Annotated in this window: 45 protein-coding genes and 1 rRNA gene (2 of these 46 only partly in view); 19 read left to right on the top strand and 27 right to left on the bottom strand. The window is 36.8% G+C overall.

Features of this window, described 5'->3' with window-relative positions; all coding sequences use genetic code 11:
• The 4 genes from IGJ27_RS01580 to IGJ27_RS01565 form a co-directional block, all read right to left on the bottom strand.
• Window positions 1-1342 (bottom strand): 16S ribosomal RNA (locus IGJ27_RS01580); it reaches 218 nt to the left of the window's first position.
• A 1350-nt stretch (window positions 1343-2692) separates the two neighbouring features.
• On the bottom strand, window positions 2693-3043 hold the full coding sequence (locus IGJ27_RS01575) for a Spx/MgsR family RNA polymerase-binding regulatory protein (protein ID WP_010720213.1): 351 nt from the start codon (window positions 3041-3043) through the stop codon (window positions 2693-2695).
• Between the two features lie 21 nt (window positions 3044-3064).
• Complete coding sequence (locus IGJ27_RS01570; RefSeq protein ID WP_010720214.1) at window positions 3065-3469, bottom strand: Spx/MgsR family RNA polymerase-binding regulatory protein; 405 nt, start codon at window positions 3467-3469, stop codon at window positions 3065-3067.
• A 228-nt stretch (window positions 3470-3697) separates the two neighbouring features.
• A complete protein-coding gene (locus IGJ27_RS01565) occupies window positions 3698-5902 on the bottom strand; it encodes an ATP-dependent helicase (RefSeq protein WP_010720215.1) in 2205 nt (734 codons plus the stop codon).
• A 177-nt stretch (window positions 5903-6079) separates the two neighbouring features.
• Between IGJ27_RS01565 and IGJ27_RS01560 the strand changes: the two genes are divergently transcribed.
• Window positions 6080-6769 carry a YoaK family protein gene (locus IGJ27_RS01560; RefSeq protein WP_010736953.1) on the top strand — a complete coding sequence of 230 codons (690 nt, stop codon included), beginning with the start codon at window positions 6080-6082 and terminating at the stop codon, window positions 6767-6769.
• 126 nt (window positions 6770-6895) lie between these two features.
• On the opposite strand, the gene IGJ27_RS01555 is transcribed toward IGJ27_RS01560, so the two are convergent.
• Entirely contained in the window at window positions 6896-7126 is a 231-nt protein-coding gene (locus IGJ27_RS01555; protein WP_010720217.1) for a hypothetical protein, read from the bottom strand.
• A 260-nt stretch (window positions 7127-7386) separates the two neighbouring features.
• On the opposite strand from IGJ27_RS01555, the gene IGJ27_RS01550 reads away from it, so the two are divergent.
• The 3 genes from IGJ27_RS01550 (at window position 7387) to IGJ27_RS01540 (ending at window position 10148) form a co-directional block, all read left to right on the top strand.
• Complete coding sequence (locus IGJ27_RS01550; protein WP_010736952.1) at window positions 7387-7989, top strand: accessory gene regulator B family protein; 603 nt, start codon at window positions 7387-7389, stop codon at window positions 7987-7989.
• Window positions 7990-8129: 140 nt separating this feature from the next.
• Window positions 8130-9407, top strand: a complete 1278-nt coding sequence (locus IGJ27_RS01545; RefSeq protein ID WP_010736951.1) for a sensor histidine kinase — start codon at window positions 8130-8132, stop codon at window positions 9405-9407.
• Between the two features lie 12 nt (window positions 9408-9419).
• Window positions 9420-10148, top strand: a complete 729-nt coding sequence (locus IGJ27_RS01540; RefSeq protein ID WP_010720220.1) for a LytR/AlgR family response regulator transcription factor — start codon at window positions 9420-9422, stop codon at window positions 10146-10148.
• Window positions 10149-10252: 104 nt separating this feature from the next.
• Here IGJ27_RS01540 and IGJ27_RS01535 read toward each other — a convergent pair whose 3' ends face one another.
• Window positions 10253-11770 (bottom strand): zinc ABC transporter substrate-binding protein AdcA, encoded by a 1518-nt coding sequence (locus tag IGJ27_RS01535; RefSeq protein WP_178306219.1) that lies wholly within the window; start codon window positions 11768-11770, stop codon window positions 10253-10255.
• A gap of 294 nt (window positions 11771-12064) precedes the next feature.
• Between IGJ27_RS01535 and IGJ27_RS01530 the strand changes: the two genes are divergently transcribed.
• Both IGJ27_RS01530 and IGJ27_RS01525 read left to right on the top strand, forming a co-directional pair.
• Window positions 12065-13252, top strand: a complete 1188-nt coding sequence (locus IGJ27_RS01530) for an AI-2E family transporter (protein ID WP_010720222.1) — start codon at window positions 12065-12067, stop codon at window positions 13250-13252.
• Window positions 13253-13849: 597 nt separating this feature from the next.
• The gene (locus IGJ27_RS01525; RefSeq protein ID WP_223603620.1) at window positions 13850-13954 is read left to right on the top strand and encodes a putative holin-like toxin; all 105 of its coding nucleotides are present in this window, start codon (window positions 13850-13852) and stop codon (window positions 13952-13954) included.
• Between the two features lie 168 nt (window positions 13955-14122).
• On the opposite strand, the gene IGJ27_RS01520 is transcribed toward IGJ27_RS01525, so the two are convergent.
• Together IGJ27_RS01520 and IGJ27_RS01515 are read right to left on the bottom strand one after the other, a co-directional pair.
• On the bottom strand, window positions 14123-14263 hold the full coding sequence (locus IGJ27_RS01520) for a hypothetical protein (protein ID WP_178306220.1): 141 nt from the start codon (window positions 14261-14263) through the stop codon (window positions 14123-14125).
• Window positions 14264-14632: 369 nt separating this feature from the next.
• Window positions 14633-18202: an immunoglobulin-like domain-containing protein gene (locus IGJ27_RS01515; protein ID WP_373191501.1), complete on the bottom strand. Its 3570-nt coding sequence runs from the start codon at window positions 18200-18202 to the stop codon at window positions 14633-14635.
• Between the two features lie 490 nt (window positions 18203-18692).
• Between IGJ27_RS01515 and IGJ27_RS01510 the strand changes: the two genes are divergently transcribed.
• Window positions 18693-19259 carry a hypothetical protein gene (locus IGJ27_RS01510; RefSeq protein ID WP_034699229.1) on the top strand — a complete coding sequence of 189 codons (567 nt, stop codon included), beginning with the start codon at window positions 18693-18695 and terminating at the stop codon, window positions 19257-19259.
• A 394-nt stretch (window positions 19260-19653) separates the two neighbouring features.
• Here the strand turns inward: IGJ27_RS01510 and treC are convergent, their stop codons facing one another.
• The 3 genes from treC to IGJ27_RS01495 form a co-directional block, all read right to left on the bottom strand.
• Window positions 19654-21282: an alpha,alpha-phosphotrehalase gene (gene treC, locus IGJ27_RS01505; RefSeq protein WP_034699232.1), complete on the bottom strand. Its 1629-nt coding sequence runs from the start codon at window positions 21280-21282 to the stop codon at window positions 19654-19656.
• A 268-nt stretch (window positions 21283-21550) separates the two neighbouring features.
• A complete protein-coding gene (locus IGJ27_RS01500) occupies window positions 21551-24262 on the bottom strand; it encodes an ABC transporter permease (protein WP_178306222.1) in 2712 nt (903 codons plus the stop codon).
• Window positions 24263-24271: 9 nt separating this feature from the next.
• On the bottom strand, window positions 24272-24973 hold the full coding sequence (locus tag IGJ27_RS01495; RefSeq protein WP_010720230.1) for an ABC transporter ATP-binding protein: 702 nt from the start codon (window positions 24971-24973) through the stop codon (window positions 24272-24274).
• Window positions 24974-25136: 163 nt separating this feature from the next.
• Here IGJ27_RS01495 and IGJ27_RS01490 point away from each other — a divergent pair, with 163 nt between their 5' ends.
• The 3 genes from IGJ27_RS01490 to IGJ27_RS01480 all read left to right on the top strand — a co-directional run bounded on the left by IGJ27_RS01490 (window position 25137) and on the right by IGJ27_RS01480 (window position 29280).
• Window positions 25137-25742, top strand: a complete 606-nt coding sequence (locus IGJ27_RS01490; RefSeq protein ID WP_178306223.1) for a cysteine hydrolase — start codon at window positions 25137-25139, stop codon at window positions 25740-25742.
• Window positions 25743-25826: 84 nt separating this feature from the next.
• Window positions 25827-26852 carry a ribose utilization transcriptional repressor RbsR gene (gene rbsR, locus IGJ27_RS01485; RefSeq protein WP_010720232.1) on the top strand — a complete coding sequence of 342 codons (1026 nt, stop codon included), beginning with the start codon at window positions 25827-25829 and terminating at the stop codon, window positions 26850-26852.
• A 322-nt stretch (window positions 26853-27174) separates the two neighbouring features.
• A complete protein-coding gene (locus IGJ27_RS01480) occupies window positions 27175-29280 on the top strand; it encodes a glucosaminidase domain-containing protein (protein ID WP_161638201.1) in 2106 nt (701 codons plus the stop codon).
• 371 nt (window positions 29281-29651) lie between these two features.
• Here the strand turns inward: IGJ27_RS01480 and IGJ27_RS01475 are convergent, their stop codons facing one another.
• The 10 genes from IGJ27_RS01475 to IGJ27_RS01430 form a co-directional block, all read right to left on the bottom strand.
• Window positions 29652-31460, bottom strand: a complete 1809-nt coding sequence (locus IGJ27_RS01475) for an FtsX-like permease family protein (RefSeq protein ID WP_178306224.1) — start codon at window positions 31458-31460, stop codon at window positions 29652-29654.
• Window positions 31461-31474: 14 nt separating this feature from the next.
• Window positions 31475-32227 (bottom strand): ABC transporter ATP-binding protein, encoded by a 753-nt coding sequence (locus IGJ27_RS01470; protein ID WP_010720235.1) that lies wholly within the window; start codon window positions 32225-32227, stop codon window positions 31475-31477.
• A 6-nt stretch (window positions 32228-32233) separates the two neighbouring features.
• The gene (locus tag IGJ27_RS01465) at window positions 32234-32620 is read right to left on the bottom strand and encodes a YxeA family protein (protein WP_010720236.1); all 387 of its coding nucleotides are present in this window, start codon (window positions 32618-32620) and stop codon (window positions 32234-32236) included.
• Between the two features lie 801 nt (window positions 32621-33421).
• A complete protein-coding gene (locus IGJ27_RS01460; RefSeq protein WP_034699254.1) occupies window positions 33422-34291 on the bottom strand; it encodes an SPFH domain-containing protein in 870 nt (289 codons plus the stop codon).
• A gap of 26 nt (window positions 34292-34317) precedes the next feature.
• Entirely contained in the window at window positions 34318-34812 is a 495-nt protein-coding gene (locus IGJ27_RS01455; RefSeq protein WP_010720238.1) for a DUF5348 domain-containing protein, read from the bottom strand.
• A 407-nt stretch (window positions 34813-35219) separates the two neighbouring features.
• Window positions 35220-36053, bottom strand: coding sequence for a DUF4097 family beta strand repeat-containing protein (locus IGJ27_RS01450; protein WP_010736937.1), 834 nt, complete (start codon window positions 36051-36053; stop codon window positions 35220-35222).
• A 17-nt stretch (window positions 36054-36070) separates the two neighbouring features.
• Window positions 36071-36685, bottom strand: coding sequence for a DUF1700 domain-containing protein (locus tag IGJ27_RS01445; protein WP_010720241.1), 615 nt, complete (start codon window positions 36683-36685; stop codon window positions 36071-36073).
• Window positions 36678-36995, bottom strand: a complete 318-nt coding sequence (locus IGJ27_RS01440; protein ID WP_010736935.1) for a PadR family transcriptional regulator — start codon at window positions 36993-36995, stop codon at window positions 36678-36680. Before IGJ27_RS01440 ends, IGJ27_RS01445 begins: the two co-directional genes overlap by 8 nt.
• A 326-nt stretch (window positions 36996-37321) precedes the next feature.
• On the bottom strand, window positions 37322-38347 hold the full coding sequence (locus IGJ27_RS01435) for a HAMP domain-containing sensor histidine kinase (protein ID WP_010736934.1): 1026 nt from the start codon (window positions 38345-38347) through the stop codon (window positions 37322-37324).
• A complete protein-coding gene (locus tag IGJ27_RS01430) occupies window positions 38344-39018 on the bottom strand; it encodes a response regulator transcription factor (RefSeq protein ID WP_010720244.1) in 675 nt (224 codons plus the stop codon). Before IGJ27_RS01430 ends, IGJ27_RS01435 begins: the two co-directional genes overlap by 4 nt.
• Window positions 39019-39159: 141 nt before the next feature.
• Between IGJ27_RS01430 and IGJ27_RS01425 the strand changes: the two genes are divergently transcribed.
• Window positions 39160-41496 (top strand): ABC transporter ATP-binding protein/permease, encoded by a 2337-nt coding sequence (locus IGJ27_RS01425; protein WP_010736932.1) that lies wholly within the window; start codon window positions 39160-39162, stop codon window positions 41494-41496.
• Window positions 41497-41694: 198 nt separating this feature from the next.
• On the opposite strand, the gene IGJ27_RS01420 is transcribed toward IGJ27_RS01425, so the two are convergent.
• From IGJ27_RS01420 to IGJ27_RS01410, 3 genes are all read right to left on the bottom strand, one after another.
• On the bottom strand, window positions 41695-41982 hold the full coding sequence (locus IGJ27_RS01420; protein WP_034699260.1) for a DUF1905 domain-containing protein: 288 nt from the start codon (window positions 41980-41982) through the stop codon (window positions 41695-41697).
• A gap of 120 nt (window positions 41983-42102) precedes the next feature.
• Complete coding sequence (locus tag IGJ27_RS01415) at window positions 42103-42816, bottom strand: DUF4811 domain-containing protein (protein ID WP_178306225.1); 714 nt, start codon at window positions 42814-42816, stop codon at window positions 42103-42105.
• Window positions 42813-44285, bottom strand: coding sequence for an MDR family MFS transporter (locus IGJ27_RS01410; protein WP_010736928.1), 1473 nt, complete (start codon window positions 44283-44285; stop codon window positions 42813-42815). Before IGJ27_RS01410 ends, IGJ27_RS01415 begins: the two co-directional genes overlap by 4 nt.
• 137 nt (window positions 44286-44422) lie before the next feature.
• Here IGJ27_RS01410 and IGJ27_RS01405 point away from each other — a divergent pair, with 137 nt between their 5' ends.
• Window positions 44423-44902, top strand: a complete 480-nt coding sequence (locus IGJ27_RS01405) for a MerR family transcriptional regulator (protein ID WP_010720251.1) — start codon at window positions 44423-44425, stop codon at window positions 44900-44902.
• 184 nt (window positions 44903-45086) lie between these two features.
• Here IGJ27_RS01405 and IGJ27_RS01400 read toward each other — a convergent pair whose 3' ends face one another.
• Window positions 45087-45632, bottom strand: coding sequence for a PadR family transcriptional regulator (locus tag IGJ27_RS01400; RefSeq protein ID WP_178306226.1), 546 nt, complete (start codon window positions 45630-45632; stop codon window positions 45087-45089).
• Window positions 45633-45735: 103 nt separating this feature from the next.
• On the opposite strand from IGJ27_RS01400, the gene IGJ27_RS01395 reads away from it, so the two are divergent.
• From IGJ27_RS01395 to IGJ27_RS01385, 3 genes are all read left to right on the top strand, one after another.
• On the top strand, window positions 45736-46266 hold the full coding sequence (locus IGJ27_RS01395) for a phenolic acid decarboxylase (RefSeq protein ID WP_034699269.1): 531 nt from the start codon (window positions 45736-45738) through the stop codon (window positions 46264-46266).
• Window positions 46267-46561: 295 nt separating this feature from the next.
• On the top strand, window positions 46562-48178 hold the full coding sequence (locus tag IGJ27_RS01390) for a hypothetical protein (RefSeq protein WP_370566777.1): 1617 nt from the start codon (window positions 46562-46564) through the stop codon (window positions 48176-48178).
• 220 nt (window positions 48179-48398) lie between these two features.
• Complete coding sequence (locus IGJ27_RS01385; RefSeq protein ID WP_256733882.1) at window positions 48399-48749, top strand: hypothetical protein; 351 nt, start codon at window positions 48399-48401, stop codon at window positions 48747-48749.
• A gap of 500 nt (window positions 48750-49249) precedes the next feature.
• On the opposite strand, the gene IGJ27_RS01380 is transcribed toward IGJ27_RS01385, so the two are convergent.
• A complete protein-coding gene (locus IGJ27_RS01380; protein ID WP_178306228.1) occupies window positions 49250-50083 on the bottom strand; it encodes an endonuclease/exonuclease/phosphatase family protein in 834 nt (277 codons plus the stop codon).
• 251 nt (window positions 50084-50334) lie between these two features.
• Window positions 50335-52512 carry a PTS transporter subunit IIBC gene (locus IGJ27_RS01375; RefSeq protein WP_178306229.1) on the bottom strand — a complete coding sequence of 726 codons (2178 nt, stop codon included), beginning with the start codon at window positions 52510-52512 and terminating at the stop codon, window positions 50335-50337.
• Between the two features lie 306 nt (window positions 52513-52818).
• Between IGJ27_RS01375 and IGJ27_RS01370 the strand changes: the two genes are divergently transcribed.
• The 4 genes in view from IGJ27_RS01370 to IGJ27_RS01355 are tightly spaced (at most 18 nt apart) and all read left to right on the top strand, a layout consistent with a single transcriptional unit that may run on beyond the window.
• On the top strand, window positions 52819-55113 hold the full coding sequence (locus IGJ27_RS01370) for a glycoside hydrolase family 65 protein (protein ID WP_178306230.1): 2295 nt from the start codon (window positions 52819-52821) through the stop codon (window positions 55111-55113).
• Window positions 55106-55771 carry a beta-phosphoglucomutase gene (gene pgmB / locus IGJ27_RS01365; protein WP_178306231.1) on the top strand — a complete coding sequence of 222 codons (666 nt, stop codon included), beginning with the start codon at window positions 55106-55108 and terminating at the stop codon, window positions 55769-55771. Before IGJ27_RS01370 ends, pgmB begins: the two co-directional genes overlap by 8 nt.
• Window positions 55764-56786 (top strand): aldose epimerase family protein, encoded by a 1023-nt coding sequence (locus IGJ27_RS01360; RefSeq protein ID WP_178306232.1) that lies wholly within the window; start codon window positions 55764-55766, stop codon window positions 56784-56786. Before pgmB ends, IGJ27_RS01360 begins: the two co-directional genes overlap by 8 nt.
• An 18-nt stretch (window positions 56787-56804) precedes the next feature.
• Window positions 56805-57671 carry the 5' portion of a LacI family DNA-binding transcriptional regulator gene (locus IGJ27_RS01355; protein WP_178306233.1) on the top strand. Its footprint extends 156 nt past the window's final position, so only the first 867 of its 1023 coding nucleotides appear in the window; it begins with the start codon at window positions 56805-56807; its stop codon lies off the right edge, out of view.

Below are 57671 nucleotides of genomic sequence, written 5' to 3'. Positions count from 1 at the left end.
GCGAGTTGCAGCCTACAATCCGAACTGAGAGAAGCTTTAAGAGATTAGCTTAGCCTCGCGACTTTGCGACTCGTTGTACTTCCCATTGTAGCACGTGTGTAGCCCAGGTCATAAGGGGCATGATGATTTGACGTCATCCCCACCTTCCTCCGGTTTGTCACCGGCAGTCTTGCTAGAGTGCCCAACTAAATGATGGCAACTAACAATAAGGGTTGCGCTCGTTGCGGGACTTAACCCAACATCTCACGACACGAGCTGACGACAACCATGCACCACCTGTCACTTTGCCCCCGAAGGGGAAGCTCTATCTCTAGAGTGGTCAAAGGATGTCAAGACCTGGTAAGGTTCTTCGCGTTGCTTCGAATTAAACCACATGCTCCACCGCTTGTGCGGGCCCCCGTCAATTCCTTTGAGTTTCAACCTTGCGGTCGTACTCCCCAGGCGGAGTGCTTAATGCGTTAGCTGCAGCACTGAAGGGCGGAAACCCTCCAACACTTAGCACTCATCGTTTACGGCGTGGACTACCAGGGTATCTAATCCTGTTTGCTCCCCACGCTTTCGAGCCTCAGCGTCAGTTACAGACCAGAGAGCCGCCTTCGCCACTGGTGTTCCTCCATATATCTACGCATTTCACCGCTACACATGGAATTCCACTCTCCTCTTCTGCACTCAAGTCTCCCAGTTTCCAATGACCCTCCCCGGTTGAGCCGGGGGCTTTCACATCAGACTTAAGAAACCGCCTGCGCTCGCTTTACGCCCAATAAATCCGGACAACGCTTGCCACCTACGTATTACCGCGGCTGCTGGCACGTAGTTAGCCGTGGCTTTCTGGTTAGATACCGTCAAGGGATGAACAGTTACTCTCATCCTTGTTCTTCTCTAACAACAGAGTTTTACGATCCGAAAACCTTCTTCACTCACGCGGCGTTGCTCGGTCAGACTTTCGTCCATTGCCGAAGATTCCCTACTGCTGCCTCCCGTAGGAGTTTGGGCCGTGTCTCAGTCCCAATGTGGCCGATCACCCTCTCAGGTCGGCTATGCATCGTCGCCTTGGTGAGCCGTTACCTCACCAACTAGCTAATGCACCGCGGGTCCATCCATCAGCGACACCCGAAAGCGCCTTTCAAATCAAAACCATGCGGTTTCGATTGTTATACGGTATTAGCACCTGTTTCCAAGTGTTATCCCCTTCTGATGGGCAGGTTACCCACGTGTTACTCACCCGTTCGCCACTCCTCTTTTTCCGGTGGAGCAAGCTCCGGTGGAAAAAGAAGCGTTCGACTTGCATGTATTAGGCACGCCGCCAGCGTTCGTCCTGAGCCAGGATCAAACTCTCATAAAAAGTTCGAACAATCTTGCGATTGTTAAGCTCAATTGTTTGCTAGCATATTGCTTGCTTGTTAAAAATGTTTGTTGTCTTGAATCAATCAAGACGCCCTACACATTTGGTTTGTCTTTGCTTTGTTCAGTTTTCAAAGGTCTACTTGATTAATGCTGCTTGATTTAAAGTTGAAACTTCTTAACGAGCTAGCGATTAATCATTCGATATTGCCGTAGCAACTTTTATATCATAACGGATCGACATTTGTTTGTCAACTATTTTTTAAAAGTTTTTTTCACTTCGTTTTTCAGAAACGCTTCAGCAACTCATTTATCATAACTCATCGTTTGTTATTTGTCAACAACTTTTTTGAAGTTTTTTTCGATGAAATCAAGCTTCATAAGCTGTCTATTTTTAACGACTCAGTTATCTTATCATGTGATAACTCACACGTCAAGAACTTTTTGAATCTTTTTTATTACTTCATTTTTTTAAAACGAGTAACTAAAAACAACAAAAAAGAATATACCATGTAATTTTACACATGTCAATAAGTATTTAAACCTTTGGTATAGGTTATCACTCTTGGTTTCAGCTTTTCTATATTAAATAAGCCATAGTCATTCTACTGATTCTGGCTATCCAGATAATCGAACTGTAAGACTTCTTTCAGCTGTTGTCCATTTATGACATCTTTGGTTACTCCACACGGTTGCCCCATTGATGAACGTTCATCGTTTTCCCGTTGATCAATGAGGTTGTGAAAAGAGTGTCTTGACCTAAGCGATAAGTCAAAAAATCTCGAAACAGCTCCTCATGTTTTGAGATTTTTTGACTTATCGCCGAAGGTCAGCTCTTTGAACACCGTGAATCAGAGGTCGTGAAAACATCGGGTAGCTCTGATGACAATAAGAAAGAATTTTTTGAAACAGCTTCTCATGTTTTGAAAAATTCAGGCTTATTTCAAGGAGCTGATGTTTGAACACCGTTTAGCAAGAGACTGTGAAAGAAGCGTTCAACTCCGAGCGAATAAGCGATGATTTTTTAAAATAGCTCCTCATATTTTAGAAAACCATCGCTTATTGTTGAGGAGTTGCTTCTTGAACGCCGTTTAGCAAGAGGTTGTGAAAAGAGTGTCTTGACCTAAGCGATAAGTCAAAAAATCTCGAAACAGCTCCTCATGTTTTGAGATTTTTTGACTTATCGCCGAAGGTCAGCTCTTTGAACACCGTTTATTCGTTTTTAGAGATACTAGAAGAGACCGAGACAAGTTTCTTTTAGAAAAGATCACTCACAAAAAAAGGAAATGAATAGCCATCCATCTCCTCTAACCGACTATTTCGTTTTTTTGCCACTGAGGTCATCCTGTATTTATTGGCTTGCAATTAATTTCTCCATTAATTCCTCATTAAACCCAACAAATAAAACATTATCAAAAATAATCAGCGGACGTCTGATTAGTTCTCCATGTGTTCTACACAAAACAATCAATTGTTGTTCATTAATAGTAGATAAATCAATTTCCAGATTTTTGAAACCTTGTGACCAAGTGGCGAACAGTCGTTCCGCGTGAACATTCTCAAACCCACACAATTCTTTTGCTTCCTTAACGGTTAGCTCTCTCTGATCTAAATCAATAAACTGATAAGAGAGATGATGTTCTTCTAACCACTGCTTTGCTTTTAGACACGTCACACAATGCGCCGACCCGTATACCTTCACAAGATTCCTCCTTTTTTAAATTTAACTGAAGATACTGTTTTGCATATAAATCATTCTTCTTGCAACTGAACGAATTTCTCTTGGAACAAACGAACGAATTTCATCTTCATTAAAACCGATCAATATTCTTTTTTCATCAATTAAGATCGGACGTCTTAGTAAAGAAGGATATTGTTTAAAAAGGACGATCATTTGCTTTAATGTGAGCTCGTTGAAGTCAATAGCTAATTTTTCGTATATTTTTGAGCGAGTAGAGATAATGTCTTCAACGCCTCCGTTAGTGGCTGCTAAAATTTCACGTATTTCATTTTCTGATATCGGCTCTGCAAAAATATTTTTTTCTTCAAAATCTAAACGATTTTCTTGCAACCATGCTCTTGCCTTTCTACAAGAAGTACAGCTAGGGGAAGTATATACTTTTATCATTCTCTCACTCCTTTTTAATTATAATCCCATTCTAACTGAAAGTTATAAAAAACACCAATTATTAGCTATTAAAATTCAGAAAATTTATTATTCTTTGCTATTAAACCCTTTTAATCCTGTGTTTATATGAAAAAAATTAATTTATTTTGTATAAAAAAAAGAAGAAAAATACATAAAAAAAACGATATTATTAGTATTTTTTACCTAATAATATCGTTTTTTATGTGATCAAACATGTATTTTTTTAATTTTACAACCTGTTTCTCTAATAAATCTAGAAGTTTTCAATTTTCTCGTCCCCTTCATCAAAGGTATACACAAATAGAGACGATTCCTTGCTCGGGTCATTGCTACATAAAAAAGACGGCGTTCTTCTTCGACTGTTGTCACATGCTCTGCCTTGACCTTATCCAAACTAATGGCTGCTTTATCAGAGGCACCATTGTAAGGAATAGCTCCTTCATTACAACCAACTAAAAAAACATTGCGATAGCTTAAGCCTTTACTTCTATGAATACTTTGAATGCATAAAGCATCAAGTTTTCCTTGTCGGTAAGCGATTAAACGAGTTTTTAGTTGTTTCGCAACTGCTTGGATGTCTTTTTCTAAATGGTTGATTTTTTCTAATGTTGGAAATTGTTTGAGCGTTCCTAACAACCATTCACGCTCACTACCGTCTATTTCTTTAGTTGGTCGACTTAATTTAAGGTAGCTTTGAATTAAACGATCAAAACCTTTTCCGCCATTTTTATCAAAAGTATGAAGGTCCTTTACAAACCGATGAATCTCTTTTTCTTTTGTTTTTAAATGCGGCTTTACAGAAAGGATATATTCCACAATATCTGTTACTTTATTTCGTTTAGAAAAATAGTCCTCACATTCAGCCTTCTTGAAATAGCAATTAATCATTAACTGATAGAGTACTTGTTGATAACCCTGCGTCTTTTTTTGATAAGTAGTTGCATTTTGCCAGTAAAGGATCCTTTGATAGAACTGTTGAAATAGTTTTATCCCAAATATCCCTTCGTATGGGCCATCTGCTTCTAGTACAAAGGGGATATCCGTCTGTAACAAGTCTTGGACTAATTGCTGGGTTTGCGTTAACGACCGATATAAAACGATTGATTCTTTGTATTTTCCTTTATGTTTAATCAATGTTTTGATTTGTTCAATGATCCAGCGACTTTCAGCTTGTATGTCATCAAAAGCTAGCGCCTGCATAATCCCCGCCTCTTTCTTAGCTGGAATCATCGCTTTTTGGATACGATCATTTTTATTAAAAGTAATTAAGCGATTCGCTCCTTGAACAATGGTGGCACGTGAACGATAGTTGGTTAATAAAAAAAGCGTCTTCGTTGCGTACTCTTGGTCAAAATTTTTAATATAAGAAGGTTCCGAACCTCGAAACCCATAGATACTTTGATCATCGTCACCGACCACAATAAGTTTCATTGGTGTTTCCTTCGTGATCAGGCGAACAATTTCCCACTGTAAAGGATTCGTGTCTTGAAATTCATCAATAAATAAATAATCATATTTTTGTCCTACGAAGTTTCTGATTTCTTCGTTCTGCAAGGCTTGTTTTAAATTACTTAGAACATCATTGAATTCAAAAAGATGTTGCTCTTTCTTTTGTGCTTGCAGTTCTCGCATGAAGTGAGTCATTCTTTCGGAAATCGGCATAGTTGCATTCGGTTCAATAAAGTCAAAGTTTTCTTTTATCAACACTCGCGTTTCTTCTATTGATAAGTTCATATTCTGCCAATAGTCAAGACGTGCCGCCAAATTTTTTTCTCCATATTGATCAAAAGCATATAAATTATACTTACGAATAAGTTGTTGTATTAGTCCACTGACTTTGTATGAGGTCTCTTTTGAAAATTCTCCTTGTATCCCTTCAGTGACTACTTCTGGGAATTGGCGACAAATATCATTGTACAAACGAAAAAAGATACTATGAAAAGTTCCTATATGAACATTGGTCTTTCGTTGGCTAAAATTATCTACTCGCTTTTTCAATTCATTCGCAGCATTTCTCGTAAAAGTGATCATCAATATCCGTTGCTCATCTACCTGATTTTCAGTCATTAAATAGACAGCTTTTGCACAAATTGTTTGGGTCTTCCCACTTCCCGCTCCTGCAATGATCCTTAGATTTTTTTCCATATTGTAAGTAATCGCTGCTTTTTGCTCGTAATTAAAACGATTGTAGGAGCGCTTTTCCATCATATCGAAAAATGAATGACTATTATTCGTTTCTTTTTCTTCCTCAATCAGCCCAGGTGCTTCACCATAAGCTGCTTCATAGCTTGCAATGATCTCTTCTTGCATCCGGAAAATTTGTTGGAGCTTCTCATATCTTTTTTCCCAATGACTGATTTCTCTTTGTAAGCGAAGTATTTCTTTTTCATTCCCTTGATTGATTGTTTTCACATCTTTCTATATATAAATGGTCAATATTTTTCTTTTATACTAACAGACCTTTCTAAAAATTAAAATGACTTTAGCAAACACTGACCTTTTCTGAAAATTATCTATAAAATATCAAAAACATATAACCAATATGATAGAATAAAAAAGACAAATATATTAATTTGAAGGTGAATATAAATGAGTACTTCATTTCATGAAGGACGGACAATCGGACTTTTATTATCCTTTATCGGTGGCGCAATGGACAGTTATACATATATTCAATATAACGCATTTGCTTCAGCACAAACGGGTAATATTGTCTTAGCAATCATCCAAGCTTTCGATGGTGAATGGATTAGCGTTGGAAAAAAAATTCTTTCTACTGTCTTCTTTTTTTTAGGGATTTTACTGACAAAATTTTTGATTGATTATTTCAAAAAGAAAGAAAAACACTATTGGCGTTTGTATGTTCTTTACTACGAAGCAATTATCTTTTTCTTAGTCAGTCTGACTCCAATCAGTATCCACCCAGCCATCGTAACCATCATGATTGCATTTACAGCAGCTATTCAATGGGTCGCTTTTGATAAAATCGATGGACGAGCTTATACTAATCTTTTTACTACGGGGAATCTAAAAGGAGTTGCTACTAACTTATACGATTCTCTTGTCACAAAAGAAAAAGCAGCGTTCGATCGTTTTTTCCATTTTCTGACAGTTGTTCTGGCTTTCATCAGTGGTGCAGGCGTTCTCGTTTTTTGCCACCATTTATTTGGGCATTTTGCTATTTTATTAGTGGCTGTTTTATTTTTAATCATAGCAATTGTTCAAAGCATTCAAGTATGGAAATTTTACCAACGTCATATAGTCTTATCCAAAAAATAAGGACAAGCGTGTTCACTTTAATGGCCAACTAAAAAATCACTATACTTCAAAACACAACAAATAGACTGATTTACAGGATACTCGGACAGTACCTCAGCCTATTTGTTGTGTTTATGTTTATTTTATTCATTCCATTATCGCACTTGATTTTCGAACAACAAGTTGCCAATGCAAACTGTCGGCAGTCTCATTATCTTCTACTGCACATTTGATGACCCGGATCATCACGCTGTTTTCATAAACTTTTTCAATTTCTCCTTTGATAGGCGCTTCAAATAAATCTGAAACAAAAGCACCTGTTTCACCAACTTCAAATAATTGCTCATCCATTTTCTCCATTACTTGTTCATTCCCCATGATAGTTCCTCCAATATTTTTTAAGTCAATCAATTTTTAACACACTTCTAGGCAGAGAACACATAAAAATCATAAAAAGCCCTTTTCATGTCAAAACCGTTCACTTTTTTTATCTGCCATTTATAAAATACTCAAAAAAGAAAGATCTAACTGAATTTTTTGATCTTTTTTTTACGGTTTTGATGTCAAAACAACCTTTTATGAATCGAAACACTATTTTTAGCAAATTTAGAATAAAATCGTTATTGGAGGTACGTTGGATGAAAAATAAAGTTGTAAATAGAATATTAGACACATTATTCAGTGGTGAAAAAATAGAAGATGAAATGGTTTATCTCCAAGTAAAATTTGCCCTTGATGTATTAATGAATAACCTTGGCAAATTAGCCGTTGTTTTAGTATTTTCTTTAATAACCGGTTCTTGGGTCGAAACAGGATTGACCTTTCTTTCTTATATTTGTATCCGTCGCTATGCTTACGGACTTCATTCTGATTCTGAATTTGTTTGTTTACTATGGACTTTGCTTTATTTGTGGGGCGTTCCCCTCTTAATGAAACACTTTGATGTGACCATCTCTTCCCCACTGAAGGTCATTTCATTGATCATCTGTTTCTTATTGTTGCTTCGCTATGGATCAAAAGGTACAGCAATCAATCCCATTGAACCTGAAAAACGCCCACCACTGTTAAAAAAAGCAATTTTCATGTTTCTTCTATTTGCAATAACTATTTTATTTTTCGCTAATTCTTACTTTTCTACTTACTTGCTTCTCGGGATTATTTTAGAAATAGCTACGCTGCTTCCAATTACGAATTATATAATGAATCTTGGAGGAATTTTCTATGAAAAAAACAATCATTAAACAACTTACTAATTTGTCTGACTTCTTTGTGTCTGGATGCTGCTTTGGTATGAGTTCAGAGTTTAAAATCCCTGAAAAATTAAAAAAATAATTCAATAAATATGCTATAATTTGGTAAAAATCAATGGGAGCTGTACTTTATGTTTTTGTGGTCCATAGCCTTGCAATATTTAATTTACACAATTTGTGTATTACTCATTGAACACCAAATTAAAAAGAAATACTTATTCGTTACCACTATTTTAATCTCTTGTGTCTTGTTAGGTTTTATGTATCCTTTATTTGGGATATTTACTGCTTTATTTGCTATAGGTATGCTGATGCTAACATTCTTCTTCTTTTCTACTTCCCCGCAAAAACTGGTTTATGCTCTTCCTTGGGGATTGCTTACTTCGCTTTTAGGAGACCATTTGACGAGCATCAGCGATTTTTTTATTTTGAAATCTGCTGTCATTGAACCAGGAGATTCCTTGCAGTATATTCATATCGTCATTTCTGCGACGTTATCGATCTTACTTGCTTTAGCCTTTAAAAAAGCCTTAGAAAATTTCCATGGGTTGGATCGCCGAATGATTGGAACCGTTGGCGCGTTGATGTTATTTACCTATTATATCGTTATCTTTTATACACGTTTTTCTGGCGAGACTCCCCAAATTTTAACTATCAACACTGGCTTTTTCATTCTTTATCTCTGTGGCGGGCTGTTTATCCTCATTTATTATTGGAAAATTTCAAAGAGAAAAATGGCAGACCAATTGTTAGAACAGCGTATGCAAATGCAACAAGATTACATCCGCGATCTAGAAAAAAACTATCAAGACCTTAGAGAATTCAAGCATGATTATCAAAACTTGCTTTTTTCAATGAATAGTTATCTTGCTGAAGGTGACCTGGAGGGATTACGTAAGTACTACAATCAAAATATCTTACCCACTCGTCAAATGATGGATCTTTTCCCAGCAAACCTTAGTCTGTTAGATAACATAAAAATTCCTGAAATAAGAAGCTTATTGTCTTTGAAATTAATGATGGCACAAGAAAAAGGATTATCCGTGCATCTTGTTATTCCAGAAGAGATCACTTTAAAGAAAAAACACACAGTAAACATCGTCCGAATGTTAGGTATTATTTTAGATAATGCGATTGAAGGAGCTTTAATTACTAAAAAGAAGAAAATTGAACTCTTTGTTTTAAAAAAGAAAAACTCAGTGATTATTCGTGTCATCAATACAACGATGAATACACTTCCGTTAAATCAATTAAAACAAAAAGGTTTTTCAACAAAAAAAGATCCTAAAAACGAAGGACTCGGTTTATTCATTTTGGATGAGCTGTCAAAGGCCAATCCTTATATCTTTTTAGAGACATCTATTGAGAATCAACGTTTTTCTCAGACAATCTATATACAAACAAAATAAAGGAGTATTCGTATGATTCCAATTTATATTTGCGAAGATGACACGAAACAGTTGGAAGTAATTTCAGCAGTGATCAAAAATCGAATTATGATTGAGAATTTGGATAGTTATGTCCATATCGCCACTTCTGATCCAATTGAACTTCTTCAAGCAGCTAGAGTACGAACCTCATCTTTTGGTATTTATTTTTTAGACATTGAATTAAAAGATAGCGATCTAGATGGTATTATGATCGGAAAACGCGTAAGAGATCTAGATCCTTTAGGAAAAATTATTTATGTTACTTCTCATACGGATCTTTCAATGTCTATCTTAAAGAGTAATATTGAACCGACTGATTATATTATCAAAGAAGATATTTTTGATTTAAAAGAAAATGTGGAACGTATTTTAAGTAAGATCTTTGAAGATGTCAAAGCGACTCCTTTACAAAAAGATATTTTTAAAATCGAATTTAACGATGAAATAAAATTTCTTCCGATCAAAGATATCCAGTATTTCTCTACTTCCCCAGGAACGCCACATAAATTAGAGGTTCATTTGACTCATGCGCAAATGCAGTTCTATGATAAAATCAAAGAAATAGAGAAAATGAACCGTCATTTTATCCGCTGCCATAAATCATACGTGATCAATACTCAAAATGTCCGTACGATCAACAAAAAAACTCGTGAAATCACGTTAGCAAATGGCGAAGTGATTCCGGCTTCTGTACGTGGTTTAAAAAAATTGATCTCGTAAATCTCAGACTTCTCCCCAAAAACAAACAAAAAAAATGAGCAAAACTCGTCTGTTTGTTTTGCTCATTTTTTCTTATTTATCTTTTCTTGTTCCTATTTTGTAGTTTAATGTAACAGCATTTCTTGCGCAATTTCTTGCCCACTCATCTCCACTGGATAAAAAGTTGGCCAATGATCCATTTCTGCCAGTAAACTTTCTTGACTTTCATTCCCTAAATAGATATGAAAATGTTCCGAATCTGTTGGTTCAATCGAATGATCACTGAATTGTACATATCGATAAGCGCCACTTTCTGGCTCTACTGCTTCAAATAAGTAGCGTACGCCTCGATTTCCTGCAGCGTAATTCAAAACTCTTTTACCTGCATATCGGTATGATGATTGCTTCGTCTCACCATTTTTAAAAGTAAATGCCATTCGATCTCCGTCAATCTTGATCTTTTCGACATCCGTCTGGTATCCGACGGTATAATAATCCTTGTACTCTTTTGCTGATTTTTTTGGATCGATTTTTGCCTTATACTCAAATACGGGATCTAAGGTTCCATCAGCTAAATAGTTATCGACCGTTTGCCATTGCCCTTTCCAATCGGACAATTTGCGGTCTTTCACAGCTGAATCTTCAAAGTAACCATTATATACATTTTTTTCTTTTTCTGGTGTCAGTGTGGCTTCCAGTGGATTCACTGTATCTGTCGTTTTTTGTAACGACTTGAGGTTTTCTTTCATCATGGTTACGTAGTTTTCACCATTTGCAAGTTGTTCTTTCGTTAAACCTTCTAGAGGATTCAAGACAGCCAAAGAAACGCCGGCTTCATTTGCTAGAGTTCTAGCGATACTGTCTTTAGCATTTTCTTCGAAATAAATATATTTGATCCCATGATCTTTTACAAACTGTTTTAATTCAGCAATTCTTGCGGCTGAAGGTTCCTCACTTGAGGATAAGCCAGCTATTGACACTTGATTCATTCCATACTCTAATGCCAAATAGTTGAATGCGGCATGTTGGGTAACAAAAGATTTTTGTTTTGCTTTACTTAAGGTATCCTGATAACTCTGATGAAGTTCTTGTAATTTTTCTAAATAATTCTCCGCATTTTTAGTAAAGGCTTCTTTTTTATCGGGGTATTTTGTGATCAGTTGATCCCTTATACTTTTTACTTGTTTCATTGCTAAACTTGGAGCTAACCAAACATGCGGGTCCAATTCATGAGAATGCCCTGCTTCGCCATGACTATGGTCATGTCCTTCTTCACTACCTGGTAACAACAACATCCCTTCAGTCGCTTTGACTGCTAACACATTCCCCTCTTTCAATGTGTTTTGGATTGCTGGTACCCAGGTTTCCATATTTTCGTTGTTATAGACAAAGACATCCGCATTTTGAATTTTTGCCATATCTTTTGCTGACGGCTCATAGTCGTGTGAATCTGTCCCAGCAGGAATCAATAACTCAACTTCTCCTTCATCTCCCACTACTTCTTTCGTGAAATCATACATTGGATAAAAAGTCGTCATCACCTGCAATTTTTCTTTTTTGTTCGCGGCTTCTTGTTGATTGCCACAACTGGCAAGTATACAAACAGTAGCTACTATCCCTAATAAATAAACCAAACGCTTCATTTGACGGCACTCCTTCATCTTCTTTCATTTTACGATTAAAGTTACCAAATCGTAATCTTTACGTTTTAGCAACAGAATTTAATTTATCATATCGCTAAATAAATAGTCAAGCGTTTTCTTAAAACTATTTCTTTTTATTTTCTAGCCATTTCTGAACAGTATCATTTTCTTTTTGTCACTAGTTCCGACTATAATAAGATAAATCAGCTTGACGTTCCCGATAGGTAAAAAACTATTTCCTTTTACTTTTATCTTGAACTTAGAGCGATTTAGTACATTGAAAGGAGTAATAAATTGAAGAATAATTCTAAAGATCAGTCTCGTCTGATACGTTTTCTAGGAGGAACGACTTCTTATTATGTATTAGGGTTGTTGATTATGTTAGCTTTAGTGATCTATTTTTTTCAGCAGATCGGTTTTATTTTTAAACCATTTTTTGTGATTTTTGCAACAACACTCGCCCCAGTACTATTTGCGTTAGTTTTATATTATTTACTAGACCCGTTGATCAAACGTTTGAGCCGAAAACTATCTAGAAATTTATCTGTTACTATCGTTTATGTCATTATTTTATTTTTGATCGGCTTAGGGAGTGTTTGGTTAGTTCCTTTCTTGGAGCAACAAGCCAAAACACTAATGACTAGTTTTCCTGATTTGTTCAACGATTTTATACAAACTTTGAAAAACTTCCTAGCGCAAACACCTTTTGCGGACACATTCGATCAATTCTTTTCATCGATTGATGATTGGACGTCTAATTTTGCCTCGTTTATTGGCGATTATTGGGAAAGTGGCGCACAAAGTATCGGGAATATCTTTTCAGCAGTAACATCTACCTTTATTACATTGTTTACTGGTCCAATCATTGCGTTCTTCTTATTAAGAGATCCTCAGAAATTTTATCAAGCTGTGTTAGGGATCGTACCACCCAAGTTCCGTACAGATTTTCGGACATTGACTAAAATCGCCAATCAACAATTAGGTGATTTCTTAAAAGGGCAAATCATTGCTTCTTTCATCTTAGGAGCTGTTTATTGGGTCACATTTTTATTGATCGGCTTAGAATTTGCAAGCATACTAGCAATCGCAGCTGGGATTTTATGTATCATTCCTTACATTGGACCATTTATTGCCTTCTTTCCTGGATTGTTTATTGCTTTCCAAGATTCGACATTCATGGCAATTAAGTTTGTTTTGGTCTGGTTCATCGTCCAATTACTTCATGGGGACTTAGTTATCCCTCGAGTTATGGGCAATCGCCTTCAAGTCCATCCAATCACTATTTTGATTGTTTTATTAGTGATGGGTGATTTACTAGGACTCATGGGTGTAATTTTTGGGATCCCCATCTACACATTGATCAAATTATTGGTTGTCTTTACTTTTAAAAAGTTCAAACAACGCTACAACAAGTATTATGGCGATCAGGGTGTCTACCAAAAAGCAGAATTTTCGGAAAAAGACTACTTTGAAAAAGAGTAAAGAAAGTCTGGAACATCTCTCAAAAAAACGAGGGACTAGGACGATCAAGCTTATTTTTCTTACTGAAGAAGACTATTGTCCCAGTCTCTACTAAACATACCTTTGTTCCTGTTTCTATGTAAAACAACAAGAGCTGCAATCCACATTTAGGAGTGCAGCTCTTCTTTTTTATGCTCATCAATCGCATAAAATGATTGGGGTTTTTAATTTACATTGATTCAATGACTAAGTGATTCCGTTTATTGAAGTGACCTGTTACTGAAATAGTATAATTGCCTTCTTCCAAAATGAGCAATTTATCCGTTATTTCTATCTTGACCACTGATTGATTGGTTCAGGGCTCATTGGTAATGTAAATCGCACAAGCAATGGCTGTGTCTTGATTTCCTGAATTTTACCGAGTAAAACAATAGATTATTCCATCACGATCACCTCGCTAAAATTATAGAAAAAACAACTAAAATCGAGAATTTTTAATCGATTTTAGATATGCTAATAATAATCAAGACAGTAAAGTTTGTGACGGTGGCTATCCGATTGAAAGCGAGGTGGTGCGTATGTGCGTACTTCCAAAATCTTACAGAAAGGAGAAGCCTTTTGCCTGTTGAAACGGCGCTAGGATTAATGATTGGTTTCGGTTCTTTAATCGCAACAATCATTTTTGGAATCTTGGCAGTTGTAAACAACAATCAAAAAAAATAACCGTCAGCTTTAGCCGGTCGACGATTATTTTTCAAAAATAATATTAAACTGGTCACCGTCTTAAACGGTGCTGTTAAGGGAGTTGTTAGCGCAACTCCTCTTTTCGTATTCATTATATCAACTTTATTGATCTTTTACAATCAGAATGGGAAATCATCATTGCTAATATCATTGTCCATCCAATGGATTTTGTGAAGCGTTAAATCCATTGTTATTAGTCATCGTTGTTTCATGTTGTTCAAAGGTGGTTGTGATTGGAATCTTGGCAGGTTGATCAGTTTGATTACTACACAACGCTAAGTAACGCATAATTTCACATCATATTTATTTTTAGATATTAATGTCCAGAAAATGGAGATTTGAGCGACACAATGACAATAGATATTTTTAAACTAAAAAGTAAGAATAGAAAGGGAAAAGATAGCTAAGTTCACAAGTTAAAAAAAGAAGAAACCCCTGATATAATGTATTTTTTGTGTGTCACTTTTCTTTTTAAATGGCATAAATTTTTAATTTTATTTGACGAAAAATATAAACCTCTGTACACATTCCGGTATTCATCATTTAGCTCAACCTGTTTGAATATTGAGCGTATCTTAAATCAAGAAAACTGAGACATTGATCAGATTTTTTCTAATCAATGCCCCAGTTTTTAGACTTACATAAATTTATTTTTCCTTAGTTTACAGAAACTGTTTGGTTTTCAGCCAATAAGTTGCCACTTCCATCATAGAAATTCATTGTCACTTGATCATCAGCTTTGATTAGGTCTGGCTTCACATAATAACTGATTGCCCCATCCTTAAAACTTCCACCTTTACTGATCAGTTTACCATTGACAAACAAGTGTCCTTGGTGGACTTGGGTATCAGAACCATAGGCTCCTTTGATCGTTTGTGTGCCGATTTTATAAGTCAATTCGTTGATTTCAGCTGTTGGTGTTTGAATAGTGACCCCAATCTCTGATCCTGGAATTTGCTGTCCTCGATTGTTGGCACCCATCAAGACTACCTGATCGTCTTCTGACACTTTAAGGTTTCCTACATAATAACTGAACTTGCCATCTTTGAAGCTACCGCCTTGACTAACTTTTTCGCCATTGACCAACAAGATTCCTTGGTAAACATCGCCTGTGTAGTTTCCTTCGATCACTGTACTGATTCCCACACGATGGGCTTCTGTTAATTGACCCAGTTGTTCTCCTATAGTCACTGGTTGTGGGTCCCCTAGTGGTGTATCGAATTTATCATAGCCTTGAATCGTTGCTTGATCTCCTGCTTTGATGATTTGAGAGTTCACATAATAGCTAAACTTACCATCTTTATAGGTTCCGCCCCAGCTGATTACTTCCCCATTCACTACTAGTTTTCCTTTATGGATATCCCCCGTGTAAGTTCCAGTAATGGTTGAATCACCTAGCTTATAAGTGTCCACCTGATCAATTGATCCTGAAGATTCGGAAATCACTTCAATCTCTTTGGAATCTATCAATTCCTTCTCTTTGTTGTAGCCATCTAATACGACTTTGTCGCCGACTTTTAATTTGCCAACACCGACATAATAGCTGAATTGACCATCTTTGAAGCTACCGCCCCAACTGACAACTTTGCCATTAACGGTTAATCGGCCGAGAGACATATCCCCTGTGTAGGTTCCAGTAATATTGACATCTCCTACATGATATTCTTGTGGTTTCAACTCACTTTTAACTAGTTCTGCCACATAAGTTCCTGCCGTTAAATCACCCGTGCCGTAATTTGTCATAAAGTCAGCAGGTGAATAGCCTTTGGACTGACCATCTTCACGAATCCAATTTCCTGTCAGCTGATCTCCATCGTTCAATGCTTTCGGTGCTGATAAACCAGTGTCTCCAACCGCCTTAAAGTGATTACCTAGAATTAATTTCTTAAGCGGAGCTTTAAGAAACATATCACTCATATCTGTTACTTTGCTGGTATCAAACCCACTTAAATCTAAACTTGTTACACTGCTCATACCACGAAACATATTAGCCATATCTGTTACGTTACTGGTATCAAAGCCACTTACATCTAGACTTGTTACGCTGCTCATACCGGAAAACATATGTTGCATATTTGTTACTTTACTGGTATCAAAGCCACTTACATCTAGACTTGTTATGCTACTCATACCTTTAAACATTTTACTCATATCTGTTACGTTACTGGTATCCAGTTGACTTAACCCTTCGATTTCAGTTACATTCGTAGGTTTGTCAGCCGAGGTATTTCCACTAAATAATAAAAAAGAATTTTCTGGAGCAACTACTTTTCCAGACAAGACAATTTTCTTGATGGCTGTAGCATCTACTTTTTTGTTTTCGGACCATGGTGATTCTTTATAGCTACTTAACTCACCCGCTCCAATTGTCAATACCCCTGTATTTTCATCAAACGTATACGGACTAGTTCCCCACGTGCCTGTTTCAACGGAAACATACGTGCCAGCAGTCAAATCACCCGTTCCATAGTTTTTCATGAAATCTGCTGCTGAATAAAACGTCCCTTTGCCATCTTCTCGCTTCCAAGCAGAAGTAAGATCTCCTTCTCCATTAACAAATTTAAATGTGTCTCCTAGTGTTAATTTCTTAAGTGGAGTACCAGCAAACATATTACCCATATCTGTTACTTTGCTAGTGTCAAAGCTGCTTACATCTAGACTTGTTAAGCTACTGACAAAATTAAACATATAACCCATATCTGTTACGTTGCTGGTATCAAAGTTACTTACATCTAGACTTGTTAAGCTACTGACAAAATTAAACATAGAGTGCATATTTGTTACATTACTGGTATCAAAGCTACTTACATCTAAACCTGTTACACTGCTCATACCAAAAAACATATAACTCATATCTGTTACGTTACTGGTATCCAGTTGACTTAACCCTTCGATTTCAGTTACATTCGTAAGATCCTTATTAGCGGTACTTGTACTAAATAAGTAGTTTGAATTTTCTGGAGCCACTACTTTTCCAGACAAAACAATTTTCTTGATTGCTTCAAGATCCACTGTTCCGCTGTTCCAAGGTGATTCTTCATAGCCACTTAACTCACCTGCTCCGATCGTCAATGTCCCTGTGTTTTCATCAAAATTATACGGACTGGTACCCCACCATCCTGTAGCAGAAACATACGTGCCAGCAGTCAAGTCACCAGTGCCATAGTTGTTCATGAAATCTGCTGCTGAATAAAACGTCCCTTTGCCATCTTCTCTCATCCACGCAGAAGTAAGGCCTGCTGGTCCGTTGGCTGATTTTACAAATTTAAAGGTATCTCCTAGAATTAATTTCTTAAGTGGAGTATCACCAAACATATTCCACCTATCTGTTACTTTGCTAGTGTCAAAGTTGCTTAAATCTAGACTTGTTACGCTACTCAGACCGTTAAACATATAAATCATAGTTGTTACGTTACTGGTATCAAAGCCACTTACATCTAAACTTGTTACGCTGCTCATACCCCAAAACATATCATTCATATTTGTTACGTTACTGGTATCAAAGCCACTTACATCTAAACTTGTTATGCTACTCAAAGCTCTAAACATATTTCCCATAGTTGTTACTTTACTGGTATCCAGTTGACTTAACCCTTCGATTTCAGTTACATTCTGCAATTGACTACCACCAAATAAGGCCCAAGAATTTTCCGGAGCAACTACTTTTCCAGATAAGACAATTTTCCTGATTGCTTCCGCTGATACTTTTTTGCTATTCCATGGGGATTCTGTATATCGACTTAACTCACCTGCTCCGATTGTCAATACTCCTGTATTTTCATCAAAAGTATACGAGCTGGTACCCCATGTGCCAGTTATCTTAGAAGCTGCTGCCACGTTCGCTTTTTGCGCTACTTTTGGCGCTTCAGCTGTTGGATTAGTTGCATCCCCTTCACTGTCGGCAGTCGCTGCTGTTGCTTGCTCTTGTTCTGTTGCTTGGTCTTGGGTGTCATCCGTTGTTTCATCGGTTGGTGCTAACGAATCACTAGCTGTAGTAGTTGAATCCGTTGGGTTTACTAACGGATCTGTGACGTTTTGTATCGTTTGATCGATGACTTCTTTTGCTTCATTCGCCTGTGTTTGTTCAGTAGAAGTTTCGGCTGTTGGTGTCAAAGTATCCGCTAATGCCATCGTTGGTGCAATCCCAGTATTTCCCATCACACCAGCCACCGCAAACATCGTTAATAGCTGTTTTTTACGTTTTGCTGTTAATTTTTTCTTACTCATATTTACTCCTTTTTTGCTCTTATTTTTGATCATTATTTTCTCGTCAATACCACTTCATCAGCTTTAGGTGTTTCCCCTGTTTTCAATTGATTTTTCTTTCCAATGTCCATTTTGTTACCGAAGCTGACAAAATCGTATGGATCATCTCCCCTGCAACATTTATTTTACTTGTTCTAATTAAGCATAAACGCTCAATATTCCCAATTAATATTCTTGAATTTTGATCGTTTACCATAACTTTTTTTGTATATATTTCTTTCATTGATCGAGGAAATCAATCAAGCTTCTTCCACTACTTATCATCTGAAGAAATATTTCACCTACATGTTACGCTTTATGTAAAGGTTAATAGGTAAAAGAAAAAGAGAGTGGGACAATAGTCAGAAAAAAATCTGATTATTGCTCTACTCTCTTTTTTATTACATTTTTAAAGCTACTTTCAAATGTTGTTTGCTATAATTAAAAAAAGGTCTTTAAGGAGAACTAAATAATGCTTTTAATTAAATTTATGTTTACTTTAATATATTATGGTAGTTTTATTTATACAGTCTACAAAGTCAGGCAGATCCAACAGGAGTATTCAGATATCATGGCTCTATATAAACAAGAAAGAGAGCGTACTTTTCCAAACCTAACTGAACAAGAACAAAAGAAACGAAAAAAAGCAATCTCACAATATTATGAAAAAAAGGATCCTTCTTTTGCTCTAAAAAGAAAATTTTCATTTATCATTTATGTTATTGTCTTTTTTATTTTGGAACGTGTTATTCACTACTTTTTCCCTATTGAAGACGTTCCTAAAAATTTGAATTATATAATTCCCTATTTGGGAATAGCCCTTACCATCAGTGCTGTTACAGGTTTTTACTTAATTAAATCCAAAAAAAAGGAACGCGAAATATTTAAACAGTATTTAATAGACCATCCCAAAAACGAATTACAATTTGTTTGGGTTTCAGAAAAACTTCAGGCAAGTTTTATGCAAAATACAAATAAAAGATTTATAGTCCATCTTACACTAGGTCTATTAATGATATTGTATCCTCTTTTTTCTTAGATGAGAGCATACATTAAATTGTTATTGACTCCATCATATTCTTTGATTTGCGATACTCAATTTTATCATTACTCAATTGATTTTTTCATAATTCTTTTTTCTTATCTCACATTTGTTTTTAGACAAAATAAAAACGACCTTAATCCAATAAATCATGGATTAAGCGTCGAATGTTTTACCACCAGCTGATGGTTCATTAAAAATACAATTTTCTTTCGAAATATCTCGTGTAAAATTTTATCTGCAACCGATTCATCGTTTTTTTCAAAACAGTTGCTCATAAAGACATCAGTAATTTGTCAATCTCATGAAAGTTTTTTTACTTTAGAAACAAAGATCATGCTCAGTTACTATCGGCTCATCGTTTACCAATTTTTTGCTCTTGATCTTTTATTTACTGGATCAACAGTGCGATCGCTTGATAAGGTCTTAGGGTCAATTCCTCTTGGATAAGAGTATTGGCATAATTGCTGATAAGCGGTTGGGCACTAACAAATTCTTCTGGGATCGTTATGGTCGTTTCATTTTCGTAAAAATTAGTTAAAACCAATAATTTTTGTCCGTCTAATTGTCTTAAATAACCGTATACTTGAGGATGATCGGGTTCATAAGCTTGATAGTCCCCTGATGCGATTACAGGATATTGTTTTCGCAATTGAATCAATTTTTTGTAGTATGCGAAAATCGATTGTTCAGATGTACGTTCTTGTTCTACATTGATGACCTCATGATTTGCTGCTAAACCTAACCAAGGTGTTCCTGTGGTAAAGCCAGCTGTTTCATCGCTTGTCCATTGCATCGGTGTCCGAGCGTTATCTCTGGATTTCGCCTTGATTCGCCGAAAAGCTTCTTCTTCCGAGAAGGATTGGTTCAGCATTTCTTGGTAAGCATTTAAACTTTCTACATCGACGTAATCATCGATATGCTGAAAGTCTGGATCGATCATCCCAATTTCTTCCCCCATATAAATATAAGGCGTCCCACGATTCAAATGGATCATCGTCGCTAACATTTTAGCCCCTTCTGTGCGGTATTTATCAATTGCTACAAAGCGGTTGAGGGCTCTTGGCTGGTCGTGGTTATTTAAGAACAACGCATTCCAGCCATTTCCTTTACTCATCGCTTCGCCCCATGTATGGAACAGACTTTTTAAAGCTTCAAAATCAAAAGGTGGCGTACTCCATTTGTTTCCATTTTCGTAATCAACCTTCAAATGATGAAAATTGAACACCATCGAAAGCTCATTCCGACTTGGTTCCGTATACAAAATACAATTTTCAATCGTCGTTGAACTCATTTCTCCAACTGTGATGATTTCTGGATCTTGTCCAAAAGTTTCCCGATTTAATCGTTGAAGATACGTATGAGTAATCGGCTTGTCAGTATATTCTGCTTTTCCTTGGTTCTCTGCATTATTTTTGAGTTCTTCATCTTTCCCGATCACGTTGATCACATCAAAGCGAAAGCCTTTGACCCCTTTAGACATCCAAAAACGAACAACTTTGAACAACTCTGTTTGCACTGCTTCATTTCGCCAATTTAAATCTGCTTGTGTTTGATCATAGAGATGTAAATAATACTTACCCGTATCTCCAAAAGGCGCCCATGCATTACCACCAAATTTAGATACCCAATCGGTTGGCTCATCTCTTAGAATAAAAAAATCTTGGTAAAAACGATCGCCAGCTAAAGCTTTTTGAAACCATTCGTGTTCTATTGAGACATGGTTTAAAACCATATCAAGCATAATCTCTATATTATAGCTCTTTGCTTGTGTGACTAGTTCTTCAAATTCTTCCATCGTTCCAAATAGTGGATCAATCGCTACATAATCAGAAATATCATAGCCATTATCTTTTTGTGGACTCGGATAAATGGGGTTCAACCAAATCATATCGACCCCTAGTTCATGCAGATAAGGTAATTTTTCTTTGATCCCTTTTAAATCGCCAATCCCGTCACCATTACTATCACGATAAGATTTAGGATAAATTTGATAAACTACTTTCTCATTAAACGACATCCTCATTCGCCTCCAATCAGCTATTATTCCAACTTATATATACAAGTTTACAAATCCTATTATAAAGGAAAAGGAAGCGTTTATCAAGGACAGAGCTAAGTCCTCTAATAGGAAGACCTCACCCATTATAAACTGTCGCACATCCAACAAATTGGCATAACAAAACCTGCGTATTATTTTCCCTACACCAATTTTCTTTTCATCAACCAGTTACCTAATAAAAAAACTTCTTGCAAAAGTCTACTCAACTTTTAGCAAGAAGCTTTTTTTATTCGTTTGATTTCAAAGCATCAATCATATTGATGTGTTTTAGTTTGAAGTGGGTCACCACCATGACGATAACTGTAAAGACAATAGTCAAAACAGCAGAAAGAGCATATGCTTTCCAAGTGATCACTAATGGGAAGATCACCGTCTCCATTGAAGCCTGTTGTAAAATAAAGTCAGTTAGGACGTAGCCGATGCCAAATCCACCTACAATACCAACTAAAGTAAAAATAATATTCTCCCTCACAATATACATCGTTACTTCTTTATCAAAAAAGCCTAGTACTTTGATCGTTGATAATTCCCGCACTCGTTCAGAAATATTGATATTGGTTAAATTATACAACACGATAAACGCTAAGAGCCCTGATAAAACGACAAAAATCACAACGATTGAATCGAGGTTCGCAAGTGATTCTTCTTGGGTTTCCATTTGTTTCGAAACAAATGATGTATTTGTTACTGCATTGGTTCCCAATAGCTTTTCTGACAAAGCATTCTCTTGTTTTTTAGACATTGGGTCAGCTTGAACTAAATAAGCATTTGTAGAAGCTTCGTTTCCTGATACTTTTTGATAATAGGCAGGGCTCATATAAACAAAGTTTCCTAAATAGTTTTGAGCAATGGCTTTCACCGTAACCGATAACTCTTTTTGGTCATCCGTGTACAATGAAAGGCGGTCTCCTTCAGATACATCAAACAGTTCGGCAGCTTTTTGTGTGAGGACGATTCCTGAATCATTCAACTCCATGTTACGTCCTTTTAATGAGATCAAGTGAATAAACGGTGATAGACCTTTTGACGTTTCCGGTATGATCATCGTAACGCTTTGAGTCGCTTGTCCTTGTTGCCGAAGCTCGATCGTTTGCATGTTTACTGCTAGCAAATCAGTAATTTTCGGATCGGATTCTAACTGTTCCTTTGCTTTTGTTTCACTGTTTTCTGTTTCTCCATCTAAAGTGACAATTGCTTGGTAATTCGTAATTGGGCCAAATTGTTTATCAGAAACAGAGCTTAAAGAGTCTTTCAATCCTACGCCTGCTACCATTAAACCAGCACAACCAGCAATCCCAACGATTGCCATAAACATTCTGGATTTATAACGGAACAGATTTCGATAACTGATTTTCTGATTAAAGCTTAATCTTGACCACAGTGGTGTGATATATTCCAATAATATTCTTTTGCCTGGTTTTGGCGCTTTGGGTTGTAATAAAGCTGCCGGTCTTTCTCTTAAATCTTTGAATAAGACAATCATCGCTGCACCAAATGCAGCGATAAAAAACGCCACTGCCGCTTGTAAAATCGGAGACCAATCATAAAAAATGACTGCTGATCCGATATCATAGCGTTCATTCGATAGTTCAAAAATAATTCTTGGTAATAGATTGGTTCCTAAGACGGTTCCTAAAATAATTCCTAGACCAGAAGCTAAACTTGCATAAATAGCATATTTTTTTGCAATTTCAAATTTAGTATAGCCTAATGCTTTCAACGTACCGATTTCTCGTCGGTTTTCTTCGACCATCCGTGTCATCGTCGTAAAAGTGATCAATGCTGCAATAAAGAAGAAGAAAACAGGAAAAACATTAGCAATGGCTGCGATCCGTTCAGCTAAATCACCAAATTCTTGAAAGCCCACATTATCGGAACGCTCTTGGAAACGATAGGTTGGTTTTTCCAAACGATTGATCTTTTCTTCATTTTCGGTAATTTGGGCCTGTGCATCATTCAGTTTTTCTTGTTGTTCAGCGACTTGCTTTTCTTGCTCAGCTAGCTGTGCTTCTTGCGTAGCTAGTTCATTAGTTGCTACTGTTCGTTGTACTTCAGGCAATTGTTCGATCATTGAACGTTGTTGCTCTAGTTGGGATCTGGCAGCTGCCAATTGACTTTGTGCCAGACTAATTTGTTCTTGACCAGCACTCACCTTTTCTTTTTCTGGTTGTAAAGACTCCTTAGCTTGTTCCCTTAGTTCAGTTAAACGTGCAGCTGGTCGATCTTGAAAAAGTTTCTCCACGCTTTTTTGGTTTTGTGCCATTTTATCCCGATATTCTTTACTATAAGTATCAAAGGATGAAACATTTTTAAACGTTAAGTAAATAACCGATTGAATGTCTGTGTTAAATTCTGTTTCAGGTAAATAAACAAAATAATCGATTGTGCCGTTCCCGACATTTGCAAAACCACGTTCTAAATTATTGATGAAAAGTGGCGATCGTACAAATCCAACAATTTGATAGTCTTTCTTTTTCACGTTGTCAGAATCGATCGTATACGTTTCGCCTATTTTATAGCCTAGACTTTTTGCTTTTTCATCTAGTACGAGTTCGTCTTTATTCTTTGGTAAATGCCCATCTACTACTTCTAAAAGGTTTTGTTTATTTGATTTTTTATAAGAAAAGACTTGCACAACTTCGTTTTTACTTGAGCTGGAATAATAAAATTGTTTTCCCGTTTCCAGTTGTGCATCAGGGATTTTTTCGGCTCTAGTTACGTCTTGTTCCGTTAAACCACCAGTTGAAATGATTTGTAAATCCGATAGATTGCCTTTTTCAACATAGTGATCCATCGTTTTTTGCATAACCGGCCCCGCCGTTTTAACGCCTACGAATAACAAGGTCCCTAGCAAAATGATCAATACAATGGCAATAAATCTGCCTTTCGATTGTTTGATTTCTCTAGCACTTGCTTTAAGATATGTTTTTGTTTTCATAGCCCCTCCTTACCACACAATCTCATCAATGGTTGAAGGATGATCGTTTGTTTCAATCGAACGGACTTTCGCATCGTTGATATGGATGACACGATCAGCAATCGGTGCTAAGGCAGAATTATGAGTAATGATCAACACCGTATTTCCATGTTCTCTACTCGCATTTTGTAATAACTTCAACACCTGTTTCCCTGTTTCAAAATCCAACGCACCTGTTGGTTCATCACATAGAAGTAATTTCGGATTTTTTGCTAATGCTCGAGCAATGGAAACACGCTGCTGTTCTCCTCCTGAAAGCTGTGAAGGAAAATTGTCCAGCCGATGTGCCAGACCTACTTGTGTCAATACCTCCACTGGATCTAACGCATCTGGTGAAACTTCTGTTGCCAACTCGACATTTTCTTTTGCTGTTAAATTCGGTACCAAATTATAAAATTGAAATACAAATCCGACATCTGTTCGACGATAGGCGGTCAATTGTTTATCGTTGAACTGAGCGATGTCTGTCTGATCAATGATGATTTGCCCTTCATCTGGCTTATCCATCCCGCCTAATATATTAAGAACTGTTGACTTCCCTGCACCACTTGGACCAAGTATAATGACTAGTTCTCCTTTTTTGATCGCAAATGAAATATTATCATTTGCGGTAATCGTTGTTTCTCCCATTTTGTACCGTTTACATTCGTTGATTACTTCTACATAGCTCATCCTTCTTCTCTCATCTCCATCTCTTTACGAATAAAGTCGCTACTTTTTATTTTACCATTGAAATGAATCAGACTAAAGATTTGATAGACGATTCATTGACAAATACAGAAATTATGTTTTACTTACATGGAAAACGATCTATTTATTGAAAGAAGGAAAACCCATGACTACTAAAAAATCACCTATTCCACTCGAATTAGCAAAAACAGCTTTTTTACCGATCGATCTCCAAAAAGGAATTGTGAATTCTGGGCAATTATTCCCTTATGATGCAACCACCATCCTCTCAAACAATCAACTGATTGCAGAGCAGTTAAAGCATACACCTGCTTGGAATATACTAGTCAATGTCGATATTACCAGCTTTCAGTATTTGAGTGCTAAAAATGACCGAGCACAAGCAGGCGCTTTTTATACCCCCCCTAAAGAATTTACTGATTTATTACTTGAACCTACCACCAAAGGAACACAAAACACACTCACGATCACTAAACATAATCCAAGTGCTTTTTTTGGAACGTCTTTAGATGCCCAACTTCGTCGAAGAAAGATCGATACGCTCATTCTTTCAGGTGTAGCAACTTCAAACGGTGTCTATGCCACCGCTTTAGATGCTTTTCAACATGGTTACCATGTTATTGTTATCGAAGATGGTTGTAGTGATCGAGATCTAGATCTTCATACGCTCTTTTTTGAAAAAATGTTTCCAAAAACAGCACGAGTGCGTACAACCAAAGAAATCCTTCAAGCAATCGAAGAAGCCAGATAAAGGAACCAAACACGCCTTGTTTTTCATTTACATTGCTGGTTTTCCATGGGAAAATAAAAGTAACCGTTAGATAGGAGTATCAGAATGAAGAAAAAGAAAATAACGATTAAAGACGTGGCAAAACATTCTGGTGTTTCCATTGCCACTGTTTCATTGATTTTAAATGGTAATGAAGAAAAATTCAGCGCTAAAACAGTTGAAAAAGTGCTTGCTTCAAAAGACATTCTCGGCTATCAACCTGACTATGTCGCTCGCCAAATGATTACGAAAGAAACAAAAACGATCGGTGTCCTCGTGCCGGATATCACCAACCCTTTTTTTAATACGCTAATGCGTGGAATTGAAGATGTGTTATACAAACAAAACTTCGTGACGATTTTATGTAACGCTGATTCTGACCATCAAAAAGAAATTGAGTATTTAGCCGAATTAGCACGACGAGGCGTCGATGGGTTTATCATAGCTACTTCCGCTGTTTCGACTACAGCAATCAATGAAAATCTCAAGAAACAAAATCGACCTTTTATTGTGTTGGATCAAAAAAAGGCTGAAGGATTTAGTGATGCGATCAGCACAGATGATTTTCGTGGAGGATACTTGGCTGGTACACACTTACTTCATTTAGGTCACCAATCCATTGCGCTCGTTTATCCACAAAATCCCCCTGAAAACGTCTATCGTAGGATCGAGGGTTTTAAACATGCACTAGATTTTTATCAGCTCTCGCACGACAATTTATTGTTACTACCTACTCATTTTTCTAAAAATGGTGGGTACCAGGTCGTTCCAACGATTCTTAATTCCTCTGCGACCGCAATCTTTGCCTTAAACGACGAGCTCGCTTTTGGTATTTATCGTGGGTTGGAAGAACATGGAAAGAAAATCCCCGAAGATTATAGTGTGATTGGATACGATAATGTGGATATGTGTGAATATGTCAAACCAAAATTAACGACGATCGCTCAACCAATTTTTGAATTAGGACAATCTGCTGCTCAATTATTATTAGCCCGTATCCAGTCGCCTGAAAAAGAATGGAGCGAAAAATTATTACCAGTAGAATTGAAAAAAAGAGCTTCAACTAAGCGTGTAAGTAGCATTTGTGAATAAATTATGAAGAAAAAAATAAAACATGATGAAGTATTTTTGTGTTTTATTTTTTTTTTGTTTTTTACGGTCGTTATTTTTACAAATATTTTGTAGAAATCTATCTCCTTTGGTACAATTTAAGTAGTATGACCATTTCCCCCAAATTTGTTCTCCCCCAACAAATTAATGGCATGCAGAATAATTAAAATGTTAAAGCGAAGCGACTTATTAGAAAAAAGAATCGTAGCTTATTAATCAAAAAAATCAGATCTTTGTTATGTATTAACAACAGTTGCATGAGCATAGAGACTCGTCACAAGCAAAAAGAAAAGGAGTACCGCATATGAACAAAAATAAAGCAATACGCCTACTTGCTGCATCTTGGCTGATTGCTCCAACGATTTTATCGACTCAAGCTGTTTTTGCAACAGAAAACCAACCAACAACTACAAGTAGCTCACTTGTTTCGGGAAGTGATTCTGTAACTTCAACAGCATCAAGTACAGACACAACTGAATCGTCCACCACAGATTCATCAGCCACAACTGGCTCAACGGGTGAATCATCAACCACTGATTCATCAACGACTGAAACAGGTGAATCAACTGAGAAACCTGCGGAAGAAGTTGCGACACATACACTGACAGTTAATCCCGAATTACTGGGGAAAATTAAGCTGTCTGTTATCAGTAGCGCCCCTCGAGAAGAAAAAGAGTTGACCATCCAACCTAATGGCACGGTCAGTGGGTTGAAAGAAGGAACGAAAGTGTTCTATGAAATCACCCCTCCTAAAGGTGAAAAATTACTTTCTTTCCAAGTAAATGGTGCCCAAGAAGTGAATTATCAAAAAAGATTCTTTGTCGTTGGTGTAATGGATCTATCATTGACTGCTTCATTCAACACACCAACTGTTCCATCTGAAGACTCTTCTACTCAGGATACGACTAATTCAGCTGGAAATACGCAAGATTCTTCTCAAACGACAAAACCTAATGATACAACGAAACCTAGCACAGACAAAAATAAACCAACTGATAGTTCAAAAGAACAATCGAAACCGTCAACGTCAACCAGTAACGATTCAGTTGTTTCAGCGAATACCAATAATTCTTCCAATCACCAAACAAATGACAAAAATAAAGGTCAACAGGCAGGAATTGAAAATCCTGTAGACGGGTCCTCCGATTTTGTCAGCAAAACACCGATTGAAACAACTTTACCTACAAACACGACAGCAGTTCAAAAAGAAATCGTGAAAGAAGCCTATAAATATTTAGGCAGACCCTACGTTTGGGGAGCAAAAGGACCAAGTACATTTGACTGTTCGGGTTTAGCTTATTATGTTTACATGAAAGCCACTGGTCATTATATCGGTGGATGGACAGGTGAACAACAATACGCTGGAACACAGATTCCAGTAGATCAAGCACAACCAGGTGACTTAGTATTCTGGGGACCTTCCTCAGGTGTCACTCACCACGTTGGGATTTATATTGGTAATGGACAATTTATTCATGCCCCTCAACCAGGTGACAAAGTTCGGATTACTTCAATTGCTGATTTCAGACCAGATTTTGCAGTACGTGTCAATATCGCAGGTCTACCAAGCGTGACTGACCAACTGAAAAACCAGTCGATTTTAGATGGTTTAAATGATTCATTCAACTTTACAAAAAATCAAACAACGGATCAGTTTTTGAAAAAAATTGCTACAAGCGCGCAAGAAATTGGTCAAAAAGAAGGCATTTACGCTTCTGTTATGATGGCTCAAGCGATTTTAGAAAGTGGTTCTGGCAATAGTTTGTTGGCAAGTGAACCAAACTATAATCTGTTTGGCATAAAAGGAACTTATGAAGGAAAAAGTGTTTTGTTCAATACTTTGGAACAAGACAGCAACGGTGCAAATTACCAAATCCATGCAACCTTCCGTAAATACCCTTCTTATAAAGAAAGCTTAGAAGACTATGCGAAATTGATCAAAGGCGGGTTGTCCAATAACAAAGATTTCTACAAACCAACTTGGAAATCTGAAGCCAAAAGTTATAAAGAGGCAACGAAGTATCTGGAAGGCCGCTATGCTACAGATAAACAATACGCCAAAAAATTGAATGCGATCATTGAATCGTATGATTTAACTAAATACGATGAACCGAAAAAAGAAGATAATAAAGAAACCAAAGTTAAAAATGTTTCAAAACCTTTGGTAGTACCTGTGTCTTGGGATAAAAATGAGATGTCGCTAGTTGATGTAGACACTTGGTCTTTAAAAACAATTAGGAAAAAACCAGAATATCTTTCTACAATGAAAACACCAAATTACTGGGAATTGTACTTGCAACTATCTGCCAGAGAAATTCCAAAAACGACTGTCATTAAAGTCAAAGCCGATACCATTCCTTTATTGAAAAACTTAGCGATCATCCATCCATCGTGGAGTAGATTAACTTAAAAAAAGCTATGACAGAAGTGTCTAGCTCTGAAAACAAGCCGGAGAAGAGGTTGAGACAAGTTTTGTCTCAGTCTCTTCTCCGGCTTATTCATGTTTAGAGTGAACGTGTGATGTCTCAGATATTTTTTGTTTTAGCGTACACAAAAAGCACACAACCTTGTAAGATTCAAGTAACGAATAAAAATCAAAGGAGTGTGCCTTTTGTTAAACTATTGGATCGTCCATCAAACTACTTCAGTAACCCATATGGAACAATTTATTCCAGAAGCTGATATTACCTAGTCAATACCTCAGATGAACCAATGCTTCTTTTTCGTCTCTTTAACAAGTGCTATCAATGAAACCAACAATATCACCTATTTAGAGTATTTTTATTTCTCTCTTTTCAAAACAATACTTGTATATAACCAAACAGTCAATACATAGTAAATAAAGTACATGACAAAGAAAATTCCGAATGGTATCAACACATCACGATATGGATCATTCATTAAAAATTCAAATAGTCTTAAACCAAATAAGACATGGATCGCTCCTAAAATACCAGGCGCTAAGAATAAAACACCAATTTCTCGTCGAATCGATTGTCTTAATAAGCCACGAGTCGCACCGATTTTTTCTAACATCGTATATCGACCAATATCGCTCTTACTACCTGAAAGAATCTTAAACATCAAGCAACTTGCTAACATCGCTAAGAACGCAATTCCTAGGAAGAAGCCCATAAATTCCATCCCTGAGAAAATACCATTCACTTGTTGATACATTTCATATTTTTGTCCACTCATGGCTTGGTAATCTTTCAACTCTGGATTGACTTGATTATTTTCTTTCACTAATGTTTCGATACCTGGTAAACTTGCTTCAAAATCTTTGACTGTAATTAATTGTAACGTTGTTTCTGGCAACGCTAATTGATCGAATTCACTCGCACGAACTAATTTTATTCCCTTCGCTTGTTGCGTAGGTAATTCGTTTTGTCTTAATGTCTCTTGCAACTCACTTGATTTTGCGATTTCTTCAGCAGTTGCTGTCTTTACTTTGTTATCCGCAAAAGTGTTCCCACTATATGCAATATATCTAAGCGGCTCTTTTTCCCATTCATCATAATTGTAATAAACGTATTGTTCATCTTCTTTTTGAGCATAGATGTTATTTGACGTTGGATTTAGTTCTCTGACTTTTCCTTGGTCAATCTTTTGTGCATTGTTTAGAACTAAATCATAAGCGTTTGATGAATTGGTCAATGCGGAGATTTGATTTCTGAATCCTAAACCAACCGTTAACGCTCCTAAAGCTAAAGCAAATAAGATCGCTACCATTGAAAGCATTTGCGTATAGTCACGAATCCTAAAGCTTAATTGTGATAAGGTAAAGTTGTTCAACTTTTTCAATGAGATACCTTCTGATTTTTTCAGTAAAGACAAGAAGAAAATAATCACTGAATGGAAAATGAAATAGGTTCCCAGACAAATCGTTACGAGAGAAATCCCTAAACCAGACAATCCAATACGTGCAATTTCTGATAGAACGTAATAACCAACGCCTAATAAAACAACCCCTAATACAACTTCAAGTAAAAATAAAAATTTATTTTGTTTCATTCGTGTTGGTGTAGCTTCCGCACGAATCAATGTAAGAATTGGCTTTTTCACAATTGAAAAAGCATTGGTGATTGCTGCTAATAAAAACAAAACAGCAAAAAAGAAAAGAGTGATCAGAATACCCTTTACACTAAATGGTGTAAAATGTGTAATTGAAATGTTTAATTGTTCAACGAGTATTCGTTCCACAATACTTGTTAGCCCTACACCAATCGCAGAGCCAACGACGGTAGCTGTTGCACCCACAACAAATGTTTCGGTAAAAATCATTTGTGCAATTTTTCTGCCCTTAGCCCCTAACATCATAAACATTGCATAATCTTTCTGACGCATCGCCATTAAAAATGAATTAGCATAAAGGATGTACACAAAAGTAATGATTGCTAATAATACCGAGCCAAAATGAAAAATTAAAACAGTTGATCCAACGGTAGAATTACTTTCTAAAAACGCTTCATTGCTTGCAATTGACTCGAACATATAAAAAATAGCTGAAGTCATAACCAAACCTGAAAATAAAACAATATAATCTCTTAAACGCCCTTTAATCCCAGTAAGCGATAATTTCCAAAGCATGTTTTTTCCTCCCCTTACTGTTCTAGATTTCCTAAGATCGTTAGAATATGACGATAAAACTCATCACGGCTTTGTTCGCCACGTTTGACTTCTTCGTGGATACCGCCATCTTTGATAAATAAGATTCGTTCACAGTAGCTGGCAGAAAACGGATCATGTGTTACTAATAGAATTGAAACATCATCTTTTTGATTCAATTCTTTCATCGTATCTAGCAAATCACGCGCACTCTTAGAATCTAAAGCACCAGTCGGTTCATCACCTAACAAGATCGTTGGTTGTGTAACCAAGGCACGAGCTGCTGCTACCCGTTGTTTTTGACCACCTGAAATCTCAGAAGGATAACTTCCCATGATATGAGAAATCGATAAACGTTCTGCTACTGCTTTGACCCGTCGCTTAATTTCTTTAGGTTTAACGCCTTGTAAGGAAAGTGGTACTGCAATGTTTTCTTGTGCAGTTAAGTTTTCTAGTAAATTAAAATCTTGGAAAATAAAGCCAATCTCTTTCGCACGAAAGTCTGCTAATTGGTTTCCCTTTAACTTCGTTACATCGTTTTGATTGATTCGGATGTTTCCGTCTGTGGGTTTATCTAATGTAGATAAAATATTTAACAACGTTGATTTACCAGATCCAGATGCCCCCATGATTCCGATAAATTCTCCTTTTTCTACTGTAAAGCTAATCCCACTTAAGGCTTGTGTCTTCTTCTCATTATTCTTACCGTAGATTTTTGTTACATTTTGAACCTCAACAATTTTTTCCATTTTCATCTATCCTTTACTTAGTTTTTCTTGTGCTAACTTAGGTATATCGTTTTGTTTGACTTCTTCATAAGAAGTGACACCTTTGCTTTTATTCCATGTAATCTCTAAATAGGCTCCTTTTCTTAAAGGACGTGGTTTTTGTCCATTAAATGTTAATATTTTTTCACTTCCCTTTTCATCATATCCGGGAAGAGTATATTTATATTGGATGGTTATTTCATCACGATTATCTTTTATTTCCTCTTTTTCTCCATCTGTCGTAATTTTGACATAGTAGCTATCGCCACCCATGATCATTCGATCCGCAATTTTTAGGCCCCCAAAGATAAAAACTACCGAACCTAATACCAACGCTGCAATGGAAATGCCAATCCCGACCAGTAGTTTCTTCATTTCCTCTCCTTCTTTCACATATGATAGGGCAATTATAAAAAAAAAGACCGTATTTTACCTTTGATTTAACTGTCAAATATCTTTCAATATTGTCATTTATCTATCACAAAGCAAAAGAGTGATCCGCAAGCTTGAATCGAATCGTTTTTTATTTAGATAATAGTTTGATGAATTTTATAAAAAGAAGTTGAGATAAAAGTGTTTAGCATCAAGAAATAAGAAGGAATTTCCGAAAACTGCTTCTCAAATTTTTTGAAGATGCTGCTTTGATCTTACCGTGAACAAGAGGTCAGCTCTTTGAACGCCGTGAATCAGAGGTCGTGAAAACATCGGGTAGCTCTGATGACAATAAGAAAGAATTTTTTGAAACAGCTTCTCATGTTTTGAAAAATTCAGGCTTATTTCAAGGAGCTGATGTTTGAACACCGTTTAAAGCAAGAGGCTGTGAAAGAAGCGTTCAACTCCGAGCGAATAAGAGAGGATTTTTTAAAATAGCTCCTCATATTTTAGAAAATCATCGCTTATTGTTGAGGAGTTGCTTCTTGAACGCCGTTTAGCAAGAGGTCGTGAAAAGAGTGACTTGACCTGAGCGTTAAGGATGAAAATCTTGAAACAGCTCCCCATGTTTTGAGATTTTTGACTTATCGCCGAAGGTCAGCTCTTTGAACGCCGTTTATTCGTTTTTAGAAATACTAAAAAAGACTGAGTTTTGGCTCAGTCTCTGACTACTCTACTGTTCTATTATAGAAAAAATACAGTTGAAAAATTCGTTACAATCATACGATATTTACTCAATAATGGCTATTTTTCTTTCACTGTCCCTGTATTAATGACTGGTTGTGTTCCTTTATCTGTAATAATCGAAACAAGTAGGTTATTGATTAATTGGACTTTCCGATCATCTGTGAAATTGATTTCTTGTCCTGTTTCAATTTGTTCCAATGCCATTTGTGTCATCGTAACTGCTCCTTCAACGATTGTTTGCCGAGCAGATAAAATAGCTTTTGCTTGTTGTCTTTGTAACATTGCACTAGCAATTTCAGTCGCATACGCTAGATGATTCAATCTCGTTTCAATCACCTCGACCCCAGCAACAGATAACCGCTCTTGTAGCTCGTTGGCTAATTCATCAGAGATGGCAGTCGTATTGCCTCGCAAAGTCAAATCTTCTTCATTGAAAGTATCATAAGGGTATTGGCTGGCAATATGACGAATCGCTGTCTCACTTTGAATCTCAACAAAATCTTGGTAATACGCCACATCGAACAACGCCTTAGCCGTGTCAACAACTTTAAAAACTACGACGGCAGATATTTCGATGGGATTGCCGTCTAAATCGTTCACCTTTAAAACCGAACTGTTAAAATTTCGTACTTTTAAAGATAAGTTGATTTTTTGTGCAAACGGAACCGTTAAGAAAAAACCACTTTCTCGTATCGTCCCAATGTACTGTCCAAAAAACAAAATAACTTTTGCCTGGTTGGGACTAACAACCGTTGCGGAGCTTAGTAGTGCAATAGCAATCAACCAACAAACGAAACCCATGACCGTCTGGAAGATCGCTCCACTTGTCATGCCAAAATAGAATAAGAAGCCGCCGATACCAACTAATAACACCAAACCGATCAATCCAATATACCCATTTACATAAACCGCTTTCTTTTCACTCATCACTTAGTTCCTTTCTTAGACCATTCCTACATGATTGGTTTCTTTCTAATCCGTGCCATCACTCCCTCTAATTCTAATTCCTTATCTTCTGTGATATACCAACCACTCACTTGTGGTCCTCCGGAAGTTTGGGGTAGATATTCTAACCTTGTGCGTACCCAATGTTTTTCTTCGGTAAAATAATCTTCCACTAAAATCTCTAAATCAATTCCTGCAGAAAGAATCAAATTCTCTCGAACTGATTTGAACACAAAACGCTCTTTTTCTTCGTCGTACTTTAAGATCCCTGTATCTAAAATCGGCAAAGAGTAATAGTCTAATTCCCTCTTTACTTTCAATAAATGATGGAATACTTCATTGTAAACTTGTTCTAATTGCCGACCTTCTGAGTTATTCGGGTAATCGATCATCACACGTTCTTTTTTTGTATCATAATATTTATGATTAAGTTCCGTGAGATAATTATGTAATTTTGTTATTTCTAACTGTAGCTCTTCTCGTTTCGCTTCATCTATTCTCATCTATTTTTCCACCTTATTATCTCAGCTGTGTTTTCTCTATTTTCTCTTATTTTACTACAGATTTGTAAGTTAAGCGATGAAAAAAATCGTTCTTCCCCATGATACTGCCCGATGTCTTAGCATCCTAACAGTCATGTCTGTTATATTAGCTAACCTATCTGAGAAACTATCTATCAAACACCTATCCGAGATAAAAGATGTAAAATCGTTATCTAAATGTGAATAAACCGTTATTCGAAAAAACTTTTACGTGGATCATCATCCATAATCAACGACCGTCATTCAAAATCTTTTGAAAAAAATCGCTTAATCAAAAAATCGAAAAGTTCCAAAAATAGTTGCACCTATCTTTGAACCTCTTCGATTTATTTCTCTTTACTTACTCTTAATGAAAGACTTTATCCTTTTTAAACATCATATTGATGGTTTTCGTCAGCTATCACCACACTGCTATCATAACCAGTGATTTTTATATTGTTTTCTCCTTTGATCACTGTTTTGATTGGTAATTCTTCATTATTTTTTGTGACAGTTGACATCCCTAATAGATCAATATCTAATCCAATCTCTCCATTATCAAGAAAGTCTACATAGCAATTTTCTAACATAACTGTTCCTTGGGTATTTTTGAATCCATTTAAGAATAGATTCCCATACTTGGCATTCAATTCGATGTTTGAAATATCTGAATTATCAATATTTACATAACTTTGCACAGAATTTACTTTGACTTTTTTTCCATCAACTTTATTAAATGTAATGTATCCACCATTATTTGTAACGGAAACATTCTCACTCACTACGTCATTTAATAAAAGTTGTCCTTGCTCTCCTTCTAACACAAGTTGATCTAAAGGAAGTTCGCTAGGAACTGTCAGAGTGATTTTGGATGTGTTATTCATTACATGAAACAAGACGTTTTGTTCACGACCATTTCCGTTAATCGTCAAAGTATCTCCTTTAGTAGTGACTTGAGGTTTACTTGCTTTTTCATACGTAGAGTTAACTTCAAAATTTTTGCCACGTTTGATCTCAACTTGTTGGTATTGTGCATTGACCACTATTTTGTTGATTTTTTCTTTTGTCGATATCACTTGTGAGTCATGGTTCATTTCGACCAATTGAGGGCCATTTTCCCAAGCAAGGCTTCGGTGCGTCCCAAACGCATAGGTTGTCCCAGCAAGTAAGCCACCACTAACCATCAAGCCTAGACCAGCCATTAAAAAATATTTTAATTTCATCTTCACACCTCTTTTTCTTATAACTTCGACGAATGAATCGCACGTCTCGTTACAAAACGACGTCCAACCCACTTCACAAAATTCATCATCATTTTAAATATCCATTTTGTCATTTTCAGAAGGAGCGGCGCACAAAAGACGACGGTTCCAGTAGCGAATAGCCCTAATCCGACGTAAAATAATCCACTTTCTATCGACTGTCCCAACACACCAATACCCGAAACAACTGAAAATAATCCAAGTCCTAAAACAGTAATACAACCGACATAACCACCTACCAGCAAAGCGACTAATAGACATAATAACCCCACGATCACTGCAACAAAACCAATCGCCAAAGGAATCAACAGAGGGGAGGCACATAAGCCAATCACGATCATCCAAATCAACCGAATTTGTCGTTTAGAACTTCTTGGGTTGACTTCATCTGTTGCTGAATCATCTTGTTCAGAGAAATAATTGATTTTCAATTTAAGCGCAAACTGTTTAGGCGTACCATATTCTTCAATGATTTGATCAATTGTTTTGCCAGAATCTAAAAAATATTCTTCATAATATTGAATCAAATCGAATCGGTCATCTTCAGGAATCTCTTGGATTTCCTCTATTACCTCATCTAAATATTCATTCATGTTTATTATCCTCCAATAATCGATTTAAGGAATCTCGAAAGACGATCCACTCATCAATAATATCTTCTAACCGATTATACCCCGCTGGTGTTAATTGATAATATCGACGATTTCTTCCTTCAAAGGGTTCATCATAAGTATCTAAAAATCCTTCTTTTTTTAACCTTCTTAAGACGGGATACATCGTTGACTCACTTACCGACAGGCTTTCCTGTACGATTTTAGTCAACGCATAGCCATACATATCTTCTTTACTCAATGCAGCTAATACCGTGCCATCAAGTAATATCGTTGGAACTTGGATGTGCATTCCTTCACCTTCTTTTATACAATATCTTCTTTCACAACATATTATACTACATATAATATTGTTTTAAAATATAAATGTTGATTATTTTTAAATAAAACAGCATAATAGTCAGATCTAAAATCTATAAATAACGCTCCGAAATCAATTGCTGCTTCAGATTATTAGAGTTGAGCCATTTGAGAAAGACAAAAACATACTAAGATTAGTCGACGGAATACCTTACCCACTCATCTTAGTATGTTTCTTTTATCACGTAATTGATCTGGTTCTGGTTCATAATAAAACAATTGAACAGATCAACTACTTCATTATTAAAGTTTAGCTTTTTATTTTTTCAAGCTGATCACAGCTGTGGTTCCTACCTCAGGAATGCTGTTATAGCGTATCGTACCCTCATGCAATTCAAGGATTTTTTTTACCAAAGACAATCCCAAGCCATTGCCAGCCATCTGACGGCTTGTGTCTCCTTGATAAAATTTTTCAAAAATGCGATTTTGAGTTTCTTCGTTCATCCCTACACCTGAATCCGTTACTTCCAATAAAATATCTGTAGCATTTTGAGTCAAGCGAATTTCGATCTTGCCATCAGGTTGATTATACTTGATCGCATTATCCATGATATTCAACCACACCTGGTATAAAAATTCTTCGTTTCCCTCATAAAAGACCGTATCCAAATCGATATGCAACTTCAACCCTTCCCATTTAGGTTGCAAAAACACGATGACTTCTCGTATTTGTTCATCTAAACGAAATTTATGCTTTTCGATTTTGACACTTTGGTTTTCTAACTTATTTAGTTTCAAGATATTTTCAGTCAACTGTGAGAGCTGAGTAATATTTTCAATCAATCGTTGCAAAAACACTTGCTTCTCTTCTTCTGGAATATCTGGTGCTTGTAACAATTGGACATAGCCTTGGATCGTCGCTAGTGGTGTTTTAAACTCATGTGAAACACTCGAAACAAAATCATTTCTTAGCGTTTCGATGCTATTGAGTTCTTGGACCATCACGTTGAAATCTTTATATAACTGTTGGACTTCTGCGACTTTGGGAGGTTCCTCCATTCGAATAGAAAAATCTCCTGTAGCTACTTTACTCATATTTTTACGTAGTTCACTGATTGGCTTCAAGATCCTATGACCGACAAAGCCGGAGATTACCGTGCCGACGATCATGCTAAAAAAAGCAAAAACGAATAACGGATAGAGTGTTGGTCGTTCAGATGGCGTAACGTTTTGATGAGAAAGCAAAAAAATAAAGCCTAAGAAGCACAGTAGAGTCACTAATATTGAAACAAACACAATGCTAGCAAAGTAGATCCACAGTTGAGAGTATAATTTCTTTTTCATCTTTTGACCTCCGCTTTATACCCGAGTCCTCTAACGGTGATGAGCTGAAAATCTTCACTTGCTTCAAAACGTGTCCTTAATCGTTTGATATGTACATCGATCGTTCGTTCTTCTGTATTTGTATCCAACCCCCAAATATCGTCCATCAATTGTTGTCTCGTAAAAATCTTATTCGGGTAAGCTAACAGTTTGTAAAGCAAAAGAAATTCTTTCTGAGGCAGCACACTGACCTTTTCATTTTGTCTCACTTCATACGTTTCCTGATCTAAGGTAGTATTTCCAATGTTCAATTGATTACTATGATTGATTTTTGCTCGCCTTAATAACGCTTCCACACGTAAAACCATTTCATTGACATCTACGGGTTTCGTCATGTAATCATCCGTTCCTAACTGGAAACCACGTTTTTTATCTTCAAAATCGGCTTTAGCCGTGATCATCAGCACAGGAAGCTCTATTTTTCCATCTCGTAAACTTTCCAACAATTCATAACCATCCATCTCAGGCATCATGATATCGGTAATAATCAATTCTACATGAAAATTTTCCAATCGTGCTAGTGCTTCTGTTCCACTACTAGCTGTGACTACCGAAAACCCAGCATGTTCTAATACTGAACGATAAAGCAATTGTAAATTTTCATCATCTTCTACTACTAATATACGGTTCATTTTATTCCCTCGATTTTTTGAAAAATTTCTTGTTTCTCTCTGATTGTTCATATTGAGTTAACATTCATTGATTATACTGCGTTTATTGTTCTGATATACTTTTAAGTATACCGAATATTCTAATAAGAAAGAAGGACGAATATGCTACAACTTAAAGATATAAAGAAATATTATAAAGTTGGCGAAACAACGACTAAAGCATTAGATGGCGTATCTGTTGCCTTTAGAAAAAAAGAATTTGTTGCCATTCTTGGTCCAAGTGGTTCAGGAAAAACAACGATGTTGAATGTCATCGGTGGCTTAGACAACTATGATTCCGGAGATATGGTGATCAACGGAAAGTCCACAAAAGACTTTAAAGATAGTGATTGGGATGCTTACCGAAACAATTCGATTGGTTTTATTTTTCAAAGTTATAACTTGATTGGACATTTAGGAATCATCGAAAATGTTGAATTAGGGATGACACTTAGCGGTGTGGCAAAAGAAGAAAAACGCCAAAAGGCTGAGGAAGCCTTACGCCGTGTCGGTTTAACGGATCATATGCACAAAAAACCAAACCAATTATCTGGCGGACAAATGCAACGGGTCGCAATTGCCCGTGCTTTAGCCAACGATCCAGATATCCTCTTATGCGATGAACCAACTGGAGCTCTAGATACCGAAACAAGTATCCAAATCATGGAATTGATCCAAGAACTATCTAATGAGAAGCTAGTAATCATGGTTACCCATAACCCTGATCTTGCTCATCAATATGCAGATCGAATCATTGAATTTTCAGATGGTAAAATCTTGGCAGATTCACATCCTCATATCGAACGACCAAAAGATGATCAATTCAATTTACGTCGGACAAAAATGAGTTTCTGGACAGCCTTGAAACTTTCATTTAATAATATCCGCACGAAAAAGGGGCGAACATTTTTGACGTCCTTTGCTTCAAGTATTGGGATCATCGGGATTGCGATCGTCTTGGCATTATCTTCAGGCTTCCAAAAACAAATTGATAAAACACAGTCTGAAACGATGGCAAAATTCCCGATCACTATCTCCAAAGTGACAACCAATCGTTCAACAGATTCTGCTTCATTGGGTACTAGTAAAGCGGATTATCCAAATACAAAACAGGTAACTGCTAAAATCAGTGATGAAGATAAAGCACAGCACACCAATAAAATCGACCAATCTTATGTAGATTATGTCAAAGATATCGATCCTAATTTAAGTAATAATATTGGCTTTACTCGTGCTACTGGTATCAATATGCTTCGCCAAGTTGATGGTAAAGTGCAACCAGTAAGTTTCTCTAACCAAAACCCTGAAAACGAATCATTATCATTATCAAGCACGATGTCTGCTATGACGGGTGTCGGTGTTTCCAGTTTTCCAACACAGTTAGACAATCAAAAAGAAAACTTTTTAAAAGCGAACTATTCACTGCTTTCAGGCAGTTATCCTGCTTCTGCAAATGACGTGGTCTTGATCGTAGATGGTAACAACAATACAAATATCAATGCTTTGAAAAACCTAGGATTTGACGTAAAAGACGGTCAAAAACTAGACTTTGATCGCATTGTTGGGACAACTTTCAAAGTGATCAACAACAATGATTACTACACGAAATTACCTACTGGCAACTTTATTCCAAATACTGATTACGATACGATGTATGCTAATTCAACGAGTGAAGTAAAGATTGCAGGGATTTTACGAGTAAAATCTTCTTCAACAATGAATCTTCTTTCCCCTGGAATCGCATATAGTGATCAATTAACGACACAAATCGTTAACGAAAATAAAGATTCTGAGATTGTAAAAGCGCAAAAAGATAGTGATACGAATGTGATGTCCAACGAAAAAGTGGATGAAACAGCTAAACAATCACTGATCAGCTATTTAGGCGGTGACAGCATTCCAACTAGCATCATGATCTATCCAAATAACTTTGGTGACAAAGAAAAAATCCTTGATTACTTAGATGCTTACAACAAAGGAAAAGCAGAAGAAGATAAAATCATTTACTCTGACTTAGCAGGAACAATGACTGAATTGACTGGTGGATTGATGGATGCCATCACTTATGTATTGGTTGCTTTTGCTGGTATCTCACTAGTGACAAGTATGATCATGATCAGTATTATCACGTATACTTCAGTCATCGAACGTACCAAAGAAATCGGGGTGTTAAAAGCATTAGGGGCTCGTAAAAAAGATATCACTCGTGTCTTTGACGCAGAAACTTGTATCTTAGGAATCTCTTCGGGCTTATTAGGTGTTTTAATTGCTTGGTTAGCAACGTTCCCAATCAATCATTTACTCTATCAAATGACTGATCTAAAAAATGTGGCTCAACTGAACCCACTCCATGCACTGATCCTCGTGATCGTCTCTACGATCTTAACGATGTTAGGTGGGCACATCCCAGCAAGAATGGCTGCTAAAAAAGATGCGGCGATTGCTTTGCGGGCAGAATAAACGATTGATATTGTTTGAAGAGGGGGGCTTGTGCCTCTCTCTTTTTTCTACTATCTACTAATTTAAGATTTTGTTTTCTTCTATTTTAATTCTTTTAAAAAAAATAATTTTCTTATTATTTCAATCAACATCTTTCTCTTATTAATTACAAAAAATGGGCTGCTAATTAATTATTCCAAAAGTGAAGTTGTTTCTTGTTTAATTTTTTGGAATCACTTCTACAGAAACGATATCACCGATGTCTTTCTCAATTTTTTTACGAATATCTTTACGTATCCCTAAGATGTAGCAAATTGTTCCATCTTCGTTTTTCACTCCCATATTCACAATACTTCCCTCATATGCTACTCCATCAAATGTCGCTTGAACTTTGACTCGGCCTACACCAAACTCTTCTCTGAGATCATAAGGAAAAATGATATATGCGCCACCCTTACCTATTTCAGAAGCATAAATTTTTGACTGGAAAGAATATTTTTTTTGCATTTCCCCACCCCTTTTTTGTTCAGTATACCAAAAAAAAAGACCCTCCACAGCTGATCGTTCAACTGTAGGGAGGAGCCCTTTTTGAAATTAACTGATTCTTGCACTTACTTGATTAGCTGACTATTTATTTGCTTTGACTTCTTCAACTAATTTCGTTAATGCTTGTTGTTGGAATTGCGTTGCTAATTCTTTTGACAATGTTGCTTGTTCTTCTGGCGTCATGGCTGGATTTTCAGTCATAGCTTTCATCAGACCTTTTTGTACAAAAGCCTTTGCATCGCTTTCCATCGTACTTTGTTGTTCTTTTACTCGTTGCGCTAATGTTTTTGCTTGATCCGTACTTAATTCGATCCAATCAGCTGGAATTTTAAAGGTATTCACACGACTGGCATATTCGTGGTTATTATCCGCTAGATTGAACCAGAATTTATACATATCATTTTTATAGACCCAATAAGTTGTTTTTGCTACTTTTTGCGCTTGACCAGTCGTACGTTCTACTTTATTGGTTTCATTATCAGTACCGGTAGCTTTTGGTTTCTTTTGGTCTTCACTCGTACGGTAAAGGTAGACTTTTTCAGTCCCGTCACCTAATGCTTGATATAAAAGCATATTTGCACTATCTGAATCAGCACTTGATACGATGTTAGTGGTTTTCGTTTCAGTTACTTTTTCCATACCAAAATGGTTGGATAAATTAGCCACGATCAACCCTAAGGATGCCACAAAGACTAACCCAAAAAGTAATGATACAATTGTTTGCCAAGCTTTTTTTGCAAAGATATTCATTAGGGCAAAAGCCACTAAACTAATGATCAATACGAAAATAATCATGCTTTATCCCCCGCTTTCGCTAGAACAGGTTCTTTTCTCTTCAATAAGAAGGCAATCACAAAACCAATCACACCAAAGACGATCGCCACAAAGAATGCTGCGTGGTAACCAGATAATGTCGCATTGATCGCTTGGTCTTTATAAGTTAAAGGCGTGCTTTCTAAGACTGATTTTGCAGGTAGATTATCTTTTGTTACATTGGTCAATACACTGATCAAAATAGCTGTCCCAATCGAACTAGCAATTTGTCGGAAGGTATTGTTTACTGCAGTCCCATGACTGATCAGTTTGTTTGGTAAAGCATTCATACCAGATGTTGTTACTGGCATCATAACCATAGAGATCCCAAACATCCGAATCGCATAAAGAACAACAATATATAAAACAGGCGTTGTTTTTGTTAAGAAAGCAAATGGTGCTGTTGCAGCAGTTAGCACGAACATCCCGACAATCGCTAAACGTTTTGCACCGTGTTTATCAAAGATCGCACCTGTAATCGGCATCATCGCCCCCATAATCAAGGCACCGGGTAGTAACATCAAGCCAGAATGAAAAGCTGATTCGCCACGGATATTTTGGATATATAGAGGAACAACCATTTCAGCACCGACCATCGCCATATTCGTTACACCAGCTAAAACTGCTGCAATCGTAAAGGTTGATGATTTAAATACACGCAGTTCCAAGAATGGATTTTCCAAACGAAGTTGGCGCCATGCAAATAAGGCAATAAATATTACCCCTACGATCAAGAAGCCGATCACTTTCGCACTGCCCCATCCAGCATCACCGACACTTGAAAAGCCATAAAGCAAACTACCAAATCCAATTGTTGAAAGGATAGCAGATAGAATATCGATACTTGGATTTGATAACGGAATAACGCTTCGCATCAAGAAAAAGGCTAAGACCAAAACTAAGACGACAATTGGTAAGACCATACCAAATAGATCACGCCAATGATAGTTATCAATAATATAACCTGATAATGTTGGTCCTAAAGCTGGAGCCAATCCAATAACGATCCCTGACATCCCCATGGCAGATCCTCTTTTTTCTGGTGGGAAAATTGATAACATAATATTTTGTAATAAAGGCATTGAAACACCCACACCACAGGCTTGGATCAAACGTCCAATCAATAAAGTACTAAAGTTAGGGGCAACAAAACAGGTAATTGTTCCGATTAAAAAGACTGACATTGCTGATAAATATAAACTTCTTGAACTAAATTTATTGATCAGCCAAGCAGTAATCGGGATCATGATTCCGTTAACCAATAAGAACCCTGTTGTTAGCCATTGAACACTTGATGCAGAGATATCAAAATCTTTCATCAGCGTAGGAAAAGCTGTAGTTAATAAGGTTTGATTTAATACCGTACAAAAGGTACCAATCAATAAAACGACAACTAATAGTGTCCGATTATATGGTTTGCCGTAAATATCTACGGGTTGATTTTTATTCATATTTCTCCTTCTTTCTGAATTCTTTCTGAAACCACTTGAATACTTTAGTCCTATTTCGTTCATTTGTCAACCTACTTGACACATAAGTTATCCCAAGTATAATTAAGGAAAGTTAGACAACAAAAGGAGGGACAAAAATGGTAGGAGCATCCCTGAAACGTTTATTAGAAAATGATCATTTACTGGTAGGAATCAGTGAACTAAGTGAAATTGTCGGTGTGTCTCCACGTCAGTTACGATATTGGGAACAAAAAGAATTCATTCGTTCCGTTTCTACTGGTGTGAATTGTCCTCGAAAATATCAATTACCTACTGTTATCAAGGTTGAGATTATCAAAAAATATTTAGATGAAGGCTATACGTTGAACAAATCAGCTGAAAAAGCCGAAGAACGTCTAAAAAAAATGAAGCATGTCCGCAAAGTTTTTTCCAAAGCAATCAAAGAAATCGAATTGATTGATGAAAGATATACTGTTTTATTGATCGGTGATTTCAAAGAGACAACTGAAGACTCAAAACTTTATATCATCCACGATGAAGCAACAGACGAACTCACGTATAAAATTGTCCCCGTAAGCGAAAAAATTGATTTCGAACAATTATTGAAAAATCTTTAAGCAATGAAAAATAAAATGTAGTCAATTCTCCCAATTTCTCATGTGTTTTACCAAAACAGTTTAAGAAATTGACGATAATCGACTACATTTTTTGCTTCTTTTCTATCTTTTTCAATTCACTACTATCATTAAATGAAGTTATTCAATTAAGTTTATCTTATATTCTCTATTCCATTTATTATTTCTATCTTTTTTGCTCTTCTAATACGCTCGTCAACCAATTCGCATATTCTGTTTCTCGATTGATCGCATGGGATAAAATCAAATAGTGCCCATAATTTTCTTCTTGTTCTTTTCTTGTTGGAAATATCCTCTCTTGGCGTGCCAATAGATGCGCTCGCTTTTCTTCATGGAGATCCCGTTGCTGCTCAATGATCTCTCTCAACATCGGATCATTCACATCTTTCACAAAATATAATTTCAACACAAACTCATCTCGATTGACTGGTAATTCATTCGTTGGCGTCCGAATCCATTCGTTTAACAATGCCTTTCCTTCATCCGTTAATTGATAGACTTTCTTCTCCAATTTCATCCCTGTAATTTCAACTTCATGTTTGATGATCCCTCGTTCTTCCATTCTTGCTAATTCAGGATAAATTTGACTATGCTTCGCTTGCCAAAACTCACCGATTTCATTTTTGAACGATTGGTTTAATTCATAGCCTGTCATCTTTTTTTTACTCAACAATCCTAACAAAATATAGCGTAGCGTATTTTTTCTCGCCATGCTCTCTCCTCCTTGACAAATCCTTTTATTCATTCTATCATAATCACGTAATCAAAAACATGTATTTTATTACATGTTTTAATTTAAAAGGAGCTGTTGTTTCATGAAAGAATTTAAAGAACTAGAAGATTTTATCGGTACACACTTTATTTATACGTACGATAATGGTTGGGAATATGAATGGTATGCTAAAAATGACCATACTGTCGACTATCGAATTCACGGCGGAATGGTCAAAGGCCGTTGGGTCAAAGATCAAGAAGCAGATATCGTTAAGTTAACAGATGGCGTCTTCAAAATTACTTGGACTGAACCAACTGGTACTGACGTGGCCTTGGATTTCATGCCCAATGAAAAAAAATTACATGGAACGATTTTCTTTCCTAAATGGGTTGAAGAACATCCTGAGATCACAGTTACTTTCCAAAATGAACATATAGCTGAGATGGAAGCAGCACGTGAAAAATATGAAACTTATCCAAAATTGTTAGTACCAGAGTTCGCTAACATTACTTATATGGGCGATGCTGGTCTCAATAATGAAGATGTCATTAGTGAAGCTCCTTATGAAGGAATGCCTAGTGATATCCGAGAAGGTCGTTATTTTGATAAAAACTATAAACGGATAAAATAAGAATCATTCGTAGATTTGACTATTAGTCTTATACGAATAGGGAAAAACAACCATAGCATCTCATACTATGGCTGTTTTTTTAATTAACTATTGATCTAAATAAAGCGAGCAACAAAGGATGTATTTTGAAAATTTCCTGTAATAATGATAATTTTTTTCATATTTTTTCGAATTTCTTGCCACTCTTTTAGGTAAGCTTTATGATTAAATAAGTTACACTATCAAAAAAGGAGTATGACAATTGAAAAAATATGTTCCGTATTTGACAATTTTACTATTTGCATTCTTATTTGTTATGCCAAATATCCTAACACATGACCTTATCATTGGAGCAGATGCACCATTTCATTATAACCGTTTTTACGATGCCGCTGAACAATTCGCTAATTGGGATTTCCATTATTTCCCTTCCATGTATGGATTTCAGCAAAGCGGGCGTATCGTCAATGCGATCTATGGTCCGTTGTTTGCTTATTTTCAAGGCTTGATCGTTTTAGTTTCAGGCAGTTGGTTCCACTATCAAATCTTATCAAACTTTATTCTCTTTGTGATTTCTGGTTGGTCGATGTTGACACTATTGAATTATGTTCAGGTGAAAAAATGGGTCAGCATACCAATCTCGGTATTATTTATGACGACTTATTCCATTCAATATTGGGCAATCAATCAGGGCTTTACCAGTTGGGGCACCTGTTTTTATCCCTTATGCATGATTCCATTAGTGGACTTTGTTGTTCATAAAAAATTTCCTGTCTTGAAAGTTACCTTTTCAATTGCACTGATGACTCAGATCCACTTACTGTCCACCGTTATGTTGGTACTGATGTATATCCCTTTTTATCTTTATTATTTCTTTACTCAGACAGAAAAAGGCAAAGCAATCGGGCAACTGATCAAATCTGTCCTCTTTTATTTTGTACTAACAGCAAATATTTGGGCAGGATTAGCTATCGTCTATGGTGGAAATAAGATTTTGCCACCTTTTGTCAACCGAGAGATGAGCCAAAAAGCAATCAATCTGGATGGCAGCTATTGGCTAGCATATCCCAAGATTTTCCCAATTTTTTTATTGATCGGACTGATACTGTATCTTCTTTTCCGCCGTCACTACGACATTTTTACAAAGTTACTTTTACGCACAAGTCTTGGATTCTTCCTACTTTCAACCAGTTTGATCCCTTGGACAACACTAGTGGAAAAAGAGGTACCTTTCGTAAGCTTGATCCAGTTTCCTTTTCGTTTCTTTGTCCCATTTACCTTGCTCTTTCTACTCTTTTTAGCACTTGCGCTAAATCAATGGGAAAAGAAAAATTGGTATCGTGCGTTGAGTGTCCTATTTCTCTTTGTCGCTTCTGCACAAACGATCCAAAACCTCTATCAGCATCTGGATAAATGGCAAGACGAAACATTTGTCAGCCGTCACACGTATCTCTTTGATACACCAGCAGAGGCAAGAAAAACATTTTATGACCATGATATGTCTACTAGTTTATTCGTTTTTCAAAAGACAACACCCGATTATCTACCAATCTATCATGAAACTAAAGCAAATAAATATGATCGCTATAATGAAGAAATCTTGGAAGGAGAAACCACGTTCATTAAATCTCATCCTGGAGGACGTTTAACGATCAAATGGAAAAACACTGGGGAAGAAACTGTCCATTTACCAGTCATTGTCTATGACCGCACAGTGTTACTGCAACACGGCAAAAAATTGACAGATTATCAATTAACAGATATCGGTACTCCTATCGTCAAACAGCACAATGGAATCAATGAGATCACTCTCTATTATGATTTACCAATTTTCTTTTACTTTGTGATGGCATTCTTCCTGATTGGTTGGTTCGTTTTGATCGGACTCTTTGTCAAAAATCGTTACCAGGTTTGGAGAATAACTAAAAAATAAGGGACTGGCTTCTGTGGATCAAAAAGAGAATATCTCAACACGGAAGCTGTCTCTTTTTTATACCTTTTTATAAAATAGCAAACAAATCGTCAAATATAGTAGTCCTAATAAACGAATCGTGTTAGTAGCTACTTTTTTTTTCTAAACATAAGAAAAAATATTTATTTACTCTCTTCTTTTATAAACTATACTAGAATACAGAAAAGAAGGAGTGATACATATGCCTCAAACAACGAATCGACAATTGACTTTGAAAAAAAAAATCGGACATGCTTTTGTTCATCAATCTACGAATACTACCCTTAATACTGAGTCTCACCTTGAAATGATACTTAAAGATCCACCTGAGACTTCGCTATCAATTAAAGAATCAACTGATGAACAGCTGTATGAGCTGCCAAATAGTAAGACTGAGTCGCTATATGTAACTGTAATTGGTGATCGATCACCTACGCCCATTTCAAATGTTCAATCAATGAGTGAATCAACTTGTATTAATGACCAAGATTATTCTAAAAGAAATACCATTTTAGACATTTTAAAAAAACTGCAAACTCTCCTGAAGAGGTAATAGAGCTGACAAGCATCATAGAGCAGTTAATTAATGAACTGCCACATCGTGAGCCTAGCGGTGAAGATCTGCAACCTCATGAGCCTAAAATCAAAGATTCCCTCGTTGTACTTTTGAATCTTTTAGATAACTTGCCAATTCTAACCGATTCCGATAAAGATCGATTTATAGACCATTTTGATATTTTACATGAGGAAGTACTACATAGTACCAATTTACAAAAAAATACACCGGTAACTAAAGAGTCCAACTCCTTGAAAAAAGTTCGAGACCTCATTTCTGCCCCGCGGAAAAAAAGTCCAGCCGAGTTAAAAAAACAATGCAGAGGCCAAAGAAACAGAGAATTTTATTGCCTTCCTCCTTGGTGCTTCCCATCGCACTAACAGTCATTTCATTATCTAATCAAATTTCTGCACGTAGCTGAAGCTGTTGCAATCAAAAAGACCCATGGAAAGAAAGGATTTATCCATTTTTCTTTCCACGGGTCTTTTTGATCATTTTTATTGAATGGGGCTGACCGTTATCTCTACTCCATAATGGTCACTTACAATGATTTCTTGTTTTCCATCAAAAATACTACGATAAGAAGGAACTGAGAATTCCTGTGGTACATAGATATAATCGATTCGTAACTGCTCTGTATTCGTTTCCCATCCATCGATTTTCTGTTCAATGGTTGCCTGACCATGAACTTCTTGGGCAACAGTATAGGAATCGACAATCGCAAGAGGGCTTTTTTCAACCAAGCGATAGCCTGCCTCTCCTGCTGGATTGTTAAAATCCCCCATTAAAAACAGTGGATTTGAGAGATTAGCTAAGTGTTCCATCAAGCAATGCCATTCAAAAGCAAAGCCCTTCGTTTCATCTATCCACCAAGAAAAATGACAGCTTGCTAGAGTGATTGTTTGGTCATCGATCATCGTCTGACTGATCAAAATTTTCCGAGTGTGGTAATCCTCTTTTTGCTTTGTTTCAGAAACATAGATTGCTTCACTGCTTAGTGGTGTCTTAGAAAGCAGCGCATTCCCCTCTTCATAAATCCCATAACCGACATGACTCATTTCCCAACTCCAATAATAGTCTTTCCCTTGTTTGGCTAAGTAGCGCACCAAACAATAAGCAAAATTATCGACATGGACGGGCGATTGTTCTATAACTGGACAAAATTTGTTTAATTCTTCATTCACGATACTTTCGGAAGTGATTAATTGATTGACTTCTTGTAAAGCAATCACATCATAATCTGCTTGACAGATTTTATCTACGATCTGGCGCATCTTTTCTTCTGGTGATTCTTCTAACCAGCTATGTGTATTCAAAGTCATCATCTTCATCTTCAATTCTCCTTATTGATTAAAACTTACTTCATTTCTTTTATGATAGGATAGCCATGGATCATTAGCTGTGATTGTTTACCTGCTCGCAAACATTTAAAAATAAGTCTGAGAACTCAAAAACGAAGTATAGCGTTTTCGTGTTTTCAGACTTATTTGAGAAACAGAAAAACTGACTATCGGAAACCAAATAAGGAATTAAATTTGGTACTGGTCATCTTATGCATTATTGTTGAGTCACTTTATAATGATCACAGTTTTATTTCGCCAATTACTGTTCTTAATTCCGTTGTTCCTAAATGTTTGAGAATCATTTCATTGACTTTCCCATCCGTAAATACCACCATAATCGTTATATCTTTTCCTTCATTTTTGATTTCGGTTAGATTCATTTGTGCCAGTTTTGCTCCTGCTTCAACGGTTTGACCTTCTGTTACCAGGATTTCAAAAGCTGGTTGATCCATTTGGACTGTGTCGATTCCCATATGGATTAGTACTTCTGCACCTTCTTCTGTTTCCATTCCAATAGCATGTTTGGTTGGAAAAATACTAACTACTTTCCCAGTAATAGGTGCCACAACTTCACCAGTCGTTGGAATAACAGCAAAGCCATCCCCCATCATTTTCTTTGAAAAAACAGGATCATTGACTGTTGCCAAGTCTATCACTTCACCAGCTGCTACAGTCTGCAACTCTTTTCGTATACCTAACGTTTGATTATTAGCTGTTTCTTTTTCAACAACAACTTCTCCTACTGGAGCTGGGATAGGCGCCCCCGATTGAAGCAAATCTTCGATATCTGATTTTAATACATCGGCTTTTGGACCATAGACAGCTTGTACACCATTATCTTTGACGATTAGCCCCATAGCGCCTGCACGTTTCCATTCTTCTTCTGAACCTACTTTCTCACGATCAGCTACACTCACACGTAACCGTGTCATACAGGCATCTACATCTTTGATATTATCTTTCCCGCCTAATAAGTGAATGATTTTGATGATTTGTGGGTCTGACGTGCCAGCTTGGACTGTCGTTTGTTCTCCATTCCCATTGCTATCGTTACTGTCACTATCATAATTACCATTACGCCCTGGTGTAGCAAAATTGAATTTTTTGATCATGAAGTTTGCCACAAAGTACGTAACAACTCCAAACAAAATGACGCAAATGACGAAGTTAAGCAAATCGCCACCAAGTCCAGCTTTCATCGCTAGAGGAGTTCTAGTTAACAATTCGATGTTTCCAAAGGAATGAACACGTAACGGTAATAAATCTGCCATTGCAAATGCTGCCCCTTGGATCACAGAATAAACAATATAAAGTGGAACTGCAGCAAACATAAACATAAATTCTAATGGTTCAGTAACCCCTGTTAGAAAAACAGCTAATGCAGCTGAGAAATACATGGAACGATAGCGTGCTTTTTTATCAAGATCAACATTTCGATACATGGCTAAAGCTAACCCCATCAAAATACCAGAAGAACCAATCATTTGTCCCACTTTAAAACGAGCTGGTGTCCAGTTGTTCAACACAAATTCATACTGTGACAAATCCCCCGCACCTTTTAAATTGACCAAATCAGTAGCCCAAGCTAACCATAAAGGATCTTGTCCAAAGACTTGCGTTCCTGCTTGTGCACCAGATAAGATTTCATACGTGCCCCCTAATTGCGTATAATTGATCGGAATCGTCAACATATGATGCAAACCAAAAGGTAACAATAATCTTTCTAAGGTACCATAAAGAAATGGCGCTAAAACCGGTGCACTTTCTTGTGACTGAGCGATCCAAAGACCAAAATTATTAATACCTGCTTGGACATTTGGCCAGACAACAGCCAATACTAAAGCTACAATCGTTGACCAAAGAATCACTACAAATGGAACAAATCGTTTTCCATTAAAGAAAGATAACGCATCAGGTAATTTACGATAATTGTAATATTTATTATAGGCCATTGCACCAACAAAACCAGCAATAATCCCTACAAACACGCCCATATTCAACGCAGGTGCCTCTAATACACTAGTAAAAAATCCTTTGACCATGATCTTCGTGCCAAATAATGTATGGGTAAAGGCATCTTCATTTGCTAGCATCTCACTCGTCACTCCGAAAATCGCTCCCGTGATCCGGTTGATCAAAACAAATGAGATCCCTGCTGCAAAAGCACCACCCGCACGCTCTTTTGCCCAACTTCCACCTATTGCTAAAGCAAACAACAGATGTAAATTCCCGATGATCGCCCAACCAATATTTTCAATGACACCCCCCGTTGTTACTAAAAAAGCTAAGTTAGGGTCAATCAACGGGATAGATTTCCCGATACTGATCATCAAACCCGCAGCTGGCATCACTGCCACAACAACCATTAAAGCTTTCCCAAATTTTTGCCAAAACTCAAAATTAAATAATTTCTTCATAACTCCTGCTCTCCTTTATGCAATCGGTTTCGTTGTTAGTTATTATAGCCTTTGTTTCTTTTTTTGTAAATGCTTTATTTTTGATTTTATTCACTTTCTACCCAAACAGTCGCTATCAGAAGAATCATTTTCTTTTCGCATTTAATAGTAACTTATTATCAAAACAGTTAATGTTTTCCAGGAAAATTATCTTTTCATTTCTTTGTTTTAAATCCCCGCTAAAAAATTCTGCTTTATTTATATTGACTTACGCAATCGGTTGCGTTTATTATAAACGTATCAATGAAATTATCTAGGAGGAGTACAATGAAACAAATCAAGCGCCTATTTCAAATTGATCCTTGGAAGATCAGCACCAACACATTAGATCGGGAAAATCTCCGTTTACAGGAATCTTTAACTAGTATTGGTAACGGATACATGGGCATGCGAGGGAATTTTGAAGAAGCCTATTCAGGTGATCATCATCAAGGAACTTATTTAGCTGGGGTTTGGTACCCCGATAAGACTCGTGTTGGCTGGTGGAAAAATGGCTATCCCGAATATTTTGGTAAAGTGATTAATGCAATCAATTTTATTGCCATGGATATCTATATCGATGAGCAATTATTAGACCTTGCTACAATCGAACCAGAAGACTTTTATTGGGAATTGAATATGAAAAACGGTGTGTTATCACGTAGTTACACAGTAACGACTGCAACTAACAAACTAAAGATCACCTTTGAACGTTTTTTAAGTATCGTCAAAAGCGAAGCTGCTTATATTCGTTTAACAGTTACGATGCTCGAAGGAAATGGCACGGTCAAAGTCATCTCTAAATTGGATAGTAACGTTCAAAATGAAGATAGTAACTATGATGAACATTTTTGGAATGAAATCGGTCGAGGTACTTCTGATGAAACAGCCTACTTAATGACCAAAACGATTCCAAATAATTTTGCGATCGAACAATTTACCGTAACAGCTGCCATGAGACATTTCGTGAATGAAGAATTAGCGCAACCAATTTACCACGAAGATACATTAGCCGTCCTTGGGGAATTTTCTTTCGACTTAACAACGAATCAATCCGTGACACTTGATAAAGAAGTGCTTGTATTGACGAGCCGTGACATCCCCGAAGCACAGCAAGTCCAACAGATCCTCCAAGAATTTAGTGACTTACAAAGTCATTATCTGCAAGCAAAAGCAGAACAAACCACTGCTTGGAGCAAACGCTGGGCACTGGCTGATGTGGTGATCGAAGGTGACGAGGAAGCACAGCAAGGGATTCGTTTCAATCTTTTCCAACTATTTTCTACTTATTACGGCGAAGATGAACGTTTGAATATTGGACCCAAAGGCTTTACAGGAGAAAAATACGGTGGTGCTACTTATTGGGATACGGAAGCTTACGCTGTCCCCTTATATCTTGCTTTAGCAAAACCTGAAGTGACAAAAAATCTCCTTAAATATCGCCATAATCAATTGCCTCAAGCTATTCATAATGCCCAACAACAAGGGTTAAAAGGCGCCTTGTACCCAATGGTTACTTTTACAGGGGTCGAATGCCACAACGAATGGGAAATTACCTTTGAAGAGATCCATCGTAACGGTGCGATTGCTTATGCGATTTACAACTATACGAACTATACAGGTGACACCGCTTATTTGAAAAAAGAAGGATTAGAAGTATTAGTTGAGATTGCTCGTTTTTGGGCAGATCGGGTTCATTTTTCAAAACGTCATAACAAATATATGATCCATGGCGTGACTGGTCCGAATGAATATGAAAACAACATCAATAACAACTGGTATACCAATACGATAGCTTGCTGGGTATTAACGTATACTAGAGAAAACTATTTAAAATTCCAAACAGAAACTGCTGTAACGGTCACTGACGAAGAACTAACGAATTGGCAAACCATTGCAGAAAATATGTATTTTCCTAAAGATGAAGAATTAGGTATTTTTGTCCAACATGATACATTTTTAGATAAAGAATTATTGCCGGTATCAGAGCTATCTCCTAGCGAGCTTCCATTAAACCAACATTGGTCTTGGGACAAAATTTTGCGTTCTTGTTTCATTAAGCAGGCGGATGTGCTACAAGGAATCTATTTCTTCAACGACTCGTTTAGTAAAGAAGAAAAACAACGGAACTTTGATTTTTACGAACCAATGACCGTTCATGAGTCTTCCCTTTCACCAAGTATCCATGCCATTTTAGCTGCTGAATTAGGTATGGAGGATAAGGCAGTGGAAATGTATCAACGGACAGCCCGCCTTGATTTAGATAATTATAATAACGATACCGAAGACGGCTTACACATCACGTCGATGACTGGTAGTTGGCTCGCAATCGTCCAAGGATTCGCTCAAATGAAAACAGATCACGAACAGTTACGTTTTGCTCCTTTCTTACCAAACACGTGGACAGCCTACTCCTTCCATGTGAATTATCGTGGTCGTTTATTATTTGTTTCGGTGTCTAGTGAACAGGTGCAATTGACCTTAGTATCAGGCGAAAGTTGCCCATTAAAGGTGTACGAAAAAACGTATCTTTTAGAAGACCAGTTAAAGGTACCTTTGCGTAAGGAGGAATTAGATGTTTAAAGGAGTTTTGTTTGACTTAGATGGGGTGATTACAGATACTGCGGAGTTTCATTATCGCGCTTGGAAAAAATTAGGTCAGGAAATCGGTGTTTCCATTGATCGAACATTCAACGAACAATTGAAAGGGGTTAGTCGAGAAGATTCACTTCGCTTATTGCTTTCCTACGGACAAAAAGAAAGTGAGTTTTCCCCACAAAAATTTCAAGAATTAGCGCACAGAAAAAATGAGTACTATCTTGAAATGATTCAAGCGATCACGCCTACAGATGTTTTTCCAGGGATATTGCCATTACTTGAAGAATTGAGAGCAAACAAGATCAAGATTGCCCTTGCTTCAGCTAGTAAAAACGGACCTTTCCTTCTTGCTAAAATGGCATTAACGCCATTTTTCGATGCAATTGCCGATCCTGCAACGATCAAACTGGGTAAGCCGGCTCCCGATATTTTCTTATTGGCCGCAAAAGAAATTGGCTTATCCCCACAAGAATGCATCGGGATCGAAGATGCACAATCTGGGATCAAAGCAATCCGTGCTAGCGGAGCATTTCCAATTGGTGTTGGACGAATAGAAGATCTTGGAAAAGATATCCCAGTCGTACCTGATACGACTTGCCTTACACTAGACTATTTAAAAAATGAGTGGACACAGTATGTCTAAACCTTCCATCACTGTGATCCCCATTCCCAACACCAACTTGAAGCAAATCACATTGAAGAACGACGAACTCACAGTCGTTCTTCTCAACTACGGGGCAAGGCTTCATCAAATTCTAGCTCCAGATAAAAATGGTCACTTAGAAAATGTCTTATTATCTTATGATTCCTTAGAAGACGTTTTAAAAGATCAAAGCTATTTTGGGGCAACGATTGGACCAGTCGCTGGCAGAATTAAAAATGGCTCTTGGGCTGATCACCAGCTAGAAAAAAACGAAGGAAATCACCATATCCATGGTGGTTCAAACGGTTGGGCATTTCAGTATTGGGAGGTAGAAGTTTTTGAGACTCCTACAGCGATCGGTGTTGTTTTTTATTTGCAGGATACTTTTTCCGGTTATCCCGGTCCGATCACCGCAACCGTTACGTATCAGATAACCCAAAATAAATTAGAAATGATCACCAAGACAAGCAGCTCGACTGAAACCATCTGCAACCCAACGAATCATGCGTATTTCAATCTTTCTGGCAATGGCAAACGAGATATCTACGATCATGAACTAACGATCCAAACAGATGGAATATTAGCCTTAGATCACGAAAAAATACCAACTGGTGAAGTGATCGCTCTCAGCGACTTACCGCTTAATTTTAAACACCCACATTCGCTAATGGAAATTTTAACGAATGATCCAAACGGACTAGATGATGCTTTTGTTTTAAGTACGCCTAAACGAACGAAGAAAATACTTACCTTGACCGAAAAGCAAGCTGGTCGCCAGTTGTCTATAGCAACGACGAGCAAAAGTATGGTATTATTTTCTACGACTGGATTTGAAGCAGATTTTTTAATCAATGGCCAAAAAATGCACTCAAATTATGGGTTGGCAATTGAACCACAAGAACTTCCTGATGCCGTTCATTTCCCTGAATTTGGGTCAATCGCATTATATCCGGGACAAGAAAAAATTTGCTCTACCACTTATCAATTTCATCGTTTAAATGAAAAGCAAGTCTAGAAAAGAGGTGTATCGTTTATGGCGATCACAGTGAAGGATGTAGCCAAAAAAGCTGGTGTTGCGACCTCGACTGTTTCACGGGTCATCAATGACCATCCAAGCATCTCAGAGGCAACCAAAAAGAAAGTACGAAAAGTCATGGATGAACTAGGCTATGTACCAAATATCACTGCTAGAAATCTAGGGAAAAGAATTTCTAGCGCAATTGGCGTCATTCTCCCACCCCTTGATTCAAAAGAACGGATTGGGAATCCTTTTTATCTTGAGATCATGGAAGCGATCAATGAAGAAGCACGCCGTTATGATCTGACAACTGCTATAGCAACAGCCAAAAATTTTGATACTTTATTAGAAAACGTGCAACGGATGCATCTGCAAAAACAAGTCGATGGGTTTATTTTAGTTTATTCCGACAGTGAAGATCCTGTTATAGATTATCTCTATACGAATGAGATTCCTTTCACTTTGATTGGTCAGCCTTACCGACATGAGAATGAAATCATTTATGTCGATAATGATAACCAATTATTAGGTAAACAAGCCACGGATTTCTTGATTCAAAACGGTCATGAAAGCATTCTTTTCGTAACCAATACAACCCACGAGAGCCTTTACTTCGAACGTTATTTTGGCTACCAAAAAGCCTTGATGCTAGCTGGACTTACAGTTCATCCTAGTGTAGTGATCGAACAACCCGAAGATTATTTAGCTTTTGATGCCATTTTGAAAAAGTCACAATCAACAGCACTTGTAGTCATTGACGATATTTTTGCCTTACGAACGATGCAACTAGCACAGATGTATGGCTATCGAATTCCTGATACCCTATCGATCATCAGCTTCAATAACTCTATTTTCGCTACATTGACTCACCCTTATTTAACC

The organism is Enterococcus sp. DIV1726a, from assembly GCF_051710985.1.
Classification (GTDB): domain Bacteria; phylum Bacillota; class Bacilli; order Lactobacillales; family Enterococcaceae; genus Enterococcus_B; species Enterococcus_B hirae.
Note: the sequence above shows the minus strand (reverse complement) of the source record. Positions and strands in the feature narration are given on the sequence as shown.

Bases quoted from the DNA above. Each gene is read 5' to 3' on its own strand.
- IGJ27_RS01470 (WP_010720235.1), bottom strand. From the start codon at position 32,227: ATGGAAAAAATTGTTGAGGTTCAAAATGTAACAAAAATCTACGGTAAG.
- IGJ27_RS01430 (WP_010720244.1), bottom strand. From the start codon at position 39,018: ATGAACCGTATATTAGTAGTAGAAGATGATGAAAATTTACAATTGCTT.
- IGJ27_RS01535 (WP_178306219.1), bottom strand. From the start codon at position 11,770: ATGAAGCGTTTGGTTTATTTATTAGGGATAGTAGCTACTGTTTGTATA.
- IGJ27_RS01375 (WP_178306229.1), bottom strand. From the start codon at position 52,512: ATGAAGAAATTATTTAATTTTGAGTTTTGGCAAAAATTTGGGAAAGCT.
- IGJ27_RS01400 (WP_178306226.1), bottom strand. From the start codon at position 45,632: ATGGCGAGAAAAAATACGCTACGCTATATTTTGTTAGGATTGTTGAGT.
- IGJ27_RS01370 (WP_178306230.1), top strand. From the start codon at position 52,819: ATGAAACAAATCAAGCGCCTATTTCAAATTGATCCTTGGAAGATCAGC.
- IGJ27_RS01450 (WP_010736937.1), bottom strand. From the start codon at position 36,053: ATGAAATTAAAATATTTTTTAATGGCTGGTCTAGGCTTGATGGTTAGT.
- IGJ27_RS01465 (WP_010720236.1), bottom strand. From the start codon at position 32,620: ATGAAGAAACTACTGGTCGGGATTGGCATTTCCATTGCAGCGTTGGTA.
- IGJ27_RS01480 (WP_161638201.1), top strand. From the start codon at position 27,175: ATGAACAAAAATAAAGCAATACGCCTACTTGCTGCATCTTGGCTGATT.
- pgmB (WP_178306231.1), top strand. From the start codon at position 55,106: ATGTTTAAAGGAGTTTTGTTTGACTTAGATGGGGTGATTACAGATACT.
- IGJ27_RS01405 (WP_010720251.1), top strand. From the start codon at position 44,423: ATGGTAGGAGCATCCCTGAAACGTTTATTAGAAAATGATCATTTACTG.
- IGJ27_RS01550 (WP_010736952.1), top strand. From the start codon at position 7,387: ATGAAAAATAAAGTTGTAAATAGAATATTAGACACATTATTCAGTGGT.
- IGJ27_RS01490 (WP_178306223.1), top strand. From the start codon at position 25,137: ATGACTACTAAAAAATCACCTATTCCACTCGAATTAGCAAAAACAGCT.
- IGJ27_RS01420 (WP_034699260.1), bottom strand. From the start codon at position 41,982: ATGCAAAAAAAATATTCTTTCCAGTCAAAAATTTATGCTTCTGAAATA.
- IGJ27_RS01520 (WP_178306220.1), bottom strand. From the start codon at position 14,263: ATGCGTTACTTAGCGTTGTGTAGTAATCAAACTGATCAACCTGCCAAG.
- IGJ27_RS01460 (WP_034699254.1), bottom strand. From the start codon at position 34,291: ATGAGTGAAAAGAAAGCGGTTTATGTAAATGGGTATATTGGATTGATC.
- IGJ27_RS01390 (WP_370566777.1), top strand. From the start codon at position 46,562: ATGCCAAATATCCTAACACATGACCTTATCATTGGAGCAGATGCACCA.
- IGJ27_RS01560 (WP_010736953.1), top strand. From the start codon at position 6,080: ATGAGTACTTCATTTCATGAAGGACGGACAATCGGACTTTTATTATCC.
- IGJ27_RS01410 (WP_010736928.1), bottom strand. From the start codon at position 44,285: ATGAATAAAAATCAACCCGTAGATATTTACGGCAAACCATATAATCGG.
- IGJ27_RS01555 (WP_010720217.1), bottom strand. From the start codon at position 7,126: ATGGGGAATGAACAAGTAATGGAGAAAATGGATGAGCAATTATTTGAA.
- IGJ27_RS01445 (WP_010720241.1), bottom strand. From the start codon at position 36,685: ATGAATGAATATTTAGATGAGGTAATAGAGGAAATCCAAGAGATTCCT.
- IGJ27_RS01545 (WP_010736951.1), top strand. From the start codon at position 8,130: ATGTTTTTGTGGTCCATAGCCTTGCAATATTTAATTTACACAATTTGT.
- IGJ27_RS01495 (WP_010720230.1), bottom strand. From the start codon at position 24,973: ATGAGCTATGTAGAAGTAATCAACGAATGTAAACGGTACAAAATGGGA.
- treC (WP_034699232.1), bottom strand. From the start codon at position 21,282: ATGTCGTTTAATGAGAAAGTAGTTTATCAAATTTATCCTAAATCTTAT.
- IGJ27_RS01395 (WP_034699269.1), top strand. From the start codon at position 45,736: ATGAAAGAATTTAAAGAACTAGAAGATTTTATCGGTACACACTTTATT.
- IGJ27_RS01510 (WP_034699229.1), top strand. From the start codon at position 18,693: ATGCTTTTAATTAAATTTATGTTTACTTTAATATATTATGGTAGTTTT.
- IGJ27_RS01435 (WP_010736934.1), bottom strand. From the start codon at position 38,347: ATGAAAAAGAAATTATACTCTCAACTGTGGATCTACTTTGCTAGCATT.
- IGJ27_RS01515 (WP_373191501.1), bottom strand. From the start codon at position 18,202: ATGAGTAAGAAAAAATTAACAGCAAAACGTAAAAAACAGCTATTAACG.
- IGJ27_RS01360 (WP_178306232.1), top strand. From the start codon at position 55,764: ATGTCTAAACCTTCCATCACTGTGATCCCCATTCCCAACACCAACTTG.
- rbsR (WP_010720232.1), top strand. From the start codon at position 25,827: ATGAAGAAAAAGAAAATAACGATTAAAGACGTGGCAAAACATTCTGGT.
- IGJ27_RS01440 (WP_010736935.1), bottom strand. From the start codon at position 36,995: ATGCACATCCAAGTTCCAACGATATTACTTGATGGCACGGTATTAGCT.
- IGJ27_RS01570 (WP_010720214.1), bottom strand. From the start codon at position 3,469: ATGATAAAAGTATATACTTCCCCTAGCTGTACTTCTTGTAGAAAGGCA.
- IGJ27_RS01425 (WP_010736932.1), top strand. From the start codon at position 39,160: ATGCTACAACTTAAAGATATAAAGAAATATTATAAAGTTGGCGAAACA.
- IGJ27_RS01455 (WP_010720238.1), bottom strand. From the start codon at position 34,812: ATGAGAATAGATGAAGCGAAACGAGAAGAGCTACAGTTAGAAATAACA.
- IGJ27_RS01475 (WP_178306224.1), bottom strand. From the start codon at position 31,460: ATGCTTTGGAAATTATCGCTTACTGGGATTAAAGGGCGTTTAAGAGAT.
- IGJ27_RS01500 (WP_178306222.1), bottom strand. From the start codon at position 24,262: ATGAAAACAAAAACATATCTTAAAGCAAGTGCTAGAGAAATCAAACAA.
- IGJ27_RS01380 (WP_178306228.1), bottom strand. From the start codon at position 50,083: ATGAAGATGATGACTTTGAATACACATAGCTGGTTAGAAGAATCACCA.
- IGJ27_RS01385 (WP_256733882.1), top strand. From the start codon at position 48,399: ATGCCTCAAACAACGAATCGACAATTGACTTTGAAAAAAAAAATCGGA.
- IGJ27_RS01415 (WP_178306225.1), bottom strand. From the start codon at position 42,816: ATGATTATTTTCGTATTGATCATTAGTTTAGTGGCTTTTGCCCTAATG.
- IGJ27_RS01540 (WP_010720220.1), top strand. From the start codon at position 9,420: ATGATTCCAATTTATATTTGCGAAGATGACACGAAACAGTTGGAAGTA.